The following is a 56,511-nucleotide window of genomic DNA, read 5'->3' on the forward strand; positions in this document are numbered from 1 at the left end:
TGTAGATGTCGCAATCCACACCGAACCCAGAAGGCCCTCACCTGTTCAAGCACCCAGCACGCGTGTCACCAACGTCCCGGGACAGCACACCTAGGTCGTGTCCGCAAAGTCCCGCCCGCCGTGCGGCCCGCCCTCCGGGCGGACGACGGGACTGTGCGGACACGACCCAGGGGCCGGTCACAGGGTCGCCACGTAGCGGGAGACCGCGGCGGCCGCGTTCTCCACCACGCCTCGTACCGTGGCAGACACATCCAGTATGCCCGCGTCGAGCAGATCGGCCGTCGCGCCACCGTCCCCATCGGACCAGGTCGGCACGCCGGCCGGGCCGGTGTCGAGCAGTGCCGTCAAACGGCTTTGATCCTGACCGGCGTTGCGCACGATCTGCCGCAACGGGGCAGCGAGCGCGGCACGGAAGAGTCCGGCGTCCGCGCCGAGGGCCTGCCCCGCGCGATACAGCCCGGTACCGCCCCCGGGCAGTACGCCGGAGCGGGCCGCCGAGCGGGCGACGGCGAGCGCCCGGACCGCCGCGGTGCGTGCCGCACTCCCGGCCGGGCCCGCATACACACGGAGCCGTCCGCCCTCGGGCGGCGCGGTTCCGGGAAGCCCGGTGACGACGGTGGAGGACGGCGCGACCAGCGCCCGCGCGGCCAGACCGAGCGGGTGCCCGGTCAGCAGGGCGTGGCCCGTCCGGGTGCAGAGCGCGTCCCAGTCGACAACGGCGTCCGTGGGGCGCACCACCACCGTCGGCACGAAGAGACCGTGCAGGCAGCCCATGGCGAAGACGTCGACCCGCGGTGCGATGACCAGGAGCGGTTTCCTTTCCAGCCAGCCGAGCGCCAGCAGTTCCTCGACCGGCAACTTTCCTTCCGGTGCGACGAGGACATACGGCTCGTGGAGGGTCAGAGGACGGCTGGCGGAGTTCGGCACCAGGACCGACGCGTCCAGGGCGAGCCTGCTGACGACGGAGAGCCCCGGTTCGGGGAGGGCGGTGGCCCGGGTGCCGGCGGCGATCTCGACCTGGTCGACTCCCACGCGGGCGATCGCCGACATCACCAGCTTCCCTCCCTCCAGGTCCCCCATAGCCGTCGACACGGCCCGGTCCAGTTCCTCCGGACAGGGCGGTCGCGGGCCGTCGAGTTGCTGCCGGTCCAGTCGGCGCAGGACGGCAGCGGCTTCCTCCTCGACGCGGTCGGTGACCTCCTGCCAGCGGGCACCCGCGCGCACCGCCGTATGGACGGCGAAGAGCAGCTCATCGGCGACCACCGCTGCGGTCGCCGCCCCGTCGCCGTAGTCCCGGCGCATGTCCGTCATCACGTCACGGACCAGTTCGATGCCCGGCAACCACCGCGGGACGGTCTTGTCGACGACCGCTTCGAGTGCGGCGAGGGAGTCCCCACCGACGGGGCCGAGTTCGGGCCGCACCGCGCTCACACCGACGTGGATCCCCACGACGAGATCCGAGGCATCCGTCCTCTTCTCGGGGGCCACGTCCCGCCCCGTGGTGACGCGCCGCTGTGAAAGCCATCGCAGCGCGCCGGACCATGGGTTGCGCATGAGCTGGAGCCCTCGAATCGTGTCCTCGTGGCACTGCGCCGGTCGTGGCCAGCCACGGTCGATCATGATTTTCCGGGTGTAGACGAAGAGGTCTTCGGGGGTGAGATACGGCCGTCCGCTGGGGACGCCGTTGCCGATGACCTCCAGCAACCCGCCCGTGAACGCGGTGTGCCGGTGGCCCACGGGGGCCTTGCTCGGCAGAGTGGAGACCGTCGACGACAGGACGTACGTCCCCTCGATGCCCAGTTGCCCCATGACGAGCGAGGACGCGTCCGCCATGACGCCGACCGCTCGTCCGCTGTAGCAGCAGTCGAGGACGACCACGAGTCTTCGGGCACGACGGACCGCGAGGATGTCCCGGACGTCGGAGTATCTCAAGCCGGTGAGCAGCGGCAGCTCGGGGTTCGTGCGGCCGGTGGCCAGAACCAGTTCGCCGGTGCCCTCGTGGATCAGTCCATGCCCGGCGTAATAGACGAGCAGGGTGTCCAGGGGCTCGCCCGCTGCTTCGGCCAGGACGGTACTGACATCGGCCGCTTCCCTCTTGTCGGGCAGGACGACGCAGCGTTCACGGGGCAGCCCCCACGTCGCCGTGTCACAGAGGGCCGCGGCCAGATCGGTGAGGTTGTTGCCGACGGAGGGCAGCCGATCCAGATCCTCGTACACGTCGTTGCCGATCAGCACCGCCATGGACTGGAGCGGATCGGCGGTGTCGGTCACGACGCCTCGTCGGCGGGTGCCTCGTCCTCGGGGCCGGCGTGTTCCTCCAGCACCCGGTTGATCAGGGCGGCCGGATCCTTGACGCTCGCCTCCACCTCCACGCTGCCCCTCGGGCCCTCGACCCGTATCCTCACCGGCGTCACCCGGCTCTGCAGCCACACCGAGACGGTCTCGGCCAGCACCGCCCCGGCACCCCCCGCCCCGAACGACGCGAGGAGGATTTCACCGACCCCGCCCATGTCATCCGGTCGGATCACGGGTGCGGGGCGAGTGAAACGGACCTGCCGCAGATCGGGCTCCCTGAGGAGCCATTGCTGTAAGGAACGCAGGTCTGCCTCGACCTGGCCGGAGGTGACGGTGATGGTGATGTCCACGTCCGTACTGTGCCATGGCGGGTGCTCCCGCCGTGGCCGGATCGCGCAGGTTCGGCAGGTTCGGTCGGGCAAGGCCGGATACGGGTGAACCGGTGCCGAGCAGAGGCGAGTTCAGCTGCAAACCGACCCTGCGCCGGACTACCCGGCCTGACCCATTCCCGCCGCGTTCGGCCAGCTCTGGGCGGCGGGCCAGCCCGTCGCCGGGGCCGGGGACAGGCCGTTCGTGCCGCGGACCTGGGCGGCCGTCAGGCCGCCGCGGGCCGGGACGCCGGGCGGCGTGGGCCCGGTGAAGGGGGCCGCCATGGGCGACGGTGCGGGAGCCGGCGCCGGAGCAGGGACCGGCGCCGGGGCCTGGGCAGCGGGAGCCAGCGGCGGGACGGGGGCCTGGGTCGCGGGGGCCGGCGGCGGCACCGGGGCGGCCATCGGCTGGGGCGCGGGCTGCGGCATCTGCTGGGGGATCTGCGGCTGCGGCAGCTGTGCCGCGGCCGGCATCGGCATCCCGCCGCCCGCACCCGCCGGTACGGCGGACGCGGCGGCGGGGAGCGGCATGCCGATGCCGGTGGCCGGAGTGGGGGCCGCAGCCGGGGCGAGTCCCGGCCCGCCCGTACTCGCGGCCGCCGGGGCGGGCGCGAGCCCCGGGCCCCCCGTCGCCGCGGCGGCGGCCGGGGCCGGGGCCGCCCCCATCGCCTGCGCCGCGAGCCCCCGCACGCCCGCCCCGTTCGTCTCGCTCACCAGCCGGTCCACGGCCGCCGTACCCGAGCTGTAGCTGGTCCCATTGCCCAGCTCGGGTACGGCGGCTCCCCTCCTGGACGTCCCGTAGAGCACCTGTTCCAGGCCGGACACCAGGCGACGCACGTCCACCTGGGGGCGCACCACGAGACGCAGGAAGCGGCTGGACGAACCGATCTTGTTGCCGCACTCGCGGACCAGGATCCGGTGCTCGGTGAGCATCCGGTCCCGGACCACGGTGCCCTCGGCGCCCACGGGGAGGCGCACGAAGAGGAAGTTGCCCTGCGACGGGTAGACCGTCAGACCGGGCAGCGAGGACAGCTGGCCGGCCATGTCGAGCCGGTCGCGGCGCACCTGCTGGAGGCTCTGCGCGTACTCGGCGCCGTGCTCCTTCAGCATGAAGACGACGTGCTCGGCGAAGGAGTTGAGGTTCCACTTCGGGAGCATCGAGCGGATGCGGCCCGCGAGCGCCGGGTTGGCGACGAGGTAGCCGAAGCGTATGCCGTGCAGACCGAAGTTCTTGCCGAGGCTGCGCAGCACGACCACGTTGGGCCGCAGCATGGCCTCCTGGACGACGGACGGCTCGGCCTCGGCGTCCGCGAACTCCAGGAACGACTCGTCGATGACGACCAGGTCGAGGTCGGCCATGGCGTCCATGAACTGCACGACGGCGTGCTTGTGCAGGAAGCCGCCGTCGGGGTTGTTGGGGTTGCAGATCACGGCGACGCGGGTGCCGCGGGCCCGGATGAACTCGGCGTACTGGGCGAGGTCGAGGGCGAAACCGCTGGATTCCTGGAGCGGGAACATGTCGACCCGCTTGCCGGTCTCCATGGGCTGGTCGGTCCAGCGGCCGAAGGTGGGGACGGGGACGGCGAGGGACTCGCGGACCAGCAGGTGGTCGATCCAGGTGATGAGCTCGGTCGAGCCGTTGCCCATGGCCACGCACTGCGGCGGGAGCTGGAGCAGGCTGCACAGCTCGGCCGTGATGGTGTCGGCGCTGCTCGGGTAGTACGTGATGATGTCGCGCAGCCGGCCCGCCATGTCCTCGAACATGGCCGGGGTCGGGAAGTACGGGTTGCAGGGGATACAGAAGTCCACGGGGCCGGCTCCCTCTCCGCCCTCACGTGTCAGAGCCGCCATCGACGGGCTGTGTGCCGCGGTACTGCGGAACAGCGACGTGACGTTGTCGGCCATGGAACCTCCGTATGGGGCGGGCCCGTTGGGGACGGACGGGCCCGACGTTTAAGGGCGGCCCGCGCGGGGGAGCGCGGGCCGCCCTTACATACGGCGGCCGAGGTGACACCGTTCAACCGTCGGCAAACCGGTCAGAACATGTGCCGTACCTGTGAAGAATTGTCAGCAGCCGAACGAGTGGATCGTCGTCGTCCGGTACGTCTGCCCCGGTCGCAGCACCGTCGACGGGAACTTCGGCTTGTTCGGCGAGTCCGGGAAGTGCTGCGTCTCCAGGCACAGCGCGTCGCCCTGCCGGTAGGTGCGGCCGGACGGGCCGGTCAGGGTGCCGTCGAGGAAGTTGCCGGAGTAGAACTGCAGGCCCGGCTCGTTCGTGGCGATCTTCAGGGTGCGGCCGGAGGCCGGGTCGCGCAGGGTCGCGACGTGCTCGGGCCGGGCGGTGATGCCCTTGTCGAGCACCCAGTTGTGGTCGAAGCCCTTGGCGGTGACCAGCTGCGGGTGCGAGGTGCGGATGTCCCGGCCGATCGGCTTGGCGCGGCCGAAGTCGAAGGGCGTGCCCGCGACCCTGGCCAGCTCACCCGTCGGGATGAGGCCCGCGTCGGTGGGCGTGTAGCGGGAGGCGGCGATCTGCAGCTCGTGGTCCTCGATCGTGCCGCTGCCCTCACCGGCCAGATTCCAGTACACATGGCTGGTCAGGTTGACGACGGTGGCCTTGTCCGTGGTGGCCTCGTAGTCGATGCGCCAGTCGCCGTGCCGGGTGAGCGTGTACGTCACCTTCGTCCGGAGCGTGCCCGGGTACCCCATCTCGCCGTCGACGGAGGTGTAGTACAGGTGCAGGCCGACGTCGGAGCCCTTCACGAACGGCTCGACGTCCCACACGTGCTTGTCGAAGCCCTTGGCGCCGCCGTGCAGGCTCTGCTCACCGTCGTTGACGGACAGCTGGTAGTCCTTGCCGTCGAGGGTGAACCTGCCCTTGCCGATGCGGTTGCCGTAGCGGCCGATCAGGGCGCCGAAGTACGGGCTCTTGGCGACGTAGTCCTCGAGGTTGTCGAAGCCGGCGGAGACGTTGGCGTGGCGTCCCCGGCGGTCGGGTATCTCCAGGGACTGGACGATGCCGCCGTAGGAGAGGACCTTCAGGCGGGTGCCGCCGTTCTCCAGCGACCAGCTGTAGACCTTGGTGCCGTCGGCGAGCTTGCCGAAGAGCGTCTTCACCGGCTTCCTGCCTCCCGTGGCGTGCGCCGTGCCGCCGAGCGTGGTGGCGGCCATGCCCGCTGCCGCCGCTCCCGCGATGACCGTGCGTCTGTTCAGTTCCATGTGTGCGGCTCCCGTATAAGGAGAGGGCCCCGCCTTCCCGGCGGGGCCCCGATCTGACTTACGAACCGACCTTGCGCTTGTTCCACACGTCGAACCCGACCGCCGCCAGCAGCACCAGGCCCTTGATGACCTGCTGCCAGTCGGTGCCGATTCCGACGAGGTTCATACCGTTGTTCAGCACGCCCAGGACCAGGCCACCGATGATCGCGCCGAGGACGGTGCCGACACCGCCGCTCATCGACGCACCGCCGATGAACGAGGCCGCGATCGCCTCCAGCTCGAAGTTGAGGCCGGCCTTGGGAGAGGCCGCGTTGAAGCGGGCGGCGAAGACCAGACCCGCCAGGGCCGCGAGCATGCCCATGTTCAGGAAGACCAGGAAGGTGACCTTCTTGTCCTTCACACCCGACAGCTTGGCCGCCGGGAGGTTGCCGCCGATGGCGTAGATGTGGCGGCCGATGATCGCGTTGCGCATGACGTAGCCGAAGCCCACGAGCAGCACGCCCAGGATGAGCAGCACGATCGGGGCGCCCTTGTAGCTGGCCAGCAGCAGGGTGAGCGTCAGCACCGCGGCGCCGATCGCGATCAGCTTCAGCAGGAACAGCTTGGCGGGCGGGACGTCCAGGTCGAACTCCTGCTGCCGCTTGCGGTCACGGACCTCCTGGAAGATCACGAAGGCGATCATCGCGAAGCCGAGCAGCAGTGTGAGGTTGTGGTAGTTCGTGTTGGGGCCGACCTCGGGCAGGAATCCGTTGGCGACCTTCTGCAGCCCGTCCGGGAAGGGGCCGAGGGTCTGGCCCTCCAGGAAGATCTCCGTCAGACCGCGGAAGATCAGCATGCCCGCCAGGGTCACGATGAACGACGGTATCCCGCCGTACGCGATGAAGAACCCCTGTACGGCACCGGCGACCGCGCCCACGGCCAGGCACAGCACTACGGCGAGCGGCCAGGGAAGGTCTTGTTTGACCATGAACACCGCGGCCATCGACCCGACGAACGCCGTCAGCGAGCCGACCGAGAGGTCGATGTGGCCGGCGATGATGACCAGCATCATGCCGATCGCGAGGATCAGGATGTAGCTGTTCTGCAGCACCAGGTTGGAGACGTTGCGCGGGAGCAGCAGGTCGCCGTCGGTCCAGACGGCGAACAGGACCACGATCAGGCCCAGCGCGATCAGCATGCCGTACTGCCGCATGTTGCGGCGCATGCCGTCCATCACCAGCTGCAACAGGCCGTCGCCCGCGGCCGCTGCGCTCTTGCCCGGCGGCGCGGGGGCCGGGCTCTTGGCGGTCACGTCCGTGCTCATCGGGTTACCTCTTTGTCCTTCGTCATCTGACGCATCAGCGATTCCTGGGAGGCCTCGGCCCGCGAGAACTCACCCGTCAGCCGCCCCGCGGCCATCGTGTAGATGCGGTCGCACATGCCGAGCAGCTCGGGCAGCTCGGAGGAGATGAAGACGACCGCCTTGCCCTGGGCGGCCAGCTGGTCGATGACCGTGTAGATCTCGTACTTCGCGCCGACGTCGATACCGCGCGTCGGCTCGTCCAGGATCAGCACGTCCGGACCTGAGAAGATCCACTTGCTGAGGACGACCTTCTGCTGGTTGCCGCCGGAGAGCTTGCCCACCGGTTCGAACACCGTCGGCGCCTTGATGTTCATGGACTTGCGGAAGCCCTCGGCGACCTGCCGCTCCTCGTGCTCGTCGACCACACCGCGCTTGGCGACCTTGCCCAGGGCGCTGAGCGAGATGTTCCGGTTGATGGTGTCGATGAGGTTGAGGCCGTAGTGCTTGCGGTCCTCGGTGACGTACGCGATGCCGTGCTTGACCGCCTCGGGGACGGTCTTGGTGCGGATCTCCTTGCCGTCCTTGAGGACGGTGCCCTCGGCGTACCGGCCGTAGGTCCGTCCGAAGACGCTCATCGCGAGTTCGGTGCGGCCGGCGCCCATCAGGCCCGCGATGCCGACGATCTCCCCGCGGCGCACGTGCAGCGAGACGTCGTCGCACACCTTGCGCTGCTGGTCGATCGGGTGGTGCACGGTCCAGCCCCGGATCTCCAGGGCCGGGGCCGCGCCCTCCTCGGGCTCGTGCGGGGAGCGCTCCGGGAAGCGGTTCTCCAGGTCGCGGCCGACCATGCCGCTGATGATCCGGTCCTCGGTGGTCTCCGGGGCCTTCACGTCCAGGGTCTCGATGGTCTGGCCGTCGCGCAGGATCGTCACCGAGTCGGCGACCTTGCGAATCTCGTTGAGCTTGTGGGAGATGATGATCGAGGTGATGCCCTGCTTCTTCAACTCCAGGATCAGATCCAGGAGTTTGCCGCTGTCCTCGTCGTTCAGGGCGGCGGTCGGCTCATCCAGGATGAGCAGCTTCACCCTCTTCGACAGGGCCTTCGCGATCTCCACGAGCTGCTGCTTGCCCACGCCGATGTCGGCGACGCGGGTGTCCGGGTGGTCGGAGAGGCCGACCCGGCGCAGCAGTTCGGTGGCGTGCCGAAGGGTCTCGGTCCAGCTGATGATCCCCCGGGTGGCGTGCTCGTTGCCGAGGAAGATGTTCTCCGCGAGGGAGAGGTAGGGCACCAGGGCCAGTTCCTGGTGGATGATCACGATGCCGCGCTCTTCGCTGGCCCGGATGTCCTTGAACTGGCAGACCTCTCCCTCGAAGAGGATGTCGCCCTCGTAGGTGCCGTGCGGGTGGACGCCGGAGAGGACCTTCATCAGGGTCGACTTGCCGGCGCCGTTCTCCCCGCAGATGGCGTGGACCTCGCCCTGGTGAACGGTGAGTGTGACGTTCGACAGCGCCTTGACGCCGGGAAAGGTCTTGACGATCGAGCGCATTTCCAGGACGGGTCCCGCCATGGTCGTGCCTTCCAATCAGTGGTGAATCGTCGGTCGGTGGCAGGGACTACTTGAGGTCGCTCTCCTTGATGTAGCCGGAGTCGACGACCTCCTTCTGGTAGTTCGACTTGTCCACCGCGACCGGCTCCAGCAGGTAGGCCGGGACGACCTTCGCGCCGTTGTCGTAGGTCTTGGTGTCGTTGACCTCGGGCTTCTTCTTGTTGAGCAGCGCGTCGACCATGTTCGAGGACACCTTGGCGAGCTGGCGGGTGTCCTTGTAGACGGTCATCGACTGCTGGCCGGCGATGATCGACTTCACCGAGGCGACCTCGGCGTCCTGGCCCGTGACGACCGGCAGCGGCTTGCTCTTGGAGCCGTAGTCGTCGGACTTCAGCGCCGACAGGATGCCGATGGAGATGCCGTCGTAGGGGGAGAGGACGGCGTCGACGCGCTCGCTCTTGTAGGCCGAGGTCAGGATGTCGTCCATGCGCTTCTGGGCGGTGCCGCCGTCCCAGCGCAGGGTGGTGACCTGGTTGAGCTTGGTCTGCTTGGAGCGGACGACGAGCTGCTTCTTGTCGATGTAGGGCTGCAGGACGTTCATCGCGCCCTGGAAGAAGTAGCGGGTGTTGTTGTCGTCGTTGGAGCCGGCGAACAGCTCGATGTTGAAGGGGCCCTTCTTCGACGAACCAGAGCCGTCCTTCAGGCCGAGCTTCTCGACGATGTAGTTGCCCTGGAGCTCGCCGACCTTCTCGTTGTCGAAGGAGGCGTAGTAGTCGACGTTCTGCGTGCCGAGGATCAGACGGTCGTAGGAGATGACCGGGATGTTGGCGTCCTTGGCCTGCTGGAGCACGTTGTTCATCGACTTGTTGTCGATCGCGGCGATGATCAGCGCCTTGACGCCCTGCGTGATCAGGTTCTCGACCTGCGAGACCTGCTGGTCCGGGTCGTCCTCGCCGTAGACGAGCTTGGTCTTGTAGCCCTTGGACTCGAGGTCGGTGACGACGTTCTTGCCGTCGGCGATCCAGCGCTCGGAGGACTTGGTCGGCATCGCGATGCCGATGGTGGCGCCCTTCGTGTCGCCCCCGCTCTCCTTGCTGCCGCCCTCACCGCTCTGGCCGCAGGCGGACAGGGTCAGGGCGAGGGAGGCGGCTCCGGCTATGGCGGTGACTGCGGCTCTGCGGATACGCATGATCATCATCCTTGATCTGTGGCAGGGCTCGGTCTGAGGCGCGAAGTCGCTCCGGGTGGTCGTGCCGGAAAGACCGAGAAGAGATGTGGTGGATTGTGGTCGGCTGTGTCTTCTTTTGTGAAGCCGAGTAGCCGGAACGTTATGACGAGATTTCGAACCGTTGCAGATCGCCCGGCAGCCGGGACCCGAGCGGCGCCATGTCGCCGTCCGCTCCGTGGCGCGCCAGGAGGTCCAGGGCGAGCCGGCCGCGGCGCACCCGCTCCTTGGCGGTGGCCAGGGTCAACTCCCGCATGTGGTGCCCGTACGGGTAGATGCCGGGGGCTTTGGACAGGCCGAACTTCAGATACAACGGGGCCCCGCGTCTGATGAGTTCGGCCACCTCGTACATGCGGATGTAGCCGCCGAGGTCGTCGGGTGCCTCGATGTACATGTCCATCGGGGCACCCGACACCCGGCGGATCTCGGTGAGGTGATCGAGCGTCAGGTCACTGGGCACGTTGACCGAGTCGGCGCCGAGACGCTCGTAGACCGCGTACGCGGCCGGGTTGACCGGCCCGATGAGCGCGGAGACCTTGAGCGTCGTGTCGGCCGGGATGACGCCGGCCGCCCGTGCCCGGTGCAGCGTCCACAACACGCCCTCGTCCGCGACGAGCAGGCACTTGACGCCCAACTCCGTTGCCCTGACCGCGTCTTCGACACAGCCGGCGACGGCGTCGTGGCCGCGTGCGCGCAGTCCGGCCCCCCGCGAGTCGGTGCGCGTGGACCCGCCGATGTCCCAGGTGCCGCGCGGACCCGTGAACAGGCAGAGCTCGATGTCGCGTTCACCGGTCGACTCGACCATCTCGGTGATCTCGGCGTCGGTCAGCATCCACACGCCGCTGCCCTGGCTGATCCGGTGGATCGGCACGTCCAGTCGCGAGGCCTCCTTCAGCACCACCGCGAGCGCCTCGGGGCCCTCGCAGGAGGGGATCTCGGTGCGCCAGCGGCCACCGCCGGGGAAGGAGTGCGCGGAGGTGTCGGCGGGATCGGGGTCGGGTGCGCTCAGGCCCAGCGCGGCGAGGGCCGGCTCACCGGGCCGGCGGGCTGCCGTGGCGGAAGCGTCGGTCACAGGAATGTCCTTCAGTTCGATATTTCGGACGAGGTTCGCGGCTCTGGGTAGGGCGAGGCTGGGTGTACGCCGGTACGGGAGCCGTCAGGTTGCCCCCGTACCGGCGTACGGCCTAGGGGCGGAGCAAAACCTTGCCCACCTTGGGATCGCCGGCCCCGACCAGCTCGATGGCCTGCGAGAACTCGGTGAGGGGCAGCTCGTGCGTCACCAGCGGCAGCGGGTCGAGCAGCCCGGCGGCGAACACCCGCACCGTGTGCGCCCAGGCGTCCGGCGGCGCACCGAAGACGGTGTGCACCTCCAGTTGCCGTACGACGAGGTCGGTCGGGTCGAGACCGTCGGCGTCCGGCGCCGGGATGCCGGTCAGGACCAGCCGTCCGCCGCGCCGGAGCAGACCGGCGGAGGTCCGGGCGGCGTCCGCGGACCCGGCCGTCTCGATCACCACGTCGAAGTCGTCCGGGAGTTCCTGGTCCTTCGTCCGGAAATCCGTCGCGCCGTAACTCCGCGACAGCGCCTCGCGGTCCCGGCGGGTGTCGACGACCAGCAGCTCCGCCGGCGAGTTGGCCTTCAGGAACTGCACGGCGAACATGCCGAGCGTGCCGGTGCCCACCACGGCGACGCGCTCACCGGGCTGCGCGTTGCCCTTCAGCGCGGCCGCCGCGATGCAGGCCGCGGGCTCCAGGAGGGCCGCGGCCGTGAGGTCGCAGTCGTCAGGGAGGGCGTGCAGGAGACGGGCCGGGAGGGTCAGCGTCGCCGCCATCGCGCCCGGCTGGGTGAACCCGGTCTCCTCGTAGCCGGCCGTGCACAGGGTCGTGTCGCCCGCGTGGCAGCGGTCGCAGACCTGGCAGTTTCGAAAGCCCTCACCGACGACCTTGCGGCCCACGAGGGACTGCGGGACACCGGCGCCCACGGCCTCGACCGTCCCGGACCACTCGTGGCCCGGGGTCAGCGGGTAGCGCACGTAGCCCTCGGGCCGGTTGCCCTGATAGACCTCGCGGTCGCTGCCGCAGATCCCGGCGGCGTGCACCCGGACCAGGGCCTCGCCGGCCTCGGGCCGACGGGGCTCGTGCGGCACCAGACGGTGCTCGCCCGGGGCGTCGACGACGACTGCGGTGCTCACTGCGAGCCCTTCGGCTTGCGCTGTTCCCAGCCCTCCGCCCAGAGGTCGAACCGGGCCTGCTGCTGGGGGAATTCGGCGGCGGCGTCGACGTCCAGCTCCACACCGAGGCCGGGGGCGTCGGAGAGGTGGAAGCAGCCGTCCTCCGGGTTCACCTGCGGGGCGCCCTTGACCACCTTCTTGATCTCCGCGTCCGCGAAGTCGTTGAAGTGTTCGAGGATCTTGAAGTTCGGGGAGGTGAAGCCGACCTGGAGGGACGCGGCGGTCAGCACCGAACCGCCCACGTTGTGCGGAGCCACCAGCATGTAGTGCGTCTCGGCCGTCGCCGCGAGCTTCCTGGTCTCCCAGATGCCGCCGATGTGGCCGACGTCCGGCTGGATGATGTCGACGGCCTGGCTCTCGAACAGCTCCCGGAACTCGATCCGGTCGTGGATGCGCTCACCGGTGGCGACCGGCATGTCGACCTTGGCGGCGACCTTCTCCAGCGCCTTCAGGTTCTCCGGCGGGACCGGCTCCTCCAGCCACGCCGGCTTGAACGGCGCCAGCTCCTTGGCCAGGCGCACGGCCGTGGCGGGGGAGAAGCGGCCGTGCATCTCCAGCATCAGCTCGGCCTCGGGGCCGATGGCGTCGCGAACGGCCTCGATCAGGGAGACCGCGTACAGGGTCTGCTCGTGGTCCAGCTCGAAGTGACCGGTGCCGAAGGGGTCGATCTTCAGCGCCCGGTAGCCGCGCTCCATCACGCCCTGGGCGGCCTTGTGGTAGGCCTCCGGGGTCCGCTCGGTCGTGTACCAGCCATTGGCGTACGCCTTGACCTTGTCGGTGACCTTGCCGCCCAGCAGCTGCCAGACGGGGACCCCCAGCGCCTTGCCCTTGATGTCCCAGCAGGCCATCTCGATCACGGCGATGCCGGACATGACGATCTCGCCCGCACGGCCGTAGTCGCCGTACTTCATGCGCTTGACGAGGTCCTCGACGGCGAAGGGGTCGGAGCCGAGGATGTGGTTGGCCTCGGCCTCCCTCAGGTAACCGAGAAGGGCATCGGTGTGTCCCAGCATCCGGGTCTCGCCGACTCCGGTGATCCCCTCGTCGGTGTGCACCTGGACGTACGTCAGGTTGCGCCACGGCGTCCCGACCACGTGTGTGCTGATTCCGGTGATGCGCACGGCGGTTGTCCCTCGCAGCTTCGTCGGCTCGGTTCTTTTCAGTCTGTTCCGTCAGCGTCCCGCCCGCGTTCCGGCGCCTCGGCTTGTTCGAGATTTCGGCACACGTTCGAAATGCTGGCGTGACAGTAAGGATCGGGCGTGGGGAGTGTCAATGGGTCGCGCGCATAACGGTTTCGACAGTTTCGAAACCACCCGAGGGCCGTGTCCCTACAGAACCTTCACAGCGGGCTCTAGGAACGTGACCGGCGCGGAACTTAATCTTCCGGCGTCATGGACTACTGCGACCCGTGCCGACGGCACCTCAACGGCGCCCTCGCCTGCCCGGGGTGCGGCACCCCCGCCCCGTCGCTGCACCGGAGCGCTCCGGTGTACGCCGGGTACGACGCCGGCGCGCCGGGGCACATCGCCGGGGAACCGGCGAGGCCGCCGGGCTCGTACGAGTCGCACACCCCCGGCACCGGACACGCCCACGACGACGCGCTCGGCGAGGGCGACTACGCGTACGACGACTACGCGTACGGCGACTACGCGTACGGCGAAGACCGTGACGCGCGTAGCGACAGCGATGAGGGCGACGCGTACGGCGATGACGACGGCCAGGGCGACGGCGAGCGCGTGGGGCGTGCGGCCCGGCGGCGCGGGCGCGGGCCCGGTCCGTCCGCCGACGGCCCGGGCGGATCGAGCCGACGGGACCGCAAGGCCGCGGCCCACCGGCGCCGTCGGCGCCGGACCCTGTTCGTGGCCGCCGGGTTCGTGCTGGCGGCCGGGGGTCTGAGCCTCGCGGAACTCGGCATGGACGCCCCCAGTTCGACGCCCGGGCCGGCGGCGGCCGGGGGTGAGTCGGCCGACGGGGACGCCGCACCGGAGGCCGGTGAGCCGGGTCGCGGCGCGGACGGGAAGGGAACCGGGTCCGAGGGCCCGTCAGGCTCCGCTTCACCGACGGCGTCTGACTCGCCGTCCGCTTCCACATCCCCGAAGGGCGAGAAGTCGGCGTCCCCGGACGGCGGCGAACCGTCGAAGGACCCCGGGGCGGCGGTGGGAGGCGCCCCCACCGGCCCGGCGCCCTCTCCCACGGCCGCCCCGCCGACCTCCGGCCCGGGCCCCGAGCCGACCTCGGACCCGACCACCCGCGCCCCGGAACCGGAGCCTTCCGCTTCCGAAGCGTGCAAGCGCTTCCTGTGGTGGTGCGCCTAGGGTGGTGGTGCACCTGGGGTCTGTCGTTCGGGTCGGCTCGGCCGAGAGTGACTGCGCCGCTCGGCAGACCCGAGCCCCGCGGCGCCGGCATGATCCGAACGACAGGGCCCTAAGGGGCTCTGACGTGTTCCCCGGCGGCGTTCCGTCTCAGCCCAGCATGCGCCGCAGGGTGTCCCGCAACGCCACTCGCTCCTCCTCGGAGAGCCCGGCCAGGGGCTCCCGGGCGAACCGCAGCGTCTCCCGCAGGCTCCGGGCCACCTCGCGCCCCTCCGCCGTCGCGGCCGCCACCTTCACCCGGCGGTCGGCCGGAGCCGGCTGCCGCTCGACCAGGCCCCGGGCCTCCAGCCGGTCCACGATCCCCGTGACGTTCGACGGCTCGCACTTCAACTGCTGGGCCAGCCTCCGCATCGGCAGCGGTTCGAGGCACAGCAGGCTGAGCAGCCGCGCCTGCGCGCCGGTGAGGGAGTGCTCAGCCGCCGCCGACTCGTAGTCCTCGTGGAACCGCGCCACGACCTCCCCGATCAGCTCGACGACCTCGAGGGTCAGCGGATCCGGTCGTCCGGTCATGTCCTGGGGTGCCGATGTGGTGGAGGCCATGCCTTCGAGGGTACCCGGTTATTTGACAACCTGAAATTTTCAGGAGCATGGTTGTTTCAGGTACTGAAACATCGAGTCAGTGAGGTAAGGCGCACCATGACCGACACCACCGCCCTCCCCGCCGTCAGCCGCGAGTGGCACCTGGCGAGCCGTCCCGTCGGCTGGCCGAAGCCCGAGGACTTCGCCTTCGTCGAGGTGGACGTACCGCAGCCGGGTGAGGGACAGGTCCTCGTCCGGAACAAGTACCTCTCCGTGGACCCCTACATGCGCGGCCGCATGAGCGACGCGAAGTCCTACGTCGCCCCCTTCGAGATCGGCAAGGTCATGCAGGGCGGCGCCGTCGGCGAGGTCGTGGCGTCGAACGCCGAGGGGCTGTCCGTCGGGGACCATGTGCTGCACTTCCTCGGATGGCGCGAGTACGCGGTCGTCGGCGCGAAGAACGCCGTCAAGGTGGACCCGGACGCCGCGCCGCTGTCGACGTACCTCGGTGTGCTGGGCATGACCGGCCTCACCGCCTACGCGGGTCTGCTGCGCACCGCCGCCTTCAAGGAGGGCGACACGGTCTTCGTGTCCGGCGCCGCCGGTGCCGTGGGCGGCCAGGTCGGGCAGATCGCCCGGCTGAAGGGCGCCTCGCGGGTCATCGGCTCCGCCGGTTCGGACGAGAAGGTGAAGCTCCTCAAGGAGGAGTACGGCTTCGACGCCGCCTTCAACTACAAGCACGGGCCCGTCGCCGAGCAGCTGCGCGCCGCCGCCCCCGACGGCATCGACGTCTACTTCGACAACGTCGGCGGTGACCACCTGGAGGCGGCCATCGGCTCGCTCAACCAGGGCGGCCGGATCGCCGTCTGCGGCATGATCTCGGTCTACAACAACACCGAGCCCGCCCCCGGCCCGAAGAACCTGGCCCGCCTGATCGCGACGCGCGGCCGCATCGAGGGTTTCCTGGTCGGCGACCACTACGACCTGCAGCCGCAGTTCGTGCAGGAAGTCGCCCCCTGGGTCGCCTCCGGCGAGCTGAAGTACCGCGAGACCGTCGTCGAGGGCATCGAGAACAACCTGGAGGCGTTCCTGGGCGTTCTGCGCGGCGACAACACCGGAAAGATGATCGTCAAGCTTTGACACCTTCCGGCGAGATTCCGACATGCGGTAACTTGTTTCCGAATCCGTCCCGGCCCGGGCGCGAGCCGCGGCGGACTACCTGAGGAACACAACCGCATGCCGATCCAGCAGTCCGACGTCCTGTACACCGCCGTCGCCACCGCCGAGAACGGGCGCGACGGCCGGGTCGCCACCGACGACGGCAGGCTCGACGTCGTCGTCAACCCGCCGAAGGAGATGGGCGGGAGCGGCGCCGGCACCAACCCCGAGCAGCTGTTCGCCGCCGGGTACAGCGCCTGCTTCCAGGGGGCTCTCGGCGTAGTGGCCCGTCAGGAGGGGGCCGACCTCTCCGGATCGACCGTCACCGCGAAGGTCGGCCTCGGCAAGAACGGGGACGGCTTCGGGATCATCGTCGAGATCTCGGCGGACATCCCGAAGGTGGACCGGGGGACCGCCCGGACCCTGGTCGAAAAGGCCCACGAGGTCTGCCCGTACTCGAAGGCGACCCGTGGCGACATCACCGTGACGCTGGTCTGACCACGCTCGTTGCGTACGCGGAGGCCGCACCCTTGGACGTGGGGTGCGGCCTCCGCCCGGGCCCAGCGGCCGCTGCCCCGTGCTGCCGCCTACAGAGCCAGCACCGCCGCGTGCACCGACCGGGCCAGCCGGTCGTTCTCCGGGGCCGCACCGCCCGGGAACGCGAACCGGCGGCGTGTGTAGCCGTAGGCGAGGCCGCTCCACGGGTCCGCGAAGGCCTGGGAGCCGCCCGCGCCGCTGTGCCCGATCGTCCCGGCGCCGAGGAACGGGTGCCACGTGTCAGCCGTCGTCTGGAAGCCGAGCCCGAACGACTTGTGGGTCCGGGCCACCAGGTCGTAGCCCGCCGAGTGGAACTGCCCGAACTCCGCCACGGTGTCCGGCTTCAGCAGCGCGGGCTGTTCGCCCATCCCGCTGATCGCCGCCGCGTACATCCCCGCCAGGCCCCGCGCGGACGCCACCCCGCCCACCGACGCCGGGCCCTTCGCCCGGATCAGCGGCATGTTGGGGAGGGCGGCGAGGTCGGTCGGCTCCGCCGCGTTGCCGTTGAACGCGATCGAGGCCAGCGAATGGGGACCCGTGGGTGCCGCGTCGAGGACGGCCCGCTGCTCGGGGGTCGGGTCCATCGGCCGGGTGCTGCGAAAGCGCGGCTCCTCGGCCGCGGGCAGGCCCAGATGGAAGTCCAGCCCGTACGGGGTCCTGATCCGCTCCTGGTAGACCTCCTGGAGCGGACGGCCGGTCGCCCGGCGCACGACCTCTCCGACCAGGGCGCCGGCGACCAGCGCGTGGTATCCGAAGGCCGTGCCGGGGCGCCAGAACGGCCGCTGGTCGGCGAGACGCTCGGCGAGCTGGCGGTCGTCGGCCAGCTCCGCGAGGGTGAAGCCGGTGTCCGTACCGACCACCCCCGCCCGGTGCGCCAGCAGGTCCCGCAGCGTCAGGGCGCCCTTGCCCTCGGCCGCGAACTCCGGCCAGTAGTACGTCACCTTGCGGTCCAGTTCGAGCGTGCCGTCCTGGACGAGCAGAGCCACGACCAGGTAGGCGGCGCCCTTCGTGGACGAGAACACACCGTAGAGGGCGTCGGCGTCGGTCCCCGCCCACAGGTCGACGACCTTCCGGCCGCGGACATGGGCGCACAGCTGCCCCTCGTAGTCGGCCCGCTCCCCGGCGACGAACGCGGTGAACTCCTCGCGAACCGCCTCGAAGCCGTCCGCCACACTGCCGTGGATCTCCTGCGTCATCCGCTCTCCTTGCCTGAAGCGCTGTGTGCCACTGTGATCATTTCCCTTGCCACCTGCGGCGATTCCCCCTCGGGACGGTGCCGCAGGAGCGGTCCGACGCCGCATCGGCGAGAGCGCCGGTGCCGGGGAGGGCGGCGATCGGCAACGGTCTCGCAGGAACGGTTCTCGTGGTGCGCACGCCTACCTCCTCCTGGGGCTTCCTGAGATCGGTACGGCGAGGTGTACCGGTTCGACTCAACGGCGACAAGAGCGCTCGGCCGCCCCCGTGTCCCGGACGCCCCGCCCCGGCGCGTCCGGCCTGACCTGCGCGACCTGTGACAGCGGCGTGACCGGAGCGCGTCAAGCACGCGACACGGGCCCGGATAGGGTTTCCCCATGCGCGATCTAGGGACGGGTTTCCGGTACCTCCTGAAGGGCCAGCGGTGGGTGGCCGGGCACGGCAGGAGCTTCGGCTTCGGGCTGCTCCCGGGGCTGATCACCCTCGTCCTGTACGCGGCGGCGCTCGTCTCGCTGGCGCTGTGGGGCGAGGACGCCGTCACCTGGGCCACGCCCTTCGCCGACGACTGGTCCAGCCCGTGGCTCGCCCTCTTCCGCGGCTTCCTGACCGCCGTGCTGTTCGCCCTCGCCCTGCTCCTCGCCGTGGTGACCTTCACCGCGGTGACCCTGCTGATCGGGCAGCCCTTCTACGAGAACCTCTCGGAGCGGGTCGACCGGGACGTCTCCCCGGACGGCCACGCCCCCGAGTCGGGGCTGCCGCTCTGGCGCGAACTGTGGATCTCCGCCCGGGACAGCCTCCGGATCGTGGTGCGGGCCGCCCTGTGGGGCGTGCTGCTGTTCGCGTGCGGCTTCATCCCGGTGGTCGGGCAGACGGCCGTCCCGGTGATCGGGTTCTTCGTCACCGGGTTCTTCCTCACCGAGGAACTGACCGCCGTCGCCCTCCAGCGCCGCAGGGTCGAACTGCGCACCCGCCTCACCCTGCTGCGCTCCCGCAAGACCCTCGTCTGGGGCTTCGGCACGCCGCTCGCCGTGGCGTTCCTGGTGCCGTTCGTCGCGGTGTTCCTGATGCCGGGCGCGGTGGCGGGCGCCACCCTCATGGCACGTGACCTGCTGGGCGAGGACATCCGCGAAGGCGGCGAGGGCGACGACCAGGCCGCTACGACGCTTCCGCCGCCACCCGCAGAATGGCCCTCACCTGGGCGATGATGTCCAGCCGGTTGCGCACGAACTCCGGGTCGGTGACCTCGCCGGTGTTCCCGGCGCCGAACTGCAGCACCGGCGTGTGCACATGCCCGCCGGGCAGCGTGTCGTGCAGCCCCAGCCGGTCGCGCAGCAGCGTCGCCCGGTAGGCGATCTCGTTGGAGAGGTAGTCCCCGCCGCCGCCCGCGCGTGCGGTGGAACCGGGCGTCGGCCCGTCGGGGCGGACGACGGGCTGGGAACCGCCGGCCGGGATCTCGGTGACCGCGGTGTTGTCGTACACCGGGAAGCGGCCGGTGCCCGCGGCGACGATCGCCGCGTGGGGCAGCGTGGTCGTCGTCCACTGCGGCTGTGACGCCGGGTCGGAGACCGGCACGGTCTCGGTGCGGCCGATGTTGTCGTTGTCCCCGAAGCCGCCCCGCCAGGCCCCGTTGGTCCGCTCGATGTCGAACCGTCCGACCCGGCCCTGGCTCACCGTCGTGAACAGGTCGGTCTGCGGCAGGTGCGGCCGCAGGGTCCGCTCCACCGTGCCCCCAGTGAAGTCCCCCCAGCGCACCGGGAACACCACCGTCTCGACCCGGGCCGGGCCGTCCGCCGTGTCGAGCACCGTGCCGTCGAGGGCCAGCGCGGTGGCGCCGGACGGGTTGGAGATACGGATGTCCCGGTCCAGGGTGAACGGGTCGAAGCCGGTGAGCAGGATCCGCTTCAGGCCCGTGCCGTGCGGATACCGGAGTGAGTCCTGACCGCGCGAGGTGCGCTCCAGCTCGTCCAGCAGCGCGGCCCGCTGCCGGTCCGTCAGGCCGAAACGCGGCTCCCAGGTGCGCACTTCGCGTGTCATGCCGAGCCGCGCCCAGTACAGCGGCCGGTCGTCGTCCCGGCTCAGGTCGCCGCCGGCCGGGCCGCGCCCCTGCGCCCGGTCGACCGCGAGCCGCCACAGCCCCGAACCCTCCCCTGCCACCGCCCGGCGAGCCTCCCCGTAGGAGCGGGCCGAGTCGAGGGACCGGGCCAACCGGGGTGCCAGGGCGTCGAATCCGGAGCGGCGCAGGATCTCCTGGGGCGCGGCCCGGTCGAGCCGCTGCTCCTCGACGGTGGGGGAGGGGGCGGCCGGGGCGGCGCTCGCGGCCGTGGGGGTGGCGAAGCCGGTCAGCAGGGCGAGACCGAGCATGCCGAGGCGAACGCGTATGCGTGTCAAGGGGGTTCAGGCCTTCCGTCGTGGCGGGGTCGGTGCCGGACGGCCGCAGTATCGCGTGACGGGTGGAGGCCACGCCATGGGTGGGTCTCAGCCGAGGACCGCCGCCGCCTCTCCCGCACCGCGTCAGACCGTTTGTGAAGGGTTCGTACGAGATCCAGGCCGGACGCTCGATCACGGACCGCGGGGCCACGGCGGCGATTAACGTCTGATCCGGGACACGTTCCCCACCAGGCAGCCCCGGTCCGGGACCTGACCTCCGGACCGGGGCTCGTGGTCTGCCACGGGCGGCTCAGCGGGTGCCGAACCCGTACACCGTCTCCGAGCGGAACACCTCACCCGGCCGCAGCACGGTCGTCGGGAAGTCCGGCCGGTTCGGCGAGTCGGGGAAGTGCTGGGTCTCCAGCGCGATGCCGTCACCGGGCGCGAAGGGCTCGCCCAGGTGGTCGGCGGTGTACAGCTGGAGTCCGGGCTCGGTGGTCGCCACCGTCAGCACCCGCCCGGACGCCGGGTCGTGCAGCTCGGCGACCTCGACCGCGGTGTCCGTCACCCCCTTGTCGAGCACGAAGTTGTGGTCGTATCCGGAGCCGGTCTTGCGTGCCTCGCGGAAGTCGAACCGCGTACCGCTCACCCCTTCGGGGCCGCCGGTGGGAATCAGATCCGCGTCGACCGGTGTGTACCGGGAGGCGGCCAGCCGCAGCTCGTGGCCGCCCGCGTCACCGGAACCGGCCAGGTTGAAGTAGCTGTGGTTCGTCAGGTTCACCACGGTCGGCGCGTCCGTCACCGCCTCGTACGCGATGCGCAGCGACCCGCTCACGTCGAGCGTGTACGTCGCCGTGACCTCCAGGCGCCCGGGGAATCCCTCCTCGCCGTGGGGACTGATCCGGGTCAGCCGGACCCCGTGCTCCACGGGCTCCGCCTCCCACGCCCGCTTGTCGAAGCCCCGCGGGCCACCGTGCAACGAGTTCGCCCCGTTGTTCGGTTCCAGCGCGTACGTCCGCCCGTCCAGGGTGAACCGGGCACCGGCGATCCGGTTGGCGTACCTCCCGACCAGGGCACCCAGGTACGGCTCCGGGTGGGCCAGGTACCCGTCGAGATCCGGGAACCCCAGCACGACGTCACCGGACCGGCCCTCCCGGTCCGGCACCTCCACGGACTGCACGATCCCGCCGTACGACAGGACCCGCACCCGCACGCCCGCCCGCTCCAGGGTCCAGCGGCGCACCGGGGTCCCGTCGGAAAGTGTTCCGAAGAGTTCGTTCATGTGCGGAACTCTAGGTCAGGGGGCCTTTCGCGGTGACGGTGCGGTACGCGATCTCCGCCAAGCGGGCCTGCCCGTTCACACTGGGGTGGAAGTAGTCCCAGCGGCTCAACTGGGCGGTGCCGAAGCGGTAGTCGTACACCGCGCCCCCGTCGTAGCGGCAGCGCTCGTCTTCGGCGCAGACCTCTTTGAGGACCGTGTTGTAGGCCTCCACCCGCTCCTGCACCGTGTCCCGCCGCAGGGTCGCCGCCGAGTCCAGGGCGTCCGCGTCACCGAGCATCGACGGGCAGATGCCCAGCTTCCACACCTGCTTGCCCAAGGGGCTGGTGCGGCCCTGCGACCACAGCCGCTTCAGGTTCGGCACGCTCGCCACGAACACCTGCGCCTTCGGCAGGGCCTTGCGCAGGGAACGCAGGGAGTCCTCGAAATCGGCGCGGAAGGCGGAGACCGGAGTCATCGCCGAGGGCGTGGACCGGCAGGCGTCGTTGGCCCCCACCATCACCGTCACCAACTGGGGCTCGCGCCGCACCGCCCGGGCCACCTGCCCGGGCAGGTCGGCCATCCGCGCCCCGGTCACGGCGTAGTTCCAGCTCCGCTCGGCGGCCCCGGTCCTGCCCAGCAGCCGCACCGCGAGCGAGTCGACCTCGGGGCTGGCGCCGGTCGCCCAGGACGCCTCCGGGCAGTCCGACAGCACGTCACAGGCGTCGAACCCGCGCGTGATCGAGTCACCGACGGCCGCGACGGACGCGGGGCTGCGGTCCCACAGGGGAGTGGGCTTCGGCGACGGCTTCGCGCTCTGCGACGGCGCGGCGGAATCGCCCCCCACGGCATCACACCCGGCGACACCCAGCACGGCCGCCGCGACCACGGCCAGAACGCCCCGTGTGCGCCGGCCCCGCTTCCGCATCCCTGGTCCATCCCCTCGCCACGCCGTGCCTGTCTCCCCAACCCATAACAACGCACGAGGGTTCCCGACCGATCAGGTGCAACGGCTCACACCCGTACAAGCGTCCCCCTGGGTGAATGGCGGGCGTTTCCCGGCACCTGGACCGACCGTACGTCACACTCCTTGCGCCACCGCACGGTAGCCTCGCCATCAACGTGACCCGCCCGGTCACAGCCGTTCCGCCCGTTTGCACCATGTCCCACTCTGCCCGGAGGTTCCGGTGACGACACGTGGAGTTCTGTACGTGCACTCCGCGCCGCGCGCGCTGTGCCCGCACGTCGAGTGGGCCGTCGCCGGGGTGCTCGGCACACGCGTCAGCCTGGACTGGATCCGCCAGCCGGCCGCCCCGGGCACCTGGCGCTCGGAATTCTCCTGGCAGGCCCAGGCGGGTACGGCGTCCAAACTGGCCTCGGCGCTGCGCGGCTGGCACCTGCTGCGCTTCGAGGTCACCGCGGAACCCTGCCCCACCGCCGAGGGCGAGCGCTACAGCTGCACCCCCGACCTCGGCATCTACCACGCCGTCACCGGCATCCACGGCGACATCCTCATCCCCGAGGACCGGCTCAGGGCGGCCCTCCAGCGCAGCCGCCAGGGGGAGACGGACCTGGAAGCCGACCTCGACAAGCTGCTCGGCAAGCCCTGGGACGACGAACTGGAACCCTTCCGCTACGCCGGCGAAGGCGCCCCGGTCCGCTGGTTGCACCAGGTGGTCTAGAGAGACCAGGGCGGCAACGCCCTTCTTTCAGGGGCGCGGGGAACTGCACGATCAACCCGCACGGACCCGCACGCGGCACACAACGTCACAGAAACGGCGATGGCCCGAACCCCATCAGGGAGTTCGGGCCGTACAACGCTCAGGATCAAACCGTCCGGAACGCCAGCACCACGTTGTGCCCACCGAACCCGAACGAGTCGTTCAGCGCGGCGATACGCCCCTCGACGGGCAGCTTCCGAGCCTCCCCCCGGACGACGTCGGCATTCGCCTCGGCCTCCGGGTCGAGGTTCTCCACGTTGATCGTCGGCGGCGCCACCCGGTGGTACAGCGCGAGCACGGTCGCCACCGTCTCCACACCACCCGCACCACCCAGCAGATGCCCGGTCATCGACTTCGTCGCGGACACCGCGAAGTGGTCGGCGTCGTCGCCGAACACCTTCCGCAGCGCCTTCAGCTCGGCGATGTCCCCGGCCGGCGTCGACGTCGCGTGCGCGTTGACGTGCACGATCTCCGCCGGGTCCAGGTCGTTGCGGTCCAGCAGGTTCTGCAGGGCGTGCGAGATGCCCCGCCCCTCCGGCTCCGGCTGCACGATGTCGTGCGCGTCGGCGGAGACACCCTGCCCGACCGCCTCGGCGTACACCCGGGCCCCGCGCCTCGCGGCGTGCTCGGCGGACTCCAGGACGACGACACCGGCGCCCTCACCGAGGACGAAGCCGTCCCGGGCGGTGTCGTAGGGACGCGACGCGCCCTGCGGGTCGTCGTTGTTCTTGGACATCGCCATCATGTTGCCGAACGCGGCGATGGGCAGCGGGTGGATCGCCGCCTCCGTGCCACCCGCGACGACGACGTCGGCGCGGCCGGTGCGGATCATCTCGATGGCGTAGCCGATGGCCTCGGCGCCGGAGGCGCAGGCTGAGACCGGCGTGTGCACGCCCGCCCGGGCGCCCACGGCCAGACCCACGTTGGCCGAGGGGCTGTTGGGCATCAGCATGGGCACGGTGTGCGGGGAGACGCGGCGGACGCCCTTCTCCTTCAGCACGTCGTACTGGTCGAGCAGCGTCGTCACGCCGCCGATGCCGGAGGCGATGACCGCGCCCAGCCGGTCGGGGTCGATGTTCGGGTCCTCGCCGGCCTTCGCTTCGAAACCGGCGTCCGCCCAGGCCTCCTTGGCCGCGATCAGCGCGAACTGCGCCGAGCGGTCCAGTCGGCGGGCCTGCGGCCGCGGGATGACCTCGGCCGGCTCCACGGCGACCGGGGCCGCGATCTTGACGGCCTGGTCGGCCGCCCAGTCCTGCTCCAGGGGCTTGACACCGGACTTGCCGGCGATCAGGCCCTCCCAGGTAGAGGCTGCGTCGCCACCCAGCGGTGTGGTTGCGCCGATACCGGTGACGACCACGGTGCGATTGGTCGAGTTCACGGGAATTCTTTCTCCAACGGAATCGAGGATTAAGCGGCGCCACCGCCGGGTGGCGGGGCAGTCAGCCCGGAGGGCCGGATCGGCTGCTCAGCCCTGGTGCTTGAGGATGTAGTCGGTCGCGTCACCGACGGTCTTGAGGTTCTTGACGTCCTCGTCGGGGATCTTGACGTCGAAGCGCTCTTCGGCGGCGACGACGACCTCGACCATGGACAGCGAGTCGACGTCCAGGTCGTCGGTGAAGGACTTGTCCAGCTGGACGTCCTCAACCGGGATGCCGGCGATCTCGTTCACGATCTCGGCGAGACCGGCGACGATCTCTTCCTGAGTGGCGGCCATGTTGGCGCTCCTTCGTAGATATCCAGAGGGTGTGGCGGGTATTTCCTCGCGCACCGGATCGCATGATCCGGCACGGAGTGCCTAGGGGAGGGTAACGACAGTCGCGGCGTAGACGAGACCCGCCCCGAAGCCGATGACGAGCGCGGTGTCGCCGCTCTTCGCCTCGCCGGTCGCCAGGAGCCGCTCCATGGCGAGCGGGATCGAGGCGGCCGAGGTGTTGCCGGTGGTGCGTACGTCACGTGCGACCGTGACGGACTCCGGCAGCTTGAGTGTCTTCACCATCGAGTCGATGATCCGCTCGTTGGCCTGGTGCGGAATGAAGACGTCCAGGTCGTCCGCGGTGATGCCGGCGGCGTCCAGCGCCTCCTTGGCGACCTTCGCCATCTCGAACACGGCCCAGCGGAACACCGCCTGGCCCTCCTGCGTGATGGCGGGGAACTTGGCGACCTCGCCGGAACGGTAGTCCGTCCACGGCACGGTCTGCTTGATCGTCTCGGACTTGTCGCCCTCGGAGCCCCAGACGGTGGGGCCGATGGCGGGCTCGTCGGCCGGGCCCACGACGACCGCGCCGGCGCCGTCGCCGAACAGGAAGGCCGTCGCACGGTCCTCCAGGTCGGTCAGGTCGCTCAGCCGCTCCACGCCGATCACCAGGACGTACTGCGCCGAGCCCTCGACGATCATGCCCTTGGCGAGGGTCAGGCCGTAGCCGAAGCCCGCGCAGCCGGCCGAGATGTCGAAGGCGGCGGCCTTGGCGGTGCCGAGCTTGTCGGCGATCTCGGTGGCGACGGCCGGGGTCTGCTTGAAGTGCGAGACGGTCGAGACGATCACGCCGCCGATCTGCTCGGCGGAGATCCCGGCGTCGGCGATCGCCTTGCCGGACGCCTCGATCGACATCGCGGCGACCGTCTCGTCGTCGTTCGCCCAGTGCCGGGTCTCGATGCCGGAGCGCGAACGGATCCACTCGTCGGACGAGTCGATCGTCTCGAGGATCACCTCGTTCGGCACGACCCGGGTCGGGCGGTAGCCGCCGACGCCGAGGATGCGTGCGTACGGGGCGCCCTTGCTGGGCTTGATCTTCGCCATGCGGTCGGCTCCTTGGGGGCGGCGGTCAGGCGTGCTCGGCGATGAGCTCGCGAGCCGCGTCGAGGTCGGCGGGGGACTTCAGGGCCAGCGTCTTCACCCCGGGCAGGGCCCGCTTGGCGAGACCGGTGAGGGTACCGCCGGGGCACAGCTCGATCAGGGCCGTGACACCGAGCTCCTTGAAGGTCTCCATGCACAGGTCCCAGCGGACCGGGTTGGCGACCTGGCCGACCAGGCGCTCCAGCACCTCGGCGCCGCCGGCGACGGTCCCGCCGTCCTTGTTCGAAACGTAGCGGACCTTCGGGTCGCCGGGCGCCAGGGCCATGGCGGCCTCGGCCAGCGTGTCGACGGCCGGTGCCATGTGGTGCGTGTGGAACGCGCCCGCGACCTTCAGCGCGACGACCTTGCGCACGCCCTCGGGCTTGTCCGCCTCCAGCGCGGCCAGCTGCTCCTTGGTGCCGGCCGCGACGATCTGGCCCGCGCCGTTGATGTTCGCCGGGGTCAGGCCCAGCTTCTCCAGGTGTGGGACGGTGACGGCGGGGTCGCCGCCCAGCAGCGCCGCCATGCCCGTCTCCGTGACCGCGGCGGCCTCGGCCATGGCGAGCCCGCGGGTGCGGACCAGGCGGAGGGCCTCCTCGTGCGGGAGCACCCCGGCGAGCGACGCGGCGGTGATCTCACCGACGCTGTGACCGGCGATCGCGCCGACCTTCTGCGGCAGTTCGGCCTGGTCGCCGAACAGCAGGTTCGCGGACGCGAGTCCGGCCGCCACCAGCAGCGGCTGCGCCACCGCGGTGTCGCGGATCTCCTCCGCGTCGGCCTCGGTGCCGTAACGGATCAGGTCGATCCCCGCGGCGTCGGACCAGGCCTCGAGGGCACCGCGAACACCGGGGAGGTCGAGCCATTCAGTCAGGAAGCCGGGCGTCTGAGCGCCCTGGCCGGGAGCGACGAGTACGAGCACTCTCACACTCTCTCTTGGGGACGGGCACAACCGCCCGTGGGGACAGGGACGAAGAACACGGAGGGGTTTTGTCGAGCTTCGACAAAACCCTAGGGCTGAGGATCTCCATCGACCAGACGCCCCAGGATCAGCGCGATCCGCAGGGTGAACGCAGAGCGTACATCGGAGGGTGACCATCCGGTGACGTCAGTCACACGTCGAAGCCGGTAGCGGACGGTGTTGGGGTGAACGAACAGCATCCGGGCGGCCCCCTCGAGGCTGCTCGCCTGTTCGAGGTAGACGCTCAGGGTCTCCAGGAGCGCGGCCCCGGCCTCCTCCAGCGGTCTGTAGATCTCCTCCACCAACTGCTCTCGGGCCGAGGGGTCGCCGGCCATGGCCCGCTCCGGGAGCAGATCGTCGGCCAGGACCGGACGCGGGGCGTCCTGCCAGGCGGAACACGCCTTCAGCCCGGCCGCGGCGGCCTGCGCCGACCGGGTCGCGGCCAGCAGGTCCGGCACCACCGGGCCCGCGACGACCGGCCCGGCGGCGAACGGGCCGATGAGCGACTTGGCCACGGCCAGCGGGTTGTCGCTGCCGCCGGCGATGACCACCAGGCGGTCGCCGAGCACCCCGGTGAGCACCTGGAGCTTGGCGTGCCGGGCGGCCCTGCGGATCGCCTCCACGGTCAGTTCCGAGTCGCCGTCGGGCGCCGTGCCGAGGACCACGCACACGTGCTCGGGCGAGTTCCAGCCGAGCGCGGCGGCCCGGGAGACGGCACCCTCGTCGGCCTCGCCGCTGAGCACGGCGTTCACCACCAGGGACTCCAGCCGGGCGTCCCAGGCGCCGCGTGCCTCGGCGGCCTGCGCGTACACCTGGGCCGTGGCGAAGGCGATCTCCCGGGCGTAGACGAGCAGTGCCTCGCGCAGCACCCGCTCGTCGCCGGGGGCCGCGACCTCGTCGATCGCGCTCTCCATGACCTCGATGGTGGTGCGCACCATCTCCACGGTCTGGCGCAGGGTGATCGCCCGGGTCAGTTCGCGCGGCGCGGTGCCGAACACGTCGGTGGAGATGGCCTGCGGGGCGTCCGGATGCCGGAACCACTCGGTGAACGCGGCGATACCCGCCTGTGCGACCAGACCGATCCAGGAACGGTTCTCCGGGGGCATGGCCCGGTACCAGGGCAGCGTCTCGTCCATCCGCGCGATGGCCTGCGCGGCGAGCGATCCGGACGACTTCTCCAGTCGCTTCAGCGTCGCGGCATGCTGATGGACGTCGTGGGCTGCGGCTTCGTTCTTGCTGGTTTCGGGTTCGGGCACGGGACAAGACTGCCTTATCCGGACGGGCGGGTGGGTCGCCGGGTCTACGGTGGAGCGCGTGATGGACATTCGGCGCGCGGGCGAGCGCTACCGGGGCGGCGACCCTTCGGCCGGAATCGAGTCGTGGCACGCCTTCTCCTTCGGGTCCCACTACGACCCGGACAACCTCCGCTTCGGTGCCGTGCTCGCGTGCAATGAGGAGCGGCTGGCGCCCGGGGCCGGCTTCGACGAGCATCCGCACAGCCACACCGAGATCGTGACCTGGGTGGTGGAGGGCGAGCTGACCCACCGGGACTCCGCGGGGCACGAGTCGGTCGTACGCCACGGCGACGTGCAGCGGCTCAGCTCGGCGGGCGGGGTGCGGCACGTGGAACGCAACGACGGCCCCGGGCCCCTGACCTTCGTCCAGATGTGGCTGGCCCCGCTCGACCCCGGCGGCGACCCGTCCTACGAGGTCGTCCACGGCATCGCCGACGCCACGCCCTACGCCGTCCCCGAGGCCGGAGCGATACTGCACGTGCGCCGCCTGGGGCCCGGGGAACGGACGGCGGTGCCCGACGGGGCGTACGCGTACGTCCATCTCGTCCGCGGCGAGGTCCGGCTGGACGGCGAGGAACTCCGCCCCGGTGACGCGGCCCGGATCACGGACGCCAAGGGCCTGGAGGCCGAGGGCGTGACGGAGGCGGAGCTGCTCATCTGGGAGATGGGCTAGGTCGTGCCGGGTGTCGCGCGGGGTGGGACTTCGCGGACACGACCTGGGTGGCAGGCGTTCTACAGTTCTGCCAGGACCGCGTCCGTGAACGTAGGCCACGCCTCGATCGCCCACGGCCCGAACGCCCGGTCCGTCAGCGCCACGCAGGCCGCTCCCGCGTCCGGGTCGATCCACAGGAACGTACCCGACTGACCGAAATGCCCGAAGGTGCGGGGTGAGGACGAGGAACCCGTCCAGTGCGGCGACTTGGAGTCGCGGATCTCGAAACCCAGCCCCCAGTCGTTCGGGTTCTGGCGCCCGTACCCCGGCAGGACGCCCTTGGTGCCCGGGTAGTGCACACTCATCGCCTCGGCGACCGTACGCGGATCCAGCAGCCGCGGCGCCTGCACCTCGGCCGCGAACCGCAGCAGGTCCTCCACCGTCGACACGCCGTCCTTGGCCGGCGAGCCCTCCAGGGCCGTCGAGGTCATGCCCAGCGGCTCCAGCACGGCCTGCCGCAGGTACTCGGCGAACGGGATGTCGGTGACCTTCGCGACATGGTCGCCGAGCTGCTCGAAGCCGGCGTTGGAGTACAGCCGCCGCTCCCCGGGCGGGGCCGTCACCCTGTGCTCGTCGAAGGCGAGGCCCGAGGTGTGCGCGAGCAGGTGCCGGACCGTCGACCCGGCGGGACCCGCCGGCTCGTCGAACTCGATCGCCCCCTCCTCGTACGCGACCAGCACCGCGTAGGCGGCCAGCGGCTTGGTCACCGACGCGAGCGGGAAGCGCTGCCCGGCCGGTCCGTGGCGGCCGAGGACGGTGCCGTCGGCTCGTACGACTCCCGCGGCGGCGGTGGGAACCGGCCAGTTCTCGATCAAGGCGAGGCTCTTCAGCGACATGCGTTCGAGCCTATGCGCTCAGAGCGCGAGCTCCAGCAAAGGGTCGGGCTTGGGGCGGAAACCGAGGGAGATGTACAGCGGCTCGGCCTCCGGCGAGGCGGTGAGCTGCACGCGCCGGGCGCCGCGCTCGCGGAACCACCCCAGCAGCGTGGTCATGCAGGCCCGGGCGTACCCCCGGCGCCGGGCGTCCGGGTCGGTGGCGACGCTGAACACGAAACCCACCATGCCCTGCGGGTCGGACGCCCTGCCGATGCGGTAGTCGATCGTCCCGGCCACCAGGCAGGCCAACGCCCCCGGCCGCTCCGGGTGGTCGACGACGAACGCCGTGAAGTCCCCGTCCGTCTGGCCCAGTTTGGCCCTCAGCGCGGGCAGCGACTCCCCGTGCCAGGCGAGGGAGGAGTCGGAGGCGAACAGTGAGTCGATCATGACCTGGCGCAGCCGCAGAACTTCCTCGGCGTCCTCGGGCAGGGCGCGACGTACAGCACTCATGGGTCCGTACGCTAACCAGCCGGATCAGGAGACGTCCTGCCGATTTCTTACCGTCGTCGCTTGCTTGGAGTGCACTCCAAGGTTCTAGCGTGGGGGCCATGACGGTGATGGAGACCACGGCGACCGGGACCGACACCTGTGCCGGCACGCCGCAGCAGAACCGGCGCCCGGACGGCCAGGACCGCTACACGATCAGCGAGGTCGTCGCCCTGACCGGCCTGACGGCTCATACCCTGCGCTGGTACGAGCGCATCGGCCTGATGCCGCACATCGACCGCTCCCACACCGGTCAGCGCCGCTACACCAACCGCGACCTCGACTGGCTCGACCTGGTCGGCAAACTCCGCCTGACGGGCATGCCGGTCGCGGACATGGTCCGGTACGCGGAACTGGTGCGCGAGGGCGACCACACCTATGTCGAGCGCTTCGAGCTGCTGAAGACGACCCGCGAGGACGTCCTGGCCCGGATCGACGAACTCCGCGGCACGCTCGCCGTGCTCGACCGGAAGATCAGTTTCTACGCGGACGCCGGGCGTGCCCTGGCGTCGGAGAGGTCCCGATGACGGACGGCAGGATCACGACGGCGAAGCTCGGCGACCACGGTCCCGAGGTGAGCGTCCAGGGCCTGGGCTGCATGGGCATGAGCTTCGGCTACGGCCCCGCGGACGCGGACGCGTCCCGGGCCACCCTGGAGCGGGCGCTCGAACTGGGCGTCACCCTCTACGACACGGCCGACGCGTACGGCGCCGGCGAGAACGAGCGGTTCCTTTCGCCCTTCTTCAAGGCCCACCGCGACGAGATCGTCATCGCCACCAAGTTCGCCCTGTCGATCCCCCCGGACGACCCCACACGCAGGATCGTCCGCAACGACCCGCCCTACATCCGCCAGGCCGTCGAGGCGAGCCTGAAGCGTCTGGACGTCGATGCCATCGACCTCTACTACATGCACCGGCGCGATGTGAACGTGCCGATCGAGGAGAGCGTCGGCACCATGGCCGACCTGGTCCGCGAGGGCAAGGTCAAGCACCTCGGCCTGAGCGAGGTCACGGCCGGGGAACTGCGGGCCGCCCACGCCGTCCACCCCATCGCCGCCGTGCAGTCGGAGTGGTCGTTGTTCAGCCGGGACATCGAGGCGCACGTCGTTCCGGCGGCCCGTGAGCTGGGCGTGGCCCTCGTCGCGTACTCGCCGCTCGGCCGGGGCTTCCTCACCGGCTCCTTCACCGATGCCGACCAGGACCTGACCGCCGGTGACTTCCGCCGCCAGCAGCCCCGCTTCACGGGCGACAACGCCACGGCGAACGCGAACCTGCTGGAGCTGATCCGCGCGGTGGCCGAGGCGCACGGCGCGACCCTGGGTCAGATCGCCCTGGCCTGGGCCCAGCAGCAGGCGACGGTCCACGACCTCCCGGTCATCCCGATCCCCGGCACCCGCAAGCCCACCAGGGTGGAGGAGAACACGGCGGCGACCGGGATCGTCCTGACCGACGAGGAACTGGACCTCCTGGACGGCATAGCGGCCCAGGTGGCGGGCACACGGTACGCGGACATGGCGTTCACGTCGGCAGGCAGGGAGTAGGGGAGTGCCTCAGGGGCGCGGGGAACTGGCGAACAGCCACGCACGACCCGCGCCCGTCCACTCGCCGAACCCGGCAGACGCTAAAGCTCAGAGAGCAACTCGGCCTTTTTGACCGAAAACTCCTCATCCGTCACCAACCCGGCCTGATGCAACTCGCCCAGGTGACGAATCCGGTCGGCGATGTCCGCGGGATCCCGGCGCGGACCGCCGGCCGGTACGGCCGGCACCGGACTGGACGTGCGCACCGCCGCCAGCACCGCCGCCGCGAACGGCAGCGACTCGTGCACGGGGCCGTACCCCAGCCCGAACACCACCGCTGCGGGATCCTGATCGGCCTGGGCCGTCGCCACCCCCGCATCTCTGTGCAAAAGCCGCAAATGCCCCTCGAAGACCTCGGGCGACCGCCACTCCACCCCGTTCAGCTCGCCGACGGAGAAGCTCTGGTCGCCCGCCTTCCACTTCGCCGACGACGCCCCCGTCCAGAACCACCGGAAGTTCACGGTGCGTCCGTCGAACGTCGCCTTCCCGTCGTACGCCTTGAACGACAGCGGCCCCTCGGGCGGCTTCACCAGGAACCGGTCCACCGGCCCGGACTCCGTCAGCAGCGTCCGCAGTTCGTCGGCGTAGTACTCCGCGAGGACCTCGCGGTCGGCGGGCAGCACCAGCCGGTAGGGGTCGCCGCTCTCCTTCAGCTGTCCGGCGGCCGCCTCCATCAACGGGTCCGCTCCGGGGCGTGGCTCGATGCGCAGCACGACCGTGCCGCGTTTCCCGCGGGTCAGTGTCACCCCGGCCATCGCCTCCAGGGGCACACGACGTTCCCCGAGGGCCTGGAAGAGCTTGGGTGTTCGAATCCCCCGTTCGTAACGGATGAGCACGGAGTCGGACTCGAACTCCCATACGGCATGCAATCCGGCCAGTACGTCACCCATGCGGCTCATCGTATGCGGCACGCGCCCCTCCGTCCCCCTTCCGAGCAGACCGCGATTTCTTCGGTCTCTACGCGCGTCAGGCCGCCGCCGTGCCGGACAAACCGGTACGGCAGACGCCGTCTTCGTGCGCGCAGTGCACCGAGCGGTATGCGCCGACGCCGATCTCTGCGAAATTGAACAGACTTGCCGTTCCGGGCTCGAAGTAGCCCGCGTGACCCTTCGCGCCCGCTGCCGACAGCACTCGCGCCCCGAACCCGGCGGACACCGGATCCGCTCCGTGGCCCAGTCCGCCGACCTCCAGGTAGGGCACGTCCTGGATCCAGTCGTCGGAGTCCCGCATCGCCCACACCCGGGCGCCCGTCTGCAGCTGGGCCGCCTTCTCGACCCGCATGCCGGGGCTGCCCGCGACCGCGATGTCGGACACCCGGCCCGGCAGCGCGTGTGCGGCGACCCCGCACACCACGGAACCGTAGCTGTGGCAGAACAGCGAGACGGGCGAGCCGCCCGGCAAGGCGCGCACCAGCGCGTCGAGCCGCACGGCGCCCTCCTCGGCACGCATCGCCGTGGCCGAGTCGATGCCGAGTCCGCTGGGCGCCGTGTAATCGGCCCAGGCGATGACGGCCGTGCGGGTCGAGGGGCTCACCTGCCGCTCGGCCGCGTACAGCGACTCGGCCATGCCGACGGGCGCGGAGTACTTGCGCTGGGTGCGCTGGAAGGTGAGCAGGTCGGTGTCGACACCGGGGACGACGACCGAGACCCGCTCCGCTCTGCGCAGGTTGCCGAAGACCTCCGCCACCCGGCCCGAGCCCTCCGGGTCGAAGGCCAGGATGTGCCGGCCCGGCTCCATGAGGTCCTCGAAGCGGTGCATCCTGCGGCCCGCCTCGTGCTGCCCGGCCGGGGTGAGGCGCTCGTCGTGCATGCGCTCCCGCTCGACCTTGCGCGCCTTGGCGAGGGCGAGGTGGTTGGCGCGGTAGCGCAGCTCGACCGGCGCGCCGTTCATGTTGCCCACCGCGAGCGGGTACTTGCGGACCAGGGTCGAACGGTCCTGCTCGGTGAGCGAGGAGAAGAAGCGGGCCAGCTTCGTCGGCTCGGACTGCGGGTCCGGCAGCCGGTGCCCGCCGATCCGGCCGTGCTCCCAGGCGGAGAGCGAGGCTTGGAGCGGCGTGGCGCCCCGCTGGTTGCGCAGGGCCGTCCAGCCGGTGGTCGCCAGCATCACGAACACGACGGCCAGAGCGAGCAGTGCGCGCCAGACGTTCGGTTGCGGGGAGGTGTCGAAGGAAGTCACTGAAAGGACACACTAGGAGAACGAGAGGGTCTCGCGTTAACCAAGTGACCGGGATCACGTTTCGGTGGATCTGTTAAGGGGACTGCTCCGCACGCCAGTTCCCGGCCAGTGCGGGGCCCACCTGATCCAGGTATGCGGTGGTGAGTTCACGCATTCCGTCGAGGGTGACGTCGTCCCCCGCGGACCACAAGCGTTCGGTGACGCGAATCACCCCGCCGAAGAGGGCGACGACGATCCTCGGCCGGGGGTCCAGGTCCACGTCGAGTCCCTCGCGCTCGGCGATGATGCACGCGAGCTGCTCCTCCAGCTCCGCCGAGCGCCGCAGATGGGCGGCGAGCAGCGCGGGCGTGGACTCGATCACCCGGTAGACGCGCATGTGGAGCTCGATCGGCACGAGCTCGGCCACGGCCTCGTTGATCGCGTCCCAGCTCTCCAGCACGGCCCGGCGCAGCGCCTCCAGCGGCGCCTCGCCCGGAGGGCGGGTGCGCAGGGCCTCGACGACGAGCGTCTCCGCGAGGCGCGGCACGAAGAACGCGGTCTCCTCCTTGCCGGCGAAGTAGCGGAAGAAGGTGCGCTGCGAGACGTCCACGGCGGCGGCGATGTCGTCGACGGTCGTCTCCTCGTACCCGCGCGTGGCGAAGAGCTCCAGCGCGGCCCGCAGCAGTGCGTCCCGGGTGCGCCGTTTCTTGCGCTCGCGCAGGTTCACGTCATGCCTCTCTTTCGAAGTGTTCCCGCAGTTCAGGCTATACGGGGATGTCGTGTCAGTTACCGACTAGTGAATTGGTTTGTCAATTGTCAGTGGCTGTCATTAGCCTCGCGGTATGACTAGTCAGACCACCATCGACAAGACGGGGTCGGGGGGCGCGGGACCGGCGGGCCCGTCGGACGCGACGCCGGGCAAGGGGCTGCGAGGGCACCCCTGGCTCACCCTCATCACCGTCGCTGTGGGGGTCATGATGGTGGCCCTCGACGGCACCATCGTGGCCATCGCCAACCCGGCGATAGGCAAGGACCTCGGCGCCTCCTGGTCGGATCTCCAGTGGATCACCAACGCCTACTTCCTCGCCCTCGCCGTCTCCCTCATCACCGCCGGCAAGCTGGGTGACCGTTTCGGCCACCGGCAGACCTTCCTCATCGGTGTGGCGGGCTTCGCCGCTTCCTCGTGCGCCATCGGGCTGTCCCAGGGCATCACGGCGGTCATCGTCTTCCGTGTCTTCCAGGGCCTGTTCGGGGCGCTGCTGATGCCGGCCGCGCTCGGACTGCTGCGGGCCACGTTCCCGGCCGAGAAGCTGAACATGGCCATCGGCATCTGGGGCATGGTCATCGGCGCGTCCACCGCGGGCGGTCCGATCCTCGGCGGTGTGCTCGTCGAGCACGTCAACTGGCAGTCGGTGTTCTTCATCAACGTGCCGGTCGGTGTCCTCGCCGTCGTCCTCGGCGTGCTGATCCTGCTCGACCACCGCGCCGAGAACGCCCCGCGCTCCTTCGACCTGCTGGGCATCGCCCTGCTGTCCGGCGCGATGTTCTGCCTCGTCTGGGCATTGATCAAGGCACCCGAGTGGGGCTGGGGCGACCTCAAGACCTGGGCGTTCATCATCGCTTCACTCGTCGGCTTCGGGCTCTTCGCCGTCTGGGAGACGAAGGTGAAGGAGCCGCTGATCCCGCTGGCGCTGTTCCGCTCCGTGCCGCTGTCGGCGGGAGTCGTCCTCATGGTCCTGATGGCCATCGCCTTCATGGGCGGCCTGTTCTTCGTGACGTTCTACCTCCAGAACGTGCACGGGATGAGCCCGATCGACGCCGGTCTGCACCTGCTGCCGCTCACCGGCATGATGATCGTCGGCTCCCCGCTCGCCGGTGTGATGATCACCAAGCTCGGCCCGCGGATCCCGCTGGCGGGCGGCATGGCGTTCACCGCGATCGCCATGTACGGCATGTCCACCCTGGACGCGCACACGGGCAGTGGCGTCATGTCCGTCTGGTTCGCCCTGCTCGGCCTCGGCCTCGCACCGGTCATGGTCGGCGCCACCGAAGTCATCGTCGGCAACGCCCCGATGGAGCTCTCGGGCGTCGCGGGTGGTCTCCAGCAGGCCGCCATGCAGGTCGGCGGCAGTCTCGGTACGGCCGTGCTGGGCGCGGTCATGGCGTCCAAGGTCGACAGCGAGTTCGCCGGCAACTGGGCCGATGCCGGGCTGCCGCCGCTCACTCCGGCCCAGTCCGAACAGGCCACGCTGGCCGTCCAGCAGGGCGCCGCCCCGGTCCCCCCGGGCACGCCCGAGCAGATCGCCGCGAAGATCACCGAAGTGGCGCACACCACGTTCATCGACGGTATGAGCCTCGCCTCCCTGACCGCCGCGGGTGTTGCGGCCGTGGCCGTGTTCGTCGCGTTCCTCACCAAGCGAGGCGAGAACGCCGAAGCCGGTGCGGGCGCGGCGCACATCTGACGCTCTCCGGCGGCTCGTTCGCTCATCGGAGTGAACAAAACCGTTGAACTCTCCCCTCCGGCCCGCACCGCAGGTCACAGTGGGTCAAGTCCTCCGCAGGGCATGGAGGACGGACGCTGCGGCGCGCTGCCGGAGGGGGGTGGCGCGCAGGCAGCGGGATGAACGCGCGCCGACGGGGTACCCGCCATGTCATACCCGAAGAGAACCCCAACCGATCGAGGGTTTACGGGAGTTGATGATGGCGAGCTTCGGACACGGTACGCGCAGGCACCCCCGCTCACGTGGCCGGACGTGGTCACGGGCCGGGACGGATCGCGCGACGCTCGGACTCATCGGAGTCATCTGCGCCGTAGCAGGCTTCTTCGTGCTGGGGATCGTCCTCGGTCCCGCCGCGATGGTCTGCGGCTGGCTCGCCATGGGCCGCACCTGGTCGGGGTCCCGCCCCACTACGGCCGTGATCGCCCTGGTCCTGGGCGCCATCGACACGCTCCTGGCCGTCATCTGGCTGTCCGGAGCGGCCACACCGGGCGTGGGCATGTTCTGACCCGGGTGAAGCATGTGGGAAGAGCCCCCGGCCGTTCGACCGGGGGCCCTCTCATGACTCCACCGAGGTCCCCTTCAGCGCCGCCAACTCGCCCCGCAGCGCCCGGACCTCCTCCGTCAGCTCCCGGATCGCCTCGGTCTGCCGCCGCTCCTCGATGTCGTCCTTCTCGAACCGGGCGATGAACCAGGCGGCGATGTTCGCCGTCACCACACCCAGCAGGGCGATCCCAGACAGCATCAGCCCGACCGCCAGCATCCGGCCCAGCCCGGTGGTCGGTGCCATGTCGCCGTACCCCACGGTGGTCATCGTGGTGAACGCCCACCAGACCGCGTCCCCCAGGGTGTGAATGGAGGCACCGGGCTCGTCCCGCTCCACCTCCAGCACGGCCAGCGCACCGAAGACGAGCAGTCCCAGGCACGACCCCGCGACGTATGTGGTGACCCGCACCTGCGACGCCATCCGCGCCCGCTGCCCGGCGAGGAACAGCATCGACACCAGCTTCAGCAGCCGCAGCGGCTGCGCCAGGGGCAGCACCACGGCCAGCAGCGCCAGGGGATTGCCGCGCACGAACCGCAGCCGGTCCTCGGCCAGCCACAGACGGACCAGGTAGTCGGCGGCGAAAGCGGCCCACACCACCCAGTTGGTGACATGGCATGCGGTGAGCAGGTCCTGTGGAGCCCTGGGGGCCACGATCGGTATCGCGTAGGCGATCGCGAAGAGCACGGCCAGCGCCAGCAGCGGACCCTGGGTGCGCCGTTCCCAACGGGCCAGAGTGGTCGAGGCGGTCATCGGGAGCGTCATGGATGCATGGTAGGAAACGCGAGGGGCGGCACCCCAGGGTGCCGCCCCACGGATCGGGCCCTCGATGTCCCTACGCGTCGCCGCCCGCGGCTCCCGGGTCGGCCGCCGACACGTCGAGCAGCTGGTAGCGGTCGATGGCCTGCTTGAGCACGGAGCGGTCGACCTTGCCCTCACGGGCCAGCTCGGTCAGCACGCCGACCACGATCGACTGCGCGTCGATGTGGAAGAACCGCCGGGCCGCGCCCCGGGTGTCGGCGAAGCCGAAACCGTCCGCGCCGAGCGACTGGTACGTCTGCGGCACCCAGCGCGCGATCTGGTCCGGAACCGCCCGCATCCAGTCGGACACGGCCACGACCGGCCCCTGCGCGTCCGCGAGCTTGCGCGTCACGTACGGCACCCGCTGCTCCTCCTCGGGGTGCAGCAGGTTGTGCTCCTCACAGGCCACGGCCTCGCGCCGCAGCTCGTTCCACGAGGTCGCCGACCAGACGTCCGCCTTGACGTTCCAGTCCTCGGCCAGGATCTGCTGCGCCTCGATCGCCCAGGGGAGCGCGACACCGGACGCCAGGATCTGCGCGGGGATCGAGCCGGCCGTGCCCTCGCTGAACCGGTAGAGGCCCTTGAGGATGCCGTCGACGTCGACGTTCTCGGGCTCGGCCGGGTGCTGGATGGGCTCGTTGTAGACGGTCAGGTAGTAGAAGACGTCCTCGCCGTGCGGGTGCTCCTCGGAGCCGCCGTACATCCGGCGCAGGCCGTCCTTCACGATGTGGGCGATCTCGAAGCCGAACGCCGGGTCGTAGGAGACGCAGCCCGGGTTCGTCGAGGCCAGCAGCTGCGAGTGGCCGTCCGCGTGCTGGAGGCCCTCACCGGTCAGCGTCGTACGACCGGCGGTCGCGCCCAGGACGAAACCGCGCGCCAGCTGGTCGGACATCTGCCAGAACTGGTCGCCGGTGCGCTGGAAACCGAACATCGAGTAGAAGACGTAGACCGGGATGAGCGGCTCGCCGTGCGTGGCGTAGGCCGAGCCGGCCGCGATCAGCGAGGCCGTGCAGCCCGCCTCCGAGATGCCGTCGTGCAGCATCTGGCCGTTCGGCGACTCCTTGTAGGCGAGCAGCAGGTCGCGGTCGACAGACTCGTACTGCTGGCCGAGCGGGTTGTAGATCTTCGCGCTCGGGAAGAACGAGTCCATGCCGAACGTGCGGTACTCGTCCGGCGCGATCAGCACGAACCGCTTGCCGATCTCCTTGTCCCGCATGAGGTCCTTGAGGAGCCGGACGAACGCCATCGTCGTCGCGATGGACTGGTGACCCGAGCCCTTCTTCACGGTCGCGTACGTCTTGTCCTCGGGCAGGGCCAGCGGCTTGGAGCGGACCACGCGCGTGGGGACGTAACCGCCGAGGCCCTTGCGGCGGTCGTGCATGTACTGGATCTCCTCCGAGTCCCGGCCCGGGTGGTAGTACGGCGGCACGCCGGACTCCAGCTCCTTGTCCGGGATCGGCAGGTGCAGACGGTCGCGGAAGCGCTTGAGGTCGTCGACCGTCAGCTTCTTCATCTGGTGCGTGGCGTTGCGGCCCTCGAAGTTCGGGCCCAGCGTCCAGCCCTTGATCGTCTTGGCGAGGATCACCGTCGGCTGGCCCTTGTGCTCCACGGCCGCCTTGTAGGCCGCGAAGATCTTCCGGTGGTCGTGACCGCCGCGGCCCAGGTGCAGGATCTGGTCGTCGGACATGCCCTCGACCATCGCGCGCAGCCGGTGGTCGTCACCGAAGAAGTGGTCGCGGATGTACGCGCCGGTCTCCGTGGCGTACGTCTGGAACTGCCCGTCCGGCGTGGTGTTCATCTTGTTGACGAGCACGCCGTCGCGGTCCTGGGCGAGCAGCGGGTCCCAGCTGCGGTCCCAGACCAGCTTGATCACGTTCCAGCCGGCGCCGCGGAAGACCGACTCCAGCTCCTGGATGACCTTGCCGTTGCCGCGCACCGGGCCGTCGAGGCGCTGCAGGTTGCAGTTCACGACGAAGGTCAGGTTGTCCAGGCCCTCGCGGGCGGCGAGGGTGAGCTGGCCGAGCGACTCCGGCTCGTCCATCTCGCCGTCGCCGAGGAAGGCCCACACCTGCGACTTCGAGGTGTCGGCGATCCCGCGCGCGTGCATGTAGCGGTTCATCCGCGCCTGGTAGATCGCGCCGATCGGGCCGAGGCCCATCGACACCGTCGGGAACTCCCAGAAGTCCGGCATCAGCCGCGGGTGCGGGTACGAGGACAGGCCGTGCGGCGCCTTCGACTTCTCCTGGCGGAAGCCGTCGAGGTTCTCCTCGCTGAGCCGGTCCAGCAGGAACGCGCGGGCGTAGATGCCCGGCGAGGCGTGGCCCTGGAAGAACACCTGGTCGCCGCCGAGGCCGTCGTCCTTGCCGCGGAAGAAGTGGTTGAAGCCGACGTCGTAGAGGGACGCGGAGGACGCGAACGTGGCGATGTGGCCGCCGACACCGATACCCGGGCGCTGGGCCCGGGAGACCATCACCGCGGCGTTCCAGCGGGTGGCGTTGAGGACCTTGCGCTCGATGTCCTCGTTGCCCGGGAAGAACGGCTCGCTCTTGGTCGGGATGGTGTTCACGTAGTCAGTGCTGCGCATCTCGGGCACGGCCACGCGCTTCTCGCGGGCCCGCTCGATCAGCCGCAGCATCAGATAGCGGGCCCGCTCCCGGCCGCGCTCGTCGACCGCTGCGTCGAGGGAGTCGAGCCACTCCTGGGTCTCTTCGGGATCGAAGTCAGGAACCTGACTCGGAAGGCCGCCAATGATGATCGGGTTGCGATCGGATGCGGAAGCCACGCTGTTCCTTACCTGTCAGAGGGCCTGCGAGGGCCGCTGTTTCGCTGTCGTCGCCGGGGCGTCGTCGCTGGGGGGCGCGCCGCTGTCCATGGTCCACCTCGGGGCCGGGAAACGTCATCTCTACCGACCGGTAACCCAGACGTGAGATCGAGTCCGTGACGTATGGGGCGAATACCTTCGAGTCTCGTACCCACAGACGATTCCCAAACGCCCAAACAGGGCAGAAAGGTGTGGTGTGCATCACCTCGGGCCATGATGGTGTGCCTGGAGTTGCGGTGACACGGCCAGGATCGTCACCGTTTCGGCGGTCTGAACGGCCGGGTACTTGCGCGATCCGCCCCGCCCGTGTGGACTACGGCCAATGCTTCGCGCACGCGCGTGGCTGAGTTATTCCCAAGACATGATCAGGAGGCAACCCGTGAGCGCGACCGCGGACCACGCGGAGGAGCGGACGAACCCTGCCGCCAGGCTGGGGTTCCAGCCCGGGCAGGTGGTCCAGGAGATCGGCTACGACGACGACGTGGACCAGGAGCTCCGCAAGGCCATCGAGGGCATCATCGAGGCCGACCTGGTTGACGAGGACTACGACGACGTGGCCGATGCCGTTGTGCTGTGGTTCCGTGACGACGACGGCGACCTGACGGATGCGCTGGTGGATGCCACCACGTACATCGAAGAGGGCGGCGCGATCCTGCTCCTGACGCCGAAGACCGGCCGTTCGGGGTACGTGGAGCCGAGCGACATCTCGGAAGCCGCCACCACGGCGGGTCTGACGGCGTCCAAGAGCGTCAGCGTCGGCAAGGACTGGAGCGGCAGCCGGCTGGCGACGCCCAAGGCCGCCAAGTCCAAGCGTTAGCCGTACGGCCGTGCGGCGGGCCGGCGCTGTCGGCCCGCCCACCGGCCTGTACCGGTGCCTGCGTAGGGTGGTCCCACCCGAAAAGCCCCACGAAGGGACACCCACAGCGATGGCGATCCAGGTCGGCGAGAAGGCCCCCGACTTCGAGCTCAAGGACAACCACGGCGCGCCCGTCCGGCTGTCCGACTTCCGTGGCCGGAAGAACGTCGTGCTGCTCTTCTACCCCTTCGCCTTCACCGGCGTGTGCACCGGCGAGCTGTGCGAGCTGCGCGACAACCTGCCGCAGTTCTCCGACCGCGACACCCAGCTGCTCGCCGTCTCCAACGACTCCATCCACACCCTGCGCGTCTTCGCCGAGCAGGAGAACCTGGAGTACCCGCTGCTGTCGGACTTCTGGCCGCACGGCAACGTCTCGCGTGCCTACGGCGTCTTCGACGAGGACAAGGGCTGCGCGGTGCGCGGCACCTTCGTCATCGACAAGGAGGGCGTCGTGCGGTGGACCGTCGTCAACGGCCTGCCGGACGCGCGCGACCTGAACGACTACGTGAAGGCGCTCGACTCCCTGTGACGCCCGGTCGGGCGGCATGCGCCCGACACCCGCTCGAATCCGGGCTTCAGGGCCTGGGTGGGGCGGGAACCCGTCACTAGGATCGACTCGTTGATCCGACATCCGAGCACAACGGGGCACCCCGCCCCTGGACACCAATGGAGGACTCGTGGGAGTCAGCCTCAGCAAGGGCGGCAACGTATCGCTGACCAAGGAGGCGCCGGGCCTGACCGCGGTCATCATCGGTCTGGGGTGGGACGTCCGCACCACGACCGGCACGGACTTCGACCTGGACGCCAGCGCGCTGCTGCTGAACAACTCCGGCAAGGTCGGCAACGACCAGCACTTCATCTTCTTCAACAACCTCAAGAGCCCGGACGGCTCCGTCGAGCACACCGGTGACAACATCACCGGTGAGGGCGAGGGCGACGACGAGCAGATCAAGGTCAATCTCGCGGCCGTCCCGCCGGAGATCGAGAAGATCGTCTTCCCCGTCTCCATCTACGACGCCGAGACCCGCCAGCAGTCCTTCGGCCAGGTCCGCAACGCGTTCATCCGCGTGGTGAACCAGGCCGGCGAGGCGGAGATCGCCCGTTACGACCTGAGCGAGGACGCCTCCACCGAGACCGCCATGGTCTTCGGTGAGCTCTACCGGCACGGCGCGGAGTGGAAGTTCCGCGCCATCGGCCAGGGCTACGCCTCGGGCCTGCGCGGCATCGCGCAGGACTTCGGCGTGAACGTCTGAACCACCCGACGGGCCCCGACGCCGGGGCCCGCCAGGCCTCTCGTCCGGCGCCGCACGGTTTACGTGCGGCGCCGGACGTGCAGGACCACCTCAGTAACACCATCGGGCCTGTGGCCCCAAGGGGAGGGACAGCAACATGGGCGTCACACTCGCCAAGGGGGGCAATGTCTCCCTGTCCAAGGCCGCACCCAATCTCACCCAGGTGATGGTCGGGCTCGGCTGGGACGCGCGCTCCACCACCGGAGCGCCCTTCGACCTCGACGCCAGCGCGCTGATGTGCAGCAGCGGGCGCGTGCTCGGGGACGAGTGGTTCGTCTTCTACAACCAGCTCAAGAGCCCGGACGGCTCGGTCGAGCACACCGGTGACAACCTCACCGGCGAGGGCGACGGCGACGACGAGTCGCTCCTGATCGACCTCCCCAAGGTGCCGCCGCAGTGCGACAAGATCGTGTTCCCGGTCTCCATCCACATGGCCGACGAGCGGGGCCAGACCTTCGGCCAGGTCAGCAACGCCTTCATCCGTGTGGTCAACCAGGCCGACGGTCAGGAGCTCGCCCGCTACGACCTCAGCGAGGACGCCTCCACCGAGACCGCGATGATCTTCGGGGAGCTCTATCGCTACCAGGGCGAGTGGAAGTTCAGGGCCGTCGGGCAGGGGTACGCGTCGGGCCTGCGCGGCATCGCGCTGGACTTCGGGGTCAACGTCTCATAACGCGTTATGAGCAAAATCCGGGCCCCATAGGGGCGCGGAGGGGGTCCGACTAGACTTCGGCTTCAAAAGTTCGTAAAGCCGGGTACGGCGCGGGGGAGCCCCGTACACACACGATTGGGTAGCCAGTGGTTCTGAAAACCTTCGGGTGGTCGTTCGCGGTCACCGCGCTCGGCCTGGTCGCGGCGGTCCTGTTCGGCGGGTGGACCGCGCTCGGCATCGTCGCGATCCTCTCCGTCCTCGAGATCTCGCTGTCCTTCGACAACGCGGTGGTCAACGCCGGGATCCTGAAGAAGATGAATGCCTTCTGGCAGAAGATCTTCCTCACCATCGGCATCCTGATCGCCGTCTTCGGCATGCGACTGGTCTTCCCCGTCGTGATCGTCGCCATCAGCGCCCAGCTGGGCCCGATCAAGGCCGTCGAGCTCGCCCTCAACGACAAGGACCGCTACCAGCAGCTGGTGACCGACGCCCACCCGTCGATCGCAGCCTTCGGTGGCATGTTCCTGCTGATGATCTTCCTGGACTTCATCTTCGAGGACCGGGACATCAAGTGGCTCGGCTGGCTGGAGCGCCCGCTGGCCAAGCTCGGCAAGGTCGACATGCTGTCGGTCTGCATCGCGCTGATCGTCCTGCTGATCGCGTCGATGACCGTCGCCACCCACGCCCACCAGCACGGCGGCACCCACGTCGACAAGGCGGAGACCGTCCTGCTCGCCGGTATCGCCGGTCTGATCACGTACATGATCGTCGGCGGTCTCTCCGGCTACTTCGAGGACAAGCTCGAAGAGGAGGAGGAGCGCGAGCACGAGGCCGAGGAGGAGGCCGAGCGCACCGGCAAGCCCCGCTCGGCGGTCCAGCTGGCCGGCAAGGCCGCCTTCTTCATGTTCCTCTACCTCGAGGTCCTGGACGCGTCCTTCTCCTTCGACGGCGTGATCGGCGCCTTCGCCATCACCAACGACATCGTCCTGATGGCCCTCGGCCTCGGTATCGGCGCCATGTACGTCCGGTCGCTGACGGTCTACCTGGTCCGCCAGGGCACCCTCGACGACTACGTCTACCTGGAGCACGGCGCGCACTACGCCATCGGCGCCCTCGCCGTGCTCCTGCTGGTCACCATCCAGTACCAGATCAACGAGATCATCACCGGCCTCATCGGCGTCGTCCTGATCGCCGCCTCCTTCTGGTCCTCCGTCCGCCGCAACAAGGCGCTGGCGGCGGCCGAGGGAAAGGCAGGCTCGGACGAGAAGACTGAGGTCTCGTCCGGGGTGTGACACCCCTGCGGGTGAGGAACGCTCTGTGCGGGGCGGCCACCGAGGACTCCTCGGCGGCCGCCCCGTCGGTCTTCATGGGCCGTGGGTACGGCGGTGACCTGCGGTCTCCGAGTGAAACGTGGGGGGCGGAATGGGCCTGTTCGACGGACTCCGGCGCGGCGAGGTGCAGTTCGACTCGGGCGACGCGTCGACCAACGCGATCGAGCTGACCAGGCGGCGGGCGCAGATATCACTCACCAAGCAGGGCGCGGCCAACGGTCACCTGCGGGTCAACCTCAGCTGGCGGATGCGCACGTCCGACATCGGCGGCTCCCAGCGCGAGAGCCTGCTGCGCCACCCCTTCCGGGCCCTCAAGCCCCCCGAGGTCGTCGGCCACAGCCAGAGCATGGTCAACGTCGACCTCGACCTCGGTTGCCTCTACGAACTCCAGGACGGCACCAAGGGCGTCGTCCAGCCCCTCGGCGGCTACTACGGCGAGGTCAACGCCCCGCCGTACGTCAAGCTCAGCGGCGACGACCGGTTCGGCTCCGGCTCCGGCGAGACGATGTACATCAACCTGGACCACCGCGACAACATCAAGCGGCTCCTGGTCTTCGTCTACATCTACGACCAGACACCCGCCTTCGACCGCACGCACGCCAGCGTCACGCTCTATCCGAGCAGTGGCCCGCGGATCGAGATCCACCTCGACGAACGCCAGCCGCAGGCCCGCTCCTGCGCCGTCGTCATGATCGAGAAGGTGAAGAACGAGATCGTCGTGCGCCGCGAGGCCAAGTTCGTCTACGGCTTCCAGGCCGAGCTGGACCGGCTGTACGGGTGGGGACTGCAGTGGGGGCGGGGCTACAAGACGAAGGTCGACCGCTGACCACCCCGCCCCGGCGGACGCCGGGGCGGGCTCCGGCTAGCGTCCGATGAACTGCGGGCCCTGTGGGGGCAGCCGGAAGTCCGGGTCGGGAGTCGCGGTGGCCGGCGGCGGGTAGCCGTAGCCGCTCTGCGCCCCCGCCGCGCCCGCCGTGGCCGGCGCCGGGGGGTACCCGTACGCGGGGCGGCTCGTGGGCTGGGGGTAGCCGTAGGCCGGCTGTGTCGTCGGCGGCTGCTGCGGATAGCCGTAGCCGGGCTGCGTGGGCACCGCGTTCGGCTGCTCCGGGGGCAGCGGCAGAGAGACCTCGGGGGCCTGCTGCGCCGGGCCGCCGGCCGTCGGCTGTGCGGGCGTGTTCGTGGTGGGCGGCGCGGGGACCGTCGTGGTCGGCTCCTCCGCCGCCTCCGACTCGTCCACCGAGATGCCGAAGTCGGTCGCGAGGCCCTTCAGCCCGTTCGAGTAGCCCTCGCCCAGTGCCCGGAACTTCCAGCCCTCGCCGCGCCGGTACAGCTCGCCGCAGATCAGCGCGGTCTCCTCGCCCGTCTCCGGCTTGACGTCGAAGTACGCCAGCGCCTCGGTGTCGGTGCCCGCCGCGTCGTACAGCAGGATGCGCAGTGCCTGTACGCGGTCGAACGTCATGCCGTCCGCCGATGCGACCAGCAGGATCCGGCTGACCTCGGACTCGACACCGGTCAGTTCCGTCTGGATCGTGTCGGTCAGGCCCTCGGCGGCGCGCTTCTTGCCGAGCCGCCACACCTTTCCGGCCGGGTGCCGGGGCTGGTTGTAGAAGACGAAGTCCTCGTCGGAGCGCACACGACCGTCGGGGCCGAGGAGCAGCGCGGAGGCGTCGACGTCCGGAACCCCCTGCCCGGGTGTCCAGCGCAGCACGGCGCGCACCGTGGTGGCTTCCAGCGGGACGTTCGACCCCTTCAGCATCGCGTGCGTCATGCGGTCATCCTGCCTTCTCGGTCCTGCTCACGACAACGCGGGGGGCCGCTGTCACGAGCGGCGCCGACGGCCACGGCGGACTACCGTCGTCTTGGCCCGGCCTGGCTGTGATTGCCCGCGTTACCTGAAATTCATGCCTGATGGGAACCTCCGACATGGACTTCTACGTACTATTACCGGCCACCTTTCGTCGATTCACAGGTCGCACCAACACCACGGGGGAGTTCCATGCGTCATTTCGGGCATATCGCCCCTGAGGTGCGGAGGCGTCTCTTCTTCCGCGAGCCCTGCGCGTTCACCCCGGACTCCCCGGCTCGCCTGCTCGCGGCCGCCCTGGGCGCCACGCTGTACAGCCCGGCCACCCGGCCGCGCCTCGCCGACGACGTCCTCAAGCAGGCCGGGCGCGGTGTGGTCTCGATGGTGCTGTGCCTGGAGGACTCGATCGGCGACGCGGACGTCGGCCCCGGCGAGGAGAACCTCGTCCGCCAGCTCACGGCCCTCGACGACCTCCCCGACGCCGACCTGCCGCTGCTGTTCATCCGGGTCCGCGCCCCCGAGCAGATACCCGACCTGGTCCGACGGCTCGGCCCCGCCGTCCGCCAGCTGTCCGGATTCGTCCTGCCCAAGTTCACCGAGGAACGCGGCATCCCCTTCCTCGAAGCCCTCTCGACCGCCGAGGCCGAAAGCGGCCGTCGCCTTTTCGCCATGCCTGTGCTGGAGTCCCCGGAGCTGCTCTACCGTGAGTCGCGGGTGGAGACCCTGGAGGGCATCTCCCGAGCGGTCGACAAGTACCGCGACCGCGTCCTCGCCCTGCGCCTCGGCGTGACGGACTTCTGCTCCTCCTACGGGCTGCGCAGAGGCCCCGACATGACGGCCTACGACGTGCAGATCGTCGCCTCCGTGATCGCCGACGTGGTGAACATGCTGGGCCGCGCCGACGGCACCGGATTCACCGTGACGGGGCCGGTGTGGGAGTACTTCAGGGTCCAGGAGCGCATGTTCAAACCGCTGCTGCGGCAGAGCCCCTTCCTGGAGGTGCAGGCCGCGGAACTGCGCGAGAAGCTGATCGAGCACGCCATGGACGGCCTGCTGAGGGAGATCTCCCTGGACCAGGCCAACGGCCTCGTGGGCAAGACCTGCATCCACCCCTCGCACGTGCTGCCGGTGCACGCCCTGTCGGTCGTCAGCCACGAGGAGTTCTCGGACGCCCAGGACATCCTGCGCCCCGAGCGCGGGGGCGGGGGTGTGCTGAGATCGGCGTACACGAACAAGATGAACGAGGTGAAGCCGCATCGGGCCTGGGCCGAGCGGACCCTGCTGCGGGCCGAGGTTTTCGGCGTCGCGAACCAGGACATCGGCTTCGTGGAACTGCTGGCCGCCGGCCTGCCAGGCTGACCGTACGGCTGCCGAGGAATTCGAAGGGTTCATGGAGAAGGCGGAGAAGGCGGAGAAGGCAGTGAACGAGGGTGAGCACCCCGAGGTGCGCGCCGATGCGGCGACCGGGCCGGCCGGCGTGGCCGACGGCGTCTGGTCCGGCGACTGGGTCGCCGAGCGGCTCGGCGTCAAGCTCGTCGGCGACGACGGGCTGACCGGCCTGCTGGGGCTGGCCCTGCGCCGCAACCCCAAGCGGGCCCACCTGCTGGTGTCGAACGTGCTGGGCAAGCACGTGCCGCAGTCGCCGTCCGTCGTGTACGGCTACGGGTGGGAGCTCGGGCGCCGGGTGCGTGAGCTGCTGGGGGACGACGAGGCCCGCAGAGCCGTCGTCCTCGGCTACGCGGAGACCGCGACCGGCCTCGGCCACTGCGTCGCCGACGGGCTGGGCGTGGCCCGCTACCTGCACTCCACCCGCCGACCGGTCGCCGGTCTCGACCCGGCCGGCGGGTTCGAGGAGTCCCACTCCCACGCGACCTCGCACCTGCTCCTGCCCGAGGACCCCGCCCTGCTGGCCGGTGACGGGCCGCTGGTGCTGGTCGACGACGAGTTCTCCACGGGCAACACGGTGCTGAACACCGTCCGTGATCTTCATGGGCGGTATCCGCGGCGGCGGTACGTCGTGGTGGCGCTGGTGGACATGCGGTCACCCGCGGATGCGGGGCGCCTCGCGGAGTTCGCCGAGGAGATCGGAGCCCGGGTCGACCTGGTCACGGCGGCTTCGGGGACCGTGAGGCTGCCCGAGGGGGTGCTGGAGAAGGGGCAGGAGCTGGTGGCGCGGTACGAGGCGGAGAGTGCGGCGACCGGTGAGTCGTCGTCTGCGGGTGCGTCGTGGCCGGTCGCGCAGTTCCCCGCGCCCCTTGAGGGCGGGGCCGAGACGTCCCTTCCAGGGGCGCGGGGAACTGCGAGAACAGCCCCCACCGGCCCGCACTCGGACGACGACCGCACCAGCCCCCACGCCACCCGCATCAACCTGCACTGGCCCCACGACCTGCCGGACGGCGGGCGCCACGGCTTCACCCCCGCGCATCGGCAGCGTCTGGAGGCCGCCCTCCCGTCGATGGCCCGCCGCCTGGCGCACGCTCTGCCTCACAACGCCCGCCGCGTACACATCCTCGGCTTCGAGGAGCTGATGTACGCGCCGCTGAGGCTCGCCCGCGAGCTGGAGCGCGACACCGGCCTGGAGGTCCGCTACTCCACCACCACCCGCTCACCCGTCCTAGCCGTCGACGACCCCGGCTACGCGATACGCACCCGCCTCGCCTTCCCCGCCCACGACGACCCCGCCGACGGCCCCGGCGAGCGGTACGCCTACAACGTCGCGGGCGCCGGTTTCGACGCCGTGGTCGCCGTCGTCGACTCGGCCGCGGACACGCCCGCACTGCACGCGCCCGACGGTCTGCTGGCCCGCCTGGCCGCGCACACGCCGCGCGTCCTCCTCGCCGTCATACCGTCGTACGCCCCCGAAAGGCCCTCCATGCTGCCCGAGCCCCTGCGCGGCCCCGACTTCTCCTCGTACGCGCCCGAGGAGGTCGGCTGGCTGCTCCAGGACCTCTCGGACGTGACGCTGGAGGCGCCGACCGAGGAGCGCGAGGAGGCGATCCAGAGCGGCGGCGCGCACTACGCGGAGTCGCTGCCCGTGGAGTACCAGCCGAGCGAGCAGTACCAGGCGCTGTTCCACGCCGCCCTGGACGACTCGGCGGCCCGGATCGCACGGGCGGTCGGTGTCGTCACCGAGACGGTCCTCGCGGAACGGTCCCCGCGTCCCGTCCTGGTCTCCCTGGCGCGTGCCGGCACGCCCGTCGGCATCCTCATGCGCCGCTGGGCGCAGCACCGGCACGGCCTCGACCTGCCGCACTACGCCGTGTCGATCGTCCGCGGCCGGGGCATCGACGCCAACGCCCTGCGCTGGCTCGCCGAGCACCACGACCCCCGGGACGTCGTCTTCGTGGACGGCTGGACCGGCAAGGGCGCCATCACCCGTGAACTCGCCGAGGCCCTGGAGGAGTTCGAGAAGTCCGACGGCATCGGCGGCTTCAGTTCCGAGATCGCGGTCCTGGCCGACCCGGGCTCCTGCGTCCGCACCTACGGCACCCGCGAGGACTTCCTCATCCCCTCCGCCTGCCTCAACTCCACCGTCTCCGGCCTGATCTCGCGGACCGTGCTGCGCGCGGACCTGGTCGGCCCGCACGACTTCCACGGTGCGAAGTTCTACCGCGAACTCGCCGCCGATGACGTCTCGGTGGCCTTCCTGGACGCCGTCTGCGCCCGCTTCCCGGAGGTCGCCGACGCGGCCTGCGCCCAGGCCAAGGAACTGCTCGCGACCGACCGCTCGCCCACCTGGGAGGGCTGGGCCGCCGTCGAGCGCATCAGCGAGGAGTACGGCATCCACGACGTGAACCTCGTCAAGCCCGGCGTCGGCGAGACCACCCGGGTCCTGCTGCGCCGCGTGCCCTGGAAGGTCCTGGCCCGGGCCGGGGCGGGCAGCGACCTCGACCACGTGCGCCTGCTGGCCGAGCAGCGCGGGGTGCCCGTCGAGGAGGTCGACCGGCTGCCCTACACCTGCGTCGGGTTGATCCACCCCAAGTACACCCGGGGCGCGACCGGCGCCGACGGCAAGGCGGTGACCCTCTGATGCCCGCGCTCGTCGCCAGCGACCTCGACCGCACCCTCATCTACTCCGCCGCTGCCCTGGCGCTGACCATGCCGGACGCGCGGGCGCCCCGGCTGCTGTGCGTCGAGGTGCACGAGAGCAAGCCGCTGTCGTACATGACGGAGACGGCGGCCCGGCTCCTCACCGACCTGGGTGACGCGGCCGTGTTCGTGCCGACGACCACGCGCACGCGCAAGCAGTACCTGCGCATCAACCTGCCGGGCCCCGCGCCCACGTACGCGATCTGCGCGAACGGCGGCCACCTCCTGGTGGACGGCGTCTCCGACCCCGACTGGCACGCGCAGGTCACCGCACGGCTGGCCGACCAGTGCGCACCCCTGGCCGAGGTCCAGGAGCATCTGCTGCGGACCGCCGACCCGGTCTGGGTGCGCAAGCACCGGGTCGCGGACGACCTCTTCGCCTACCTCGTCGTCGAGCGGGAACTGCTGCACGAGGACTGGGTGAAGGAACTCGCGGTGTGGGCGGAGAACCTCGGCTGGACCGTGTCCCTCCAGGGCCGCAAGATCTACGCCGTGCCGAAGCCGCTCACCAAGAGTGCGGCGATGCGGGAGGTCGCCCGGCGGACCGGGGCCGATCTCACTCTCGCCGCGGGTGACTCCCTGCTCGACACCGACCTGCTCCTCGCGGCGGACCGGGGCTGGCGGCCGGGGCACGGGGAGCTGGCCGACAGCGGGTTCACGGCTCCGTCGATCAAGGTGCTTCCCGAGCGGGGCGTTCTCGCCGGGGAGCGGATCCTGCGGGAGTTTCTGGGGGCAGTTGCGGGCGCCTGAGCGTTCGGGTGTCCTGGTCGTGGTGCGGGTGCGGCTGCGTGGTGGCTTGTCGCGCAGTTCCCCGCGCCCCTTGAGGGCGTGTTTGCTTGGGGCGTCGTAGGAGCCGTATGCCGATGAACACCGCCAGCGCCACGGCCACCACGGCCAGGACCACCTTCGAGTAGGCGGACACGATGTCCGAGACCTGGTGCCAGTTCGCGCCGAGGAAGTAGCCCGCGAGGACGAACGCCGTGTTCCAGATCGCGCTGCCCAGGGTCGTCAGGCCCAGGAACACCGGCAGGCGCATGCGTTCGACGCCCGCGGGCACGGAGATCAGGCTGCGGAAGATCGGGATCATCCGGCCGAAGAACACGGCCTTGGTGCCGTGCTTCAGGAACCAGGCCTCGGTCTTCTCGATGTCGGAGACCTTCACCAGCGGCAGCCGGGCCGCGATCGCCACGGTCCGGTCACGGCCGAGCAGCGCGCCGACGCCGTACAGCGCGAGCGCGCCGATCACCGAGCCGGCCGTCGTCCAGAGCAGCACGGCGAGCAGGCTCATCCGGCCGCTGCTCGCCGCGAACCCGGCGAGCGGCAGGATCACCTCGCTGGGCAGCGGCGGGAACAGGTTCTCCAGGGCGATGGCGAGACCGGCACCCGGCGCGCCCAGCGCGTCCATCAGGTCGTTGACCCACTGCGGCCCGGCGTCCGCTGCGATGGCTCTCATGCCGCCACGCTAGGGAACCGAAGCTGAAGAGATCCTGAGGAAAACGGGCAGCCGCGTCAGCCGCAGCAGCCGCCTCCGCAGCAGCCGCCGCCCGAGCGGGGCGCCGGGGCCGCGGCGGAGCCGCCGACCGCGACGGTGGAGAGCAGCTTGACGGTGTCGTCGTGACCCGACGGGCAGGCCGCCGGCTCGGAGGACTCGGCCATGGGGCGGCTCAGTTCGAAGGTGTCGCCGCAGGTGCGGCAGCGGTACTCGTAGCGAGGCATGAGGACAGATTAATCCGCGCCGAGGTAAATGCCGCCTTTCGCAAATCCATCCGGCCATTGTTGCCGTACCGGTGTGGAGGACATGTAAAGGCCGCTGATAACTTTCGAACGCGCGAAGAGCCGTACAGGCGGGGGATGACGAGGGATCGCTGCCGTCGACCACTGCAGCCAAGCCCTTCCGCGCGAGCACCACCGTAAGCGGGGAGGGAGACGCAGCCGTGTCGAAGGCTGGGCGGGAACCGGACGAGACCATGCAGTTGAAGGTCCCCGACTCCGTGCACGTGGACGAGACCATGGCGTTGCGGGTCGTCGGGGAGGCTGCGACCGGCAAGGCGGACACGGCGTCCGACGCGGCGAAGGACGGGAGCGCACCGGACAGATCGCGCCGACGGCGCAGAGCCCCCCGGCCCTCCCCCCTGTCCCGGCTCACCGCCACGGCCCCGGGGCTGACCCGGCTCGCCGCCCGCCTCGCGGCAGAGGCCCGCCGCCTCCGGCCGCGCTACCCGCACGCCGACCGCACCGGCTGGCGGCGCTGGGCGCCCTCCTGGCGGCAATGGCTCGGTGCCGCGGCGACACTCACCGGCCTGACCGTCGTCCTCCTGGGCTCCGCCTACGCCGCCACCGACATACCGGACAACCTCAACACCTACGCCACCCAGCAGGACAACGTCTACTTCTGGTCCGACGGGACGCCCATGGCCCGCACCGGCTGGGTGCGGCGGCAGGCGATGCCGCTGAAGGACATACCCGAGGACGTGCGCGGCGCGGTGCTGGCGGCGGAGAACGCGAGCTTCTACAGCGACCCCGGCATATCCTTCAGCGGCCTCACCCGCGCCCTGTGGCGCACCCTCGGCCAGGGGGAGACCCAGGGCGGCTCCACCATCACCCAGCAGTACGTCAAGAACGTCTACCTCAACCAGGACCGCTCGGTCGGCCGCAAGTTCACCGAGGCGATGCTCGCCCTCAAGCTCGACAACGAGATGAGCAAGGACGACATCCTCGAGGGCTACCTCAACACCAGCTGGTTCGGCCGCGGCACCTACGGCATCCAGCGCGCCGCCCAGGCCTACTACGGCAAGGACGTCGGCGAACTCGACGCAGGCGAGGCCGCCTTCCTCGCCTCGCTCCTCAAGGGCGCCTCGCTCTACGACCCGTCCGTGAGCCAGGCCAACCACGACCGGGCGGTGGAGCGCTGGTCCTGGATCCTCGACCGCATGGTCGACACCGGCGCGCTGTCGAAGGCCGAGCGCGCCCGGTACAAGGAGTTCCCCGAGCCGCTGAAGCGGACGCCCGGCTACGACACCGGCAAGCAGAGCGACTACCTGGTGGAACTGGCCGCCCAGTACGCCAAGAAGGCGGCGCACCTGACGGCCAGGGAGTTCGACCTCGGCGGCTACCAGATCTACACGACCTTCGACCGCAAGCAGGAGACCGCGCTCACCGACGCCGTGGACGAGGCCCGCAAGCGGGCGCGCAAGGACCACCCGGGCAAGGCGAAGGCCCTGCACTTCGGCGCCTCGTCGGTGGCCGCCGACGGACGCATACTCGCCGTCCACGGCGGCCCGGACCACCGTGAGCAGGGCTACAACGAGTCGAACGCGACCACCGTCCCCGCCGGTTCGGCCTTCCAGCCGTTCGTCTACGCCGCCGCCCTGGAGAACGGCGTGCACAAGACCCGCGACGGCGCCGCGACCGAGGTCACCCCGCAGACGCTCTACGACGGGGACGACGGCATCGCCGTGCGGACACCCGAGGGCCCCTACTGGGACCGCGGCGGCAAGCAGGTCACCTCCCGCAACGACGGCGGGAAGTCCTATGGGCAGATCGCCCTCGGCCGGGCGCTCGCGCTGTCGGTGAACACACCGTTCATGCAGCTCGGCATGGACACCGGCCTGGACACGGTGCGGGCGACCGCCCAGCGGGCGGGCCTGCTCCCCTCCAGCTTCGGCCCGCAGGTCCCCGCGATGTCCCTGGGCAGTGCCACGCCCAGCGCGATCCGCATGGCCAGCGGCTACGCCACGTTCGCCGCCGCAGGCAAGCACGTCGAGCCGTACTCGGTGGCCCGGATCACCCGCAACGGCTCCGAGGTGGCGCTGACGAAGCCCCCGTCCCGCCGTGCGGTGAAGGCGTCCGTCGCCGAGGCGGTCCAGTCCGCGCTGCGGGACGCCTTCCGCACCGCCCGCCCGGGGGCGGCCACGACCGCCGTGGTCGCCGGCAAGGCGGGCACCACGCAGGACGACACCGCCGCCTGGTACGTCGGCACGGCCAACTCCGTGTCGACGGCCGTGGTGGCCTACCGCATCGACCTCACCAAGAGCCTCGAACCCCTGCCCCTGGACGGGATCGCGGGCACCCCCGGCGACAGCGTCCCGTACCGCATCTGGTCCGGTGCCCGAGGCATCGGCTGACCCGAGCCCGGGCACCTTCCGACCTCCCCGTCCCCCCTCGCAGAATGAGCCGCGCATGAAACAGCAGCCGTCCGGTCGCCGCCGCCGACCCCGCGCACCCCGCCGCGCCACGCGCCCGGGGGTGCTGACCCTGGCGGCCCTCCTCGTCGTGGCGTCCCTGATCGGCGGCTATCTGGTGCTGACCCGCTCGGACTCCACCACCCCGACCGCCTCCTCCGGCGCCCGCAAGGACAGCCCTCCGAAGCGGGACAAGGAGCCCCGGTGGGACGGCAGGACGAAGGTCCTCGGGGACGGCTCGACCTCCTACACCGGTCCGCAGAAGGGGCAGTTGAAGCCGGTACCGCTCAAGCCGGGTGAGAAGCCTCCCCAGTTCGTGGTCTTCTCCTGGGACGGCGCGCTGCAGGGCGACGACGGGCTCTTCTCGCACTACCGGGAGCTGGCCGACGAGTACGACGCCCACATGACCTTCTTCCTCACCGGCATCTATCTGCTGCCCAAGGCCAAGAAGGAGCTCTACTCCCCGCCCCGGCACGCCAAGGGATCCGCGGCCATCAGCTTCGCCACCGACGAGCACATACGCACCACGCTGGAGCAGCTCGGCAAGGCGTGGCAGGGCGGGAACGAGATAGGCACCCACTTCAACGGCCACTTCTGCGGCAAGAAGGGCGGCGGCGACTGGAGCGTCGAGGAGTGGAAGAGCGAGATCGACCAGTTCTACGCCTTCACCGAGAAGTGGAAGACCAACACCGGCTTCCGCGACCTCGAACCCCTGCCGTTCGACGTCAGGAAGGAGGTCACGGGCGGCCGCGCGCCCTGCCTGGAGGGCCAGAAGAACCTGCTGACGGCCGCCGAGCACTACAAGTGGCGCTACGACGCCAGCTCCGCGGGCGACTTCCAGATATGGCCCGTCAAGAAGAACGGCATCTGGGACTTCCCGCTGCAGATGCTCCCGTACGAGGGCGGCAAGTACCAGGGCCTCTCGATGGACTTCAACTTCCTCTACAACCAGTCCGAGGGGGAGACCGAGGGCGACCCGGCGAAGTACCCCGAGTGGGAGGAACAGACCGTCGCCTCCTACATGTCCGGCTTCAACCGCGTGTACTACGGCAGCCGGGCCCCGCTGTTCATCGGCAACCACTTCGAGGACTGGAACGGCGGCATATACATGCGGGCCGTCGACCGGGTCATCAAGGAGATGTGCACCAAGAAGGACGTCAAGTGCGTGTCCTTCCGGGAACTGGCCGACTGGCTCGACGCACAGAAGCCCGCGACCCTGCAACGGCTGCGCGGCCTGGACCCGGCGCAGTCGCCCGAATGGTCGACGGTCGTGAAGTGATCACGCCAAAGTAACGGCCGCAACACCCTTCACAGCAGCCACACACTCCATGCGAAGATCTCGTACCCCGGCAACCCTTTGGCCGGGGCTAGAGGGGAAACACCAGTGAAATCACGGAAATTGAGCGGAACGCGACGCCGCGTCACGATAGTCGGGGCCGCGGCGACCTCGGTCGTCGCCGGAG

At 70.2% G+C, this 56,511-nt stretch carries 52 protein-coding genes (1 of these 52 only partly in view); 22 read left to right on the forward strand and 30 right to left on the reverse strand.

Annotated elements, in window-relative coordinates; translation table 11 throughout:
* Positions 1-177: 177 nt before the first annotated feature.
* The 10 genes from ACIQU3_RS27170 to ACIQU3_RS27215 form a co-directional block, all read right to left on the reverse strand.
* Complete coding sequence (locus ACIQU3_RS27170) at positions 178-2,271, reverse strand: caspase family protein (protein ID WP_403928142.1); 2,094 nt, start codon at positions 2,269-2,271, stop codon at positions 178-180.
* Positions 2,268-2,645, reverse strand: coding sequence for a hypothetical protein (locus ACIQU3_RS27175; protein ID WP_403731565.1), 378 nt, complete (start codon positions 2,643-2,645; stop codon positions 2,268-2,270). The genes ACIQU3_RS27170 and ACIQU3_RS27175 overlap by 4 nt, the downstream gene beginning before the upstream one ends.
* Positions 2,646-2,783: 138 nt before the next feature.
* Positions 2,784-4,568 carry a pyridoxal phosphate-dependent aminotransferase gene (locus ACIQU3_RS27180; RefSeq protein WP_403928144.1) on the reverse strand — a complete coding sequence of 595 codons (1,785 nt, stop codon included), beginning with the start codon at positions 4,566-4,568 and terminating at the stop codon, positions 2,784-2,786.
* A 162-nt stretch (positions 4,569-4,730) separates the two neighbouring features.
* Positions 4,731-5,879 carry an aldose epimerase family protein gene (locus ACIQU3_RS27185; RefSeq protein ID WP_403731571.1) on the reverse strand — a complete coding sequence of 383 codons (1,149 nt, stop codon included), beginning with the start codon at positions 5,877-5,879 and terminating at the stop codon, positions 4,731-4,733.
* 58 nt (positions 5,880-5,937) lie between these two features.
* Positions 5,938-7,182 (reverse strand): multiple monosaccharide ABC transporter permease, encoded by a 1,245-nt coding sequence (gene mmsB, locus ACIQU3_RS27190; RefSeq protein WP_403928147.1) that lies wholly within the window; start codon positions 7,180-7,182, stop codon positions 5,938-5,940.
* The gene (mmsA, locus tag ACIQU3_RS27195; protein ID WP_403731577.1) at positions 7,179-8,729 is read right to left on the reverse strand and encodes a multiple monosaccharide ABC transporter ATP-binding protein; all 1,551 of its coding nucleotides are present in this window, start codon (positions 8,727-8,729) and stop codon (positions 7,179-7,181) included. The genes mmsB and mmsA overlap by 4 nt, the downstream gene beginning before the upstream one ends.
* Before the next feature lie 46 nt (positions 8,730-8,775).
* Positions 8,776-9,897, reverse strand: a complete 1,122-nt coding sequence (gene chvE / locus ACIQU3_RS27200; protein WP_403731580.1) for a multiple monosaccharide ABC transporter substrate-binding protein — start codon at positions 9,895-9,897, stop codon at positions 8,776-8,778.
* 139 nt (positions 9,898-10,036) lie between these two features.
* Positions 10,037-11,005 carry a hypothetical protein gene (locus ACIQU3_RS27205; RefSeq protein WP_403731583.1) on the reverse strand — a complete coding sequence of 323 codons (969 nt, stop codon included), beginning with the start codon at positions 11,003-11,005 and terminating at the stop codon, positions 10,037-10,039.
* 112 nt (positions 11,006-11,117) lie between these two features.
* Positions 11,118-12,122: a zinc-binding dehydrogenase gene (locus ACIQU3_RS27210; RefSeq protein WP_403928149.1), complete on the reverse strand. Its 1,005-nt coding sequence runs from the start codon at positions 12,120-12,122 to the stop codon at positions 11,118-11,120.
* Positions 12,119-13,282, reverse strand: a complete 1,164-nt coding sequence (locus ACIQU3_RS27215; RefSeq protein WP_161362067.1) for a mandelate racemase/muconate lactonizing enzyme family protein — start codon at positions 13,280-13,282, stop codon at positions 12,119-12,121. The genes ACIQU3_RS27210 and ACIQU3_RS27215 overlap by 4 nt, the downstream gene beginning before the upstream one ends.
* A gap of 270 nt (positions 13,283-13,552) precedes the next feature.
* Between ACIQU3_RS27215 and ACIQU3_RS27220 the strand changes: the two genes are divergently transcribed.
* The gene (locus ACIQU3_RS27220) at positions 13,553-14,476 is read left to right on the forward strand and encodes a hypothetical protein (protein WP_403928152.1); all 924 of its coding nucleotides are present in this window, start codon (positions 13,553-13,555) and stop codon (positions 14,474-14,476) included.
* 147 nt (positions 14,477-14,623) lie between these two features.
* Here the strand turns inward: ACIQU3_RS27220 and ACIQU3_RS27225 are convergent, their stop codons facing one another.
* Complete coding sequence (locus ACIQU3_RS27225; RefSeq protein ID WP_403928156.1) at positions 14,624-15,073, reverse strand: MarR family winged helix-turn-helix transcriptional regulator; 450 nt, start codon at positions 15,071-15,073, stop codon at positions 14,624-14,626.
* 96 nt (positions 15,074-15,169) lie between these two features.
* On the opposite strand from ACIQU3_RS27225, the gene ACIQU3_RS27230 reads away from it, so the two are divergent.
* Together ACIQU3_RS27230 and ACIQU3_RS27235 are read left to right on the forward strand one after the other, a co-directional pair.
* Positions 15,170-16,192: an NADP-dependent oxidoreductase gene (locus tag ACIQU3_RS27230; protein WP_403731594.1), complete on the forward strand. Its 1,023-nt coding sequence runs from the start codon at positions 15,170-15,172 to the stop codon at positions 16,190-16,192.
* A 96-nt stretch (positions 16,193-16,288) separates the two neighbouring features.
* A complete protein-coding gene (locus ACIQU3_RS27235) occupies positions 16,289-16,708 on the forward strand; it encodes an organic hydroperoxide resistance protein (protein WP_403928158.1) in 420 nt (139 codons plus the stop codon).
* An 89-nt stretch (positions 16,709-16,797) separates the two neighbouring features.
* On the opposite strand, the gene ACIQU3_RS27240 is transcribed toward ACIQU3_RS27235, so the two are convergent.
* On the reverse strand, positions 16,798-17,943 hold the full coding sequence (locus tag ACIQU3_RS27240) for a serine hydrolase domain-containing protein (RefSeq protein ID WP_403928160.1): 1,146 nt from the start codon (positions 17,941-17,943) through the stop codon (positions 16,798-16,800).
* A gap of 375 nt (positions 17,944-18,318) precedes the next feature.
* Between ACIQU3_RS27240 and ACIQU3_RS27245 the strand changes: the two genes are divergently transcribed.
* Entirely contained in the window at positions 18,319-19,146 is an 828-nt protein-coding gene (locus ACIQU3_RS27245; RefSeq protein WP_403731603.1) for an EI24 domain-containing protein, read from the forward strand.
* On the opposite strand, the gene ACIQU3_RS27250 is transcribed toward ACIQU3_RS27245, so the two are convergent.
* From ACIQU3_RS27250 to ACIQU3_RS27260, 3 genes are all read right to left on the reverse strand, one after another.
* Positions 19,097-20,329: a pyroglutamyl peptidase gene (locus ACIQU3_RS27250; protein ID WP_403928163.1), complete on the reverse strand. Its 1,233-nt coding sequence runs from the start codon at positions 20,327-20,329 to the stop codon at positions 19,097-19,099. The genes ACIQU3_RS27245 and ACIQU3_RS27250 overlap by 50 nt on opposite strands.
* A 289-nt stretch (positions 20,330-20,618) precedes the next feature.
* Positions 20,619-21,590 (reverse strand): aldose epimerase family protein, encoded by a 972-nt coding sequence (locus tag ACIQU3_RS27255; RefSeq protein WP_403928165.1) that lies wholly within the window; start codon positions 21,588-21,590, stop codon positions 20,619-20,621.
* 10 nt (positions 21,591-21,600) lie between these two features.
* The gene (locus ACIQU3_RS27260) at positions 21,601-22,494 is read right to left on the reverse strand and encodes an SGNH/GDSL hydrolase family protein (RefSeq protein ID WP_403731612.1); all 894 of its coding nucleotides are present in this window, start codon (positions 22,492-22,494) and stop codon (positions 21,601-21,603) included.
* A gap of 259 nt (positions 22,495-22,753) precedes the next feature.
* Between ACIQU3_RS27260 and ACIQU3_RS27265 the strand changes: the two genes are divergently transcribed.
* Positions 22,754-23,248, forward strand: a complete 495-nt coding sequence (locus ACIQU3_RS27265) for a DUF3145 domain-containing protein (protein ID WP_403731615.1) — start codon at positions 22,754-22,756, stop codon at positions 23,246-23,248.
* A gap of 145 nt (positions 23,249-23,393) precedes the next feature.
* On the opposite strand, the gene fabF is transcribed toward ACIQU3_RS27265, so the two are convergent.
* The 5 genes from fabF to fasR all read right to left on the reverse strand — a co-directional run bounded on the left by fabF (position 23,394) and on the right by fasR (position 28,334).
* Positions 23,394-24,665 carry a beta-ketoacyl-ACP synthase II gene (gene fabF / locus ACIQU3_RS27270; protein ID WP_403731617.1) on the reverse strand — a complete coding sequence of 424 codons (1,272 nt, stop codon included), beginning with the start codon at positions 24,663-24,665 and terminating at the stop codon, positions 23,394-23,396.
* Between the two features lie 87 nt (positions 24,666-24,752).
* The gene (locus ACIQU3_RS27275) at positions 24,753-25,001 is read right to left on the reverse strand and encodes an acyl carrier protein (RefSeq protein WP_003989952.1); all 249 of its coding nucleotides are present in this window, start codon (positions 24,999-25,001) and stop codon (positions 24,753-24,755) included.
* Between the two features lie 81 nt (positions 25,002-25,082).
* Complete coding sequence (locus tag ACIQU3_RS27280; protein WP_403731621.1) at positions 25,083-26,084, reverse strand: ketoacyl-ACP synthase III; 1,002 nt, start codon at positions 26,082-26,084, stop codon at positions 25,083-25,085.
* A gap of 25 nt (positions 26,085-26,109) precedes the next feature.
* Positions 26,110-27,039 (reverse strand): ACP S-malonyltransferase, encoded by a 930-nt coding sequence (locus tag ACIQU3_RS27285; protein ID WP_403928168.1) that lies wholly within the window; start codon positions 27,037-27,039, stop codon positions 26,110-26,112.
* A gap of 89 nt (positions 27,040-27,128) precedes the next feature.
* Positions 27,129-28,334 (reverse strand): fatty acid biosynthesis transcriptional regulator FasR, encoded by a 1,206-nt coding sequence (gene fasR, locus ACIQU3_RS27290; protein WP_403731627.1) that lies wholly within the window; start codon positions 28,332-28,334, stop codon positions 27,129-27,131.
* 61 nt (positions 28,335-28,395) lie between these two features.
* Here fasR and ACIQU3_RS27295 point away from each other — a divergent pair, with 61 nt between their 5' ends.
* On the forward strand, positions 28,396-29,046 hold the full coding sequence (locus ACIQU3_RS27295; RefSeq protein WP_403731630.1) for a pirin family protein: 651 nt from the start codon (positions 28,396-28,398) through the stop codon (positions 29,044-29,046).
* 59 nt (positions 29,047-29,105) lie between these two features.
* Here the strand turns inward: ACIQU3_RS27295 and ACIQU3_RS27300 are convergent, their stop codons facing one another.
* The gene (locus ACIQU3_RS27300; RefSeq protein ID WP_403928170.1) at positions 29,106-29,921 is read right to left on the reverse strand and encodes a serine hydrolase domain-containing protein; all 816 of its coding nucleotides are present in this window, start codon (positions 29,919-29,921) and stop codon (positions 29,106-29,108) included.
* A gap of 18 nt (positions 29,922-29,939) precedes the next feature.
* A complete protein-coding gene (locus tag ACIQU3_RS27305) occupies positions 29,940-30,410 on the reverse strand; it encodes a GNAT family N-acetyltransferase (protein WP_403731636.1) in 471 nt (156 codons plus the stop codon).
* A gap of 98 nt (positions 30,411-30,508) precedes the next feature.
* Between ACIQU3_RS27305 and ACIQU3_RS27310 the strand changes: the two genes are divergently transcribed.
* Together ACIQU3_RS27310 and ACIQU3_RS27315 are read left to right on the forward strand one after the other, a co-directional pair.
* Complete coding sequence (locus ACIQU3_RS27310) at positions 30,509-30,973, forward strand: MerR family transcriptional regulator (protein WP_403731639.1); 465 nt, start codon at positions 30,509-30,511, stop codon at positions 30,971-30,973.
* Positions 30,970-31,986, forward strand: a complete 1,017-nt coding sequence (locus ACIQU3_RS27315) for an aldo/keto reductase (RefSeq protein WP_403731644.1) — start codon at positions 30,970-30,972, stop codon at positions 31,984-31,986. Before ACIQU3_RS27310 ends, ACIQU3_RS27315 begins: the two co-directional genes overlap by 4 nt.
* Positions 31,987-32,066: 80 nt before the next feature.
* Here ACIQU3_RS27315 and ACIQU3_RS27320 read toward each other — a convergent pair whose 3' ends face one another.
* The 3 genes from ACIQU3_RS27320 to ACIQU3_RS27330 form a co-directional block, all read right to left on the reverse strand.
* Entirely contained in the window at positions 32,067-32,915 is an 849-nt protein-coding gene (locus tag ACIQU3_RS27320) for a DUF4429 domain-containing protein (RefSeq protein WP_403731647.1), read from the reverse strand.
* A 76-nt stretch (positions 32,916-32,991) separates the two neighbouring features.
* On the reverse strand, positions 32,992-34,200 hold the full coding sequence (locus ACIQU3_RS27325) for an alpha/beta hydrolase (protein WP_403928172.1): 1,209 nt from the start codon (positions 34,198-34,200) through the stop codon (positions 32,992-32,994).
* Between the two features lie 73 nt (positions 34,201-34,273).
* On the reverse strand, positions 34,274-34,906 hold the full coding sequence (locus ACIQU3_RS27330; protein ID WP_403731653.1) for a TetR family transcriptional regulator: 633 nt from the start codon (positions 34,904-34,906) through the stop codon (positions 34,274-34,276).
* A 115-nt stretch (positions 34,907-35,021) separates the two neighbouring features.
* Between ACIQU3_RS27330 and ACIQU3_RS27335 the strand changes: the two genes are divergently transcribed.
* Complete coding sequence (locus ACIQU3_RS27335) at positions 35,022-36,641, forward strand: MFS transporter (protein WP_403928175.1); 1,620 nt, start codon at positions 35,022-35,024, stop codon at positions 36,639-36,641.
* 235 nt (positions 36,642-36,876) lie between these two features.
* Entirely contained in the window at positions 36,877-37,185 is a 309-nt protein-coding gene (locus ACIQU3_RS27340) for a small hydrophobic protein (RefSeq protein WP_403731658.1), read from the forward strand.
* A gap of 51 nt (positions 37,186-37,236) precedes the next feature.
* Here ACIQU3_RS27340 and ACIQU3_RS27345 read toward each other — a convergent pair whose 3' ends face one another.
* Positions 37,237-37,986 (reverse strand): potassium channel family protein, encoded by a 750-nt coding sequence (locus ACIQU3_RS27345; protein WP_403731661.1) that lies wholly within the window; start codon positions 37,984-37,986, stop codon positions 37,237-37,239.
* 70 nt (positions 37,987-38,056) lie between these two features.
* Positions 38,057-40,804, reverse strand: coding sequence for a pyruvate dehydrogenase (acetyl-transferring), homodimeric type (aceE, locus tag ACIQU3_RS27350; RefSeq protein ID WP_403928177.1), 2,748 nt, complete (start codon positions 40,802-40,804; stop codon positions 38,057-38,059).
* Between the two features lie 418 nt (positions 40,805-41,222).
* Between aceE and ACIQU3_RS27355 the strand changes: the two genes are divergently transcribed.
* The 6 genes from ACIQU3_RS27355 to ACIQU3_RS27380 all read left to right on the forward strand — a co-directional run bounded on the left by ACIQU3_RS27355 (position 41,223) and on the right by ACIQU3_RS27380 (position 45,800).
* Complete coding sequence (locus ACIQU3_RS27355) at positions 41,223-41,660, forward strand: DUF3052 domain-containing protein (protein WP_062926619.1); 438 nt, start codon at positions 41,223-41,225, stop codon at positions 41,658-41,660.
* 109 nt (positions 41,661-41,769) lie between these two features.
* Complete coding sequence (locus tag ACIQU3_RS27360; protein ID WP_234845262.1) at positions 41,770-42,228, forward strand: peroxiredoxin; 459 nt, start codon at positions 41,770-41,772, stop codon at positions 42,226-42,228.
* 148 nt (positions 42,229-42,376) lie between these two features.
* Complete coding sequence (locus ACIQU3_RS27365; protein ID WP_403731670.1) at positions 42,377-42,952, forward strand: TerD family protein; 576 nt, start codon at positions 42,377-42,379, stop codon at positions 42,950-42,952.
* 136 nt (positions 42,953-43,088) lie between these two features.
* Complete coding sequence (locus tag ACIQU3_RS27370; RefSeq protein WP_030836941.1) at positions 43,089-43,664, forward strand: TerD family protein; 576 nt, start codon at positions 43,089-43,091, stop codon at positions 43,662-43,664.
* A gap of 125 nt (positions 43,665-43,789) precedes the next feature.
* Positions 43,790-44,935, forward strand: coding sequence for a DUF475 domain-containing protein (locus ACIQU3_RS27375; RefSeq protein ID WP_403731675.1), 1,146 nt, complete (start codon positions 43,790-43,792; stop codon positions 44,933-44,935).
* Positions 44,936-45,065: 130 nt separating this feature from the next.
* Positions 45,066-45,800: a Tellurium resistance gene (locus ACIQU3_RS27380; protein WP_403731681.1), complete on the forward strand. Its 735-nt coding sequence runs from the start codon at positions 45,066-45,068 to the stop codon at positions 45,798-45,800.
* Between the two features lie 36 nt (positions 45,801-45,836).
* On the opposite strand, the gene ACIQU3_RS27385 is transcribed toward ACIQU3_RS27380, so the two are convergent.
* Positions 45,837-46,742 (reverse strand): TerD family protein, encoded by a 906-nt coding sequence (locus ACIQU3_RS27385; RefSeq protein ID WP_403731684.1) that lies wholly within the window; start codon positions 46,740-46,742, stop codon positions 45,837-45,839.
* A 228-nt stretch (positions 46,743-46,970) separates the two neighbouring features.
* Between ACIQU3_RS27385 and ACIQU3_RS27390 the strand changes: the two genes are divergently transcribed.
* Genes ACIQU3_RS27390 through ACIQU3_RS27400 form a run of 3 tightly spaced genes read left to right on the forward strand, consistent with a single transcriptional unit; the run spans position 46,971 to position 51,617 of the window.
* Entirely contained in the window at positions 46,971-48,137 is a 1,167-nt protein-coding gene (locus ACIQU3_RS27390) for an HpcH/HpaI aldolase/citrate lyase family protein (RefSeq protein WP_403731687.1), read from the forward strand.
* Positions 48,138-48,168: 31 nt separating this feature from the next.
* The gene (locus tag ACIQU3_RS27395) at positions 48,169-50,808 is read left to right on the forward strand and encodes a phosphoribosyltransferase (RefSeq protein ID WP_403928181.1); all 2,640 of its coding nucleotides are present in this window, start codon (positions 48,169-48,171) and stop codon (positions 50,806-50,808) included.
* On the forward strand, positions 50,808-51,617 hold the full coding sequence (locus ACIQU3_RS27400; RefSeq protein WP_403731694.1) for an HAD family hydrolase: 810 nt from the start codon (positions 50,808-50,810) through the stop codon (positions 51,615-51,617). The genes ACIQU3_RS27395 and ACIQU3_RS27400 overlap by 1 nt, the downstream gene beginning before the upstream one ends.
* Here ACIQU3_RS27400 and ACIQU3_RS27405 read toward each other — a convergent pair.
* Together ACIQU3_RS27405 and ACIQU3_RS27410 are read right to left on the reverse strand one after the other, a co-directional pair.
* Complete coding sequence (locus ACIQU3_RS27405) at positions 51,538-52,320, reverse strand: DedA family protein (protein WP_403731697.1); 783 nt, start codon at positions 52,318-52,320, stop codon at positions 51,538-51,540. The genes ACIQU3_RS27400 and ACIQU3_RS27405 overlap by 80 nt on opposite strands.
* 56 nt (positions 52,321-52,376) lie before the next feature.
* Positions 52,377-52,583: a zinc ribbon domain-containing protein gene (locus ACIQU3_RS27410; RefSeq protein ID WP_385659078.1), complete on the reverse strand. Its 207-nt coding sequence runs from the start codon at positions 52,581-52,583 to the stop codon at positions 52,377-52,379.
* A gap of 251 nt (positions 52,584-52,834) precedes the next feature.
* Between ACIQU3_RS27410 and ACIQU3_RS27415 the strand changes: the two genes are divergently transcribed.
* From ACIQU3_RS27415 to ACIQU3_RS27425, 3 genes are all read left to right on the forward strand, one after another.
* On the forward strand, positions 52,835-54,991 hold the full coding sequence (locus tag ACIQU3_RS27415; protein ID WP_403928330.1) for a transglycosylase domain-containing protein: 2,157 nt from the start codon (positions 52,835-52,837) through the stop codon (positions 54,989-54,991).
* 55 nt (positions 54,992-55,046) lie between these two features.
* Positions 55,047-56,327: a hypothetical protein gene (locus ACIQU3_RS27420; RefSeq protein ID WP_403731703.1), complete on the forward strand. Its 1,281-nt coding sequence runs from the start codon at positions 55,047-55,049 to the stop codon at positions 56,325-56,327.
* A gap of 120 nt (positions 56,328-56,447) precedes the next feature.
* Positions 56,448-56,511: the 5' portion of an amidase domain-containing protein gene (locus ACIQU3_RS27425; RefSeq protein WP_403928184.1), read on the forward strand. The gene runs 1,094 nt beyond the window's last position; the window shows 64 of its 1,158 coding nt (coding positions 1-64); its start codon is at positions 56,448-56,450; its stop codon lies beyond the right edge, outside the window.

Origin of the sequence: Streptomyces sp. NPDC101110 (assembly GCF_044759525.1) — a bacterium.
Classification (GTDB): domain Bacteria; phylum Actinomycetota; class Actinomycetes; order Streptomycetales; family Streptomycetaceae; genus Streptomyces.

Bases quoted from the DNA above. Each gene is read 5' to 3' on its own strand.
- ACIQU3_RS27180 (WP_403928144.1), bottom strand. From the start codon at position 4,568: ATGGCCGACAACGTCACGTCGCTGTTCCGCAGTACCGCGGCACACAGC.
- ACIQU3_RS27185 (WP_403731571.1), bottom strand. From the start codon at position 5,879: ATGGAACTGAACAGACGCACGGTCATCGCGGGAGCGGCGGCAGCGGGC.
- mmsB (WP_403928147.1), bottom strand. From the start codon at position 7,182: ATGAGCACGGACGTGACCGCCAAGAGCCCGGCCCCCGCGCCGCCGGGC.
- mmsA (WP_403731577.1), bottom strand. From the start codon at position 8,729: ATGGCGGGACCCGTCCTGGAAATGCGCTCGATCGTCAAGACCTTTCCC.
- chvE (WP_403731580.1), bottom strand. From the start codon at position 9,897: ATGCGTATCCGCAGAGCCGCAGTCACCGCCATAGCCGGAGCCGCCTCC.
- ACIQU3_RS27220 (WP_403928152.1), top strand. From the start codon at position 13,553: ATGGACTACTGCGACCCGTGCCGACGGCACCTCAACGGCGCCCTCGCC.
- ACIQU3_RS27225 (WP_403928156.1), bottom strand. From the start codon at position 15,073: ATGGCCTCCACCACATCGGCACCCCAGGACATGACCGGACGACCGGAT.
- ACIQU3_RS27230 (WP_403731594.1), top strand. From the start codon at position 15,170: ATGACCGACACCACCGCCCTCCCCGCCGTCAGCCGCGAGTGGCACCTG.
- ACIQU3_RS27235 (WP_403928158.1), top strand. From the start codon at position 16,289: ATGCCGATCCAGCAGTCCGACGTCCTGTACACCGCCGTCGCCACCGCC.
- ACIQU3_RS27240 (WP_403928160.1), bottom strand. From the start codon at position 17,943: ATGACGCAGGAGATCCACGGCAGTGTGGCGGACGGCTTCGAGGCGGTT.
- ACIQU3_RS27245 (WP_403731603.1), top strand. From the start codon at position 18,319: ATGCGCGATCTAGGGACGGGTTTCCGGTACCTCCTGAAGGGCCAGCGG.
- ACIQU3_RS27255 (WP_403928165.1), bottom strand. From the start codon at position 21,590: ATGAACGAACTCTTCGGAACACTTTCCGACGGGACCCCGGTGCGCCGC.
- ACIQU3_RS27260 (WP_403731612.1), bottom strand. From the start codon at position 22,494: ATGCGGAAGCGGGGCCGGCGCACACGGGGCGTTCTGGCCGTGGTCGCG.
- ACIQU3_RS27275 (WP_003989952.1), bottom strand. From the start codon at position 25,001: ATGGCCGCCACTCAGGAAGAGATCGTCGCCGGTCTCGCCGAGATCGTG.
- ACIQU3_RS27280 (WP_403731621.1), bottom strand. From the start codon at position 26,084: ATGGCGAAGATCAAGCCCAGCAAGGGCGCCCCGTACGCACGCATCCTC.
- ACIQU3_RS27295 (WP_403731630.1), top strand. From the start codon at position 28,396: ATGGACATTCGGCGCGCGGGCGAGCGCTACCGGGGCGGCGACCCTTCG.
- ACIQU3_RS27300 (WP_403928170.1), bottom strand. From the start codon at position 29,921: ATGTCGCTGAAGAGCCTCGCCTTGATCGAGAACTGGCCGGTTCCCACC.
- ACIQU3_RS27305 (WP_403731636.1), bottom strand. From the start codon at position 30,410: ATGAGTGCTGTACGTCGCGCCCTGCCCGAGGACGCCGAGGAAGTTCTG.
- ACIQU3_RS27310 (WP_403731639.1), top strand. From the start codon at position 30,509: ATGACGGTGATGGAGACCACGGCGACCGGGACCGACACCTGTGCCGGC.
- ACIQU3_RS27315 (WP_403731644.1), top strand. From the start codon at position 30,970: ATGACGGACGGCAGGATCACGACGGCGAAGCTCGGCGACCACGGTCCC.
- ACIQU3_RS27320 (WP_403731647.1), bottom strand. From the start codon at position 32,915: ATGGGTGACGTACTGGCCGGATTGCATGCCGTATGGGAGTTCGAGTCC.
- ACIQU3_RS27335 (WP_403928175.1), top strand. From the start codon at position 35,022: ATGACTAGTCAGACCACCATCGACAAGACGGGGTCGGGGGGCGCGGGA.
- ACIQU3_RS27340 (WP_403731658.1), top strand. From the start codon at position 36,877: ATGATGGCGAGCTTCGGACACGGTACGCGCAGGCACCCCCGCTCACGT.
- ACIQU3_RS27345 (WP_403731661.1), bottom strand. From the start codon at position 37,986: ATGACGCTCCCGATGACCGCCTCGACCACTCTGGCCCGTTGGGAACGG.
- ACIQU3_RS27360 (WP_234845262.1), top strand. From the start codon at position 41,770: ATGGCGATCCAGGTCGGCGAGAAGGCCCCCGACTTCGAGCTCAAGGAC.
- ACIQU3_RS27370 (WP_030836941.1), top strand. From the start codon at position 43,089: ATGGGCGTCACACTCGCCAAGGGGGGCAATGTCTCCCTGTCCAAGGCC.
- ACIQU3_RS27380 (WP_403731681.1), top strand. From the start codon at position 45,066: ATGGGCCTGTTCGACGGACTCCGGCGCGGCGAGGTGCAGTTCGACTCG.
- ACIQU3_RS27385 (WP_403731684.1), bottom strand. From the start codon at position 46,742: ATGACGCACGCGATGCTGAAGGGGTCGAACGTCCCGCTGGAAGCCACC.
- ACIQU3_RS27390 (WP_403731687.1), top strand. From the start codon at position 46,971: ATGCGTCATTTCGGGCATATCGCCCCTGAGGTGCGGAGGCGTCTCTTC.
- ACIQU3_RS27395 (WP_403928181.1), top strand. From the start codon at position 48,169: ATGGAGAAGGCGGAGAAGGCGGAGAAGGCAGTGAACGAGGGTGAGCAC.
- ACIQU3_RS27400 (WP_403731694.1), top strand. From the start codon at position 50,808: ATGCCCGCGCTCGTCGCCAGCGACCTCGACCGCACCCTCATCTACTCC.
- ACIQU3_RS27405 (WP_403731697.1), bottom strand. From the start codon at position 52,320: ATGAGAGCCATCGCAGCGGACGCCGGGCCGCAGTGGGTCAACGACCTG.
- ACIQU3_RS27410 (WP_385659078.1), bottom strand. From the start codon at position 52,583: ATGCCTCGCTACGAGTACCGCTGCCGCACCTGCGGCGACACCTTCGAA.
- ACIQU3_RS27415 (WP_403928330.1), top strand. From the start codon at position 52,835: ATGCAGTTGAAGGTCCCCGACTCCGTGCACGTGGACGAGACCATGGCG.
- ACIQU3_RS27420 (WP_403731703.1), top strand. From the start codon at position 55,047: ATGAAACAGCAGCCGTCCGGTCGCCGCCGCCGACCCCGCGCACCCCGC.